Genomic DNA, 57671 nt, shown 5'->3' on the forward strand with positions numbered 1-57671 from the left:
TATGGGAACCGGAAGTTCTGGTGCCGGGGATTCTATGTCGATACAGTAGGCAGAAATAAGAAACAAATACAAGAATATATTAAGAATCAGCTGAGAGAAGACTACATGGGTGATCAGTTAACATTATTCGAAGAACATGACCCTTTTACTGGTGAGAAAAATAAGAAGAAATAAGGAAATTCTTTAGAATTAGTGAGTGAATGTGGTGCAGACGGGAAACCCTTTCAGTGGGCCTTTAAGGCCAAGGCCGGTAAGAGAGGCTTTCAGCCGCAGAACAAACCACCAGTTCACACTGGTGGTTTTGATTAAAAGATAAGAAAGGAAATTCGATGAAGTCTCGCGCAAGCAGCCTAGCCGCTCGAGGTTGCTTCTGCCTGTCAATGGTTGCCCAAAACCTGGCAACACACAGATAGGCCTTCAGCACTTGTCGAGGCTAAACGAGGCGCTTGCGCTTTTCTTCATTCATGAGATAATAAGGACAAACTATGGAAAAATGATTGGTTTTCAATGATTGATCAGTTGTCAGAGAGGAGCTAGTCAAGTGATTGAAATTGGTTCAACGATTTTTTTAGAGATAAATGATACAAAAGAAGAGAAGGAGAAGATTTTACATTTTCGGTGTCGTTTAGTTGATCGTGATAAAGATATCTTTTTGATTGATTATCCGATTAATCAAGAAACAGATAAACCAAGCTTCTTTTTTGATGGGACCGAATTTCGTGCTTGGTTTATGGGGAAAGACGAAGCGGTATATGCATTTGATACGGAAATTGTCGGTAGAAGAAAAAGCAATATACCGATGCTTATGTTGAAAGATCCTGGAAAAGAAAGGTATATGAGAATCCAACGTCGTGACTATGTACGAGTAGAGGCTACGGTTGATGCGGCATTACATCCATTGAATCAAGAGTTCTCTCCATTTACTTCTGTTTCAATTGATCTTAGTGGAGGTGGGTGTGCAGTCGTCATTCCTCATGGAAAATCGTTGCCGAAACAAGGGAAATTGATGATATGGCTTGTTTTGCCAATGCAGACAGGTGATCTCTCTTATGTAAAGGCCGCATGTAAAATCATTCGAGTGTTTAAAAATCGTCCTGGAGCGAGAGAACGAGTATCGTTGCAGTTTTTAAACATAGAAGAGCATGAGCGTCAAAAAATTATTCGATATTGTTTTGAAAGACAATTGATTCTTCGTCGAAAGCAGCAGGAATTAATGTAAATATTGGTAGTGAATAGATTGATGATTCTAAACCTTTCGTTAGACCGACATGTTAGAGTATGATAATATGATAATGAGAACAATTGTAAACAAATGCGATTGTTTGGATTGTATACGAGGTGTAATTGTAAATGAACAACAAGATGCAAATTGCTATTGATGGACCTGCTGGAGCAGGTAAGAGTACTGTTGCGAAGTTAGTGGCTGAGAAATTATCGTTTTTGTACATTGATACAGGAGCGATGTACCGGGCGTTGACGTATGCGGCATTGCAGAGAAAAGTGAACCTTCAAGATGGGAATCTATTAAAAGAATTATTAGATACGATTGTCATTCGACTAGCTCATACACAAAATGGATTCCAAGTTTTCCTTAATGATGAAGATGTAACAGAGCAAATTAGATCAGCGGATGTCACATCGAATGTTTCACTTGTATCAAGTCATGAGCCTGTACGTCTGGAAATGGTTGAACGTCAGCGGCAGCTAGCGGAAAATGGACGAACAGTCTTAGATGGTAGAGATATTGGTACATATGTATTGCCAGATGCTGAGGTTAAAATCTTTTTGACTGCGTCAGTGGATGAACGAGCTAAGCGTAGACATGAGGAGCTGCTAGCAAAGGGTATCGCTTCAGATTTTGATCAATTAAAGAAAGATATCGCCCATCGTGATCAGTTGGATTCAACGCGAGCATTTGCGCCTTTAAAAAAAGCGAGTGATGCAGTTGAGATAGATTCAACAACTCTTTCTATTCAAGATGTTGTTCTTGCTATTATTGATATCGTAAAGGAGAGAGCAAGATAACATGGGTATATATCAAATCGGTCAATTTGTCTGTAGAACATTCCTATCTAGCTCTTATAAGGTGGAGATCGTTGGAGAAGAAAACATTCCAACTGAAGGTGGAGTCATTCTTTGTTGTAACCATATTAGCAATTTTGATCCACCTTTGCTCGGTGCTTATATTAAACGTCCTATTCATTATATGGCGAAGCAGGAATTATTCGAGAAGCCAATATTGAAATCATTACTTCCGAAATTAGGTGCTTTTCCTGTACGTAGAGGTATGAGTGATAAGCAGGCATTACGTACAGCGATGAACTATTTGAAAGATGGTCATATGATTGGATTGTTTCCTGAAGGAACAAGAAGTAAAGACGGAGTTCTTGGAAAAGGGTTAGCAGGAGCTGGTTTTTTTGCCCTCCGTACGGAAGCAACAGTTATTCCTTGTGCGATAATTGGACCATATAAGCGTTCGAAACCATTAAAGCTTGTATACGGGAAACCAATTGATTTCTCCCAATTAAGAGAAGAGAAGGCTTCGGCAGATGAAGCAACTGAGTATATTATGAAACATATTGGACTTCTTATGGAGGAACATAAAAACTAAACGATGTTGCTAAATTTCTTTCGCAAGAGTGAAAGATGTTTAAAATATTAGTCAGATACCGCGACTAGGCTGCGGAGATTGAAGGAGGCAAAAGTCAATGGTCGAAGAAATGAACAATGAAGTGACAGAAATGAAGTCCTTTGCTGTAGGTGAAGTTGTGACAGGCAAGGTGACAAAAGTCGAAGATAAACAAGCGTTTGTTGATGTCGGTTTTAAAGTGGATGGCATTGTTCCAATTAGTGAACTATCTAGTTTACATGTGGAAAAGGTAAGTGATGTTCTTTCAGTTGACGATGAGCTTGAGTTTAAGGTTCTTAAAGTAGAGGACGATGAGCTTATCCTTTCAAAGCGTGCGGTGCAAGCAGAGAAAGCATGGGATGATCTTGAGCAAGCTTTTGAGTCTGGTCGCATCATTGAAACAGTAGTAGCAGATGTGGTCAAAGGTGGATTAGTAGTCGATTTAGGTGTACGCGGATTCATTCCAGCATCACTTGTTGAACGTCATTTTGTAGAAGATTTTTCTGATTACAAAGGTCGTACAGTCCGCTTGAAGGTTGCTGAAATCGATCGAGAAAATAACAAGTTGATTTTATCTCAACGTGCTGTTTTAGACGAAGAAGTTAACTTGAAAAAGAAAGATGTTCTTCAATCATTAAAATCAGGTGATATTGTTGAAGGGAAGGTTCAGCGTTTAACAGATTTCGGTGCTTTCGTTGATGTAGGTGGGGTTGATGGCCTTGTCCATATTTCCCAACTTGCTCACCATCGTGTAGATAAGCCATCTGATGTGGTTAAAGAAGGTGACGTTGTCAACGTAAAAGTGCTCTCTGTTGATGCAGATAGCGAACGAATTTCTTTATCAATTAAAGAAACATTACCTGGACCTTGGGAAGAATTTTCTGGGCAGGTTTCAGTTGGAGATGTATTAGAAGGAACGGTTCGCCGTCTAGTTTCATTCGGTGCTTTTGTTGAAGTCGCACCAGGTGTTGAAGGCTTAGTACACATTTCTCAAATTGCGAATCGCCATATTGGGACACCTTCAGAAGTTTTATCAGAGGGTGAAAAGGTTGAAGTGAAAGTTCTTGATGTAAATATTGAAGAGAAGCGTATTTCCTTAAGTATTCGTGAGTTACTTGAAGATGATAATGGAGAAAGTGATTATCAGGCATATGAATCGTCAAAAGACGATGAGCCAAGTGGATTCTCGCTTGGTGACATGATTGGGGATCAATTAAAGAAATATAAAAATTAGTAATAGGTGATAAATGGTGAGCAGAGCAGCTAGGAAACTGGATCATATTAATCATGCTCTTTTAACGGGACAAGAGCGTACTCATGGATTTCAGGATGTTAAGTTTATTCATAATAGTATCCCTGAAACGAATGTGGATTCAATCTCTCTCACATCGCAAATCGGCGAACTTACTTTAAGTTCGCCGATTTTTATCAATGCGATGACTGGTGGAGGCGGAATTCAAACAGAGAAAATAAACCGTGAGCTTGCAGAAGTGGCACAAGAGACTGGTGTTGGCATGGCGGTTGGTTCACAAATGGCTGCACTAAAAGAAAGTGAACAGCTATCAAGCTATCAAGTTGTTCGAAAAGCCCATCCAAATGGCATCATCTTTGCTAATCTTGGTAGTGAGGCAACAGTTGATCAAGCGAAAAAAGCGGTGGACATGATTGAAGCAAATGCCCTGCAAATTCACGTGAACGTCATTCAAGAGCTGGTCATGCCAGAAGGTGATCGTGATTTTACTGGAACATGCAATCGAATCGAAGCAATTGTAAAAGAGTTAGAGGTTCCTGTCGTTGTAAAAGAAGTAGGCTATGGGATGAGTGCAAGAACAGTTGAGATACTCGGATCTCTTGGCGTTTCGATTGTGGATATTGGTGGTTTTGGTGGAACCAATTTTTCAAAAATTGAAAATGAACGCAGGCATCGTCGTCTCGATTTTTTCGATGATTGGGGGATTACAACGACATGCTCGATTTTGGAAGCTAGCGAAGCGAACGCAGATGTAGATATCATTGCTTCTGGTGGCATGCAATCAGCGCTCGATTTAGCCAAGGCAATTGCGATGGGAGCATCAGCAGGTGGATTTGCAGGGTATTTCTTAAAACAAATGATTGACCATGGCCAAGAAGGTCTTATTGAAGAAATCAAAGCGATTCAAACAGATTTACGGTATATCATGACCGCATTACAATCAAATACGGTACTAGCATTACGCGAAGTGCCTCTCGTTATTTCTGGAGAAACATACCATTGGGCAAGTCAACGAGGTTTTGATGTTTCAAAACTCAGTCAACGCTTTTAATTTATAAGAATGTTAATAAGTAGGCTAACTTTTTTATAAAGTCAGCCTACTTTATTATGTTTTTGATTTATGGCTTTTGTTGCCGTCTTGCTTCCTCAGAGGATTGGAGCTTTGCCGATCCTCCGTACTCTAAACTTTGATCTCGATCAGATTCAACTCTCCTTGAGTGCTTTAACTTTTTTTCTTGTCGATCCTTTCCCACTATATCATCCTCCTTTAGGTTATTAGCTTTTTTTGCTCCCACTTACTTTCATTTTTAGTATTCCATTAGTAAGAGACTATATGTATGAAAGGATTAAAATTGTGTTCCTTCGTCGATACTGATGATGGAGGTGAATGGTTTGGATGGTATGTTTATTTATTGGTTTGGTTGGGGGATGTGGATTGTTATTAGCTTTTTTTGGGGGAAAACAAAACAACGCTTATGTTATGCGATTGCGATACTTGTCTTTCTTTCTCTTCTACCATATAAAATAGAATTTTCTACGATATCGATTTCAATTGTTTTTTTGGCATTATCATTCTATTTATGTTGGTGCATAAGGCGATATTCTAATTTGAAGTTATTGTATTTTTTATTCGCATCGTGGACGATAGGAGCTGCCTATAGTGCTTTTCATTTGGTGCTGATCATTGATCCTGTTATTCAGTTATTCGATGCAAGGTGGATGAGTGCTTGTATCGTTTCTGTTTTAGCTTTTATTTTAGGTACTCAATTAAGGAATCGCTTCGTTTTAGTTTTATTTGGTCTCGTTCAAGGTGATTATGTGCTCAGTTTGGCCATTAAGCGTCTTTTACACTTGCAGTATGAAATCGGTAGCTTGTCTTTCTTTGATACGATGTCGATTGTTGCCCTTTTCTTTGGAGTGGTGTGGCTAATGCATTATGTAAGTTATTGGATAAGTAAGGCAATGCCTAATAGAGATACGATTCCTTTTAAACAAAGCTCATAGGCAAGGTGTAGAGTACAAGAGTCGGTTCAATCTAAGAGAAGTAGTCGACAAGATTAGATAAATCAAGTAATATGAATAAGTTACAGTAAAAGAGGATATTTTTCTCTTTACCAGAGATCATTCAAAGCATGTTGTTAGATGATAGGAAAACGTTTCAGCGAAGCACCTACATTTGTAGGCGCAAATTTACATAGAAAGGTTGTGACGCTATGACAAAGCCAGTAGTTGCCATAGTCGGACGTCCGAATGTTGGGAAGTCAACGATTTTTAATCGAATTGTAGGAGAAAGAGTTGCCATTGTAGAAGATATGCCAGGAGTAACGAGAGATCGTTTATATGGTAAAGGAGAATGGTTAAACCGTGATTTTAATTTAATTGATACAGGTGGGATCGAGCTAGGAGATGAACCGCTTTTAGTACAAATGCGCGAGCAAGCAGAACTTGCAATCAAAGAAGCAGACGTAATCATTTTTATTGTGAACGGTCGTGAAGGCATTACCGCAGCGGATCAAGAAGTAGGAAAGCTATTATTCCGTTCAGATAAGCCAGTTGTACTTGGTGTTAATAAAGTAGATAATCCTGAAATGCAGGAACAACTTTATGAATTTTATTCATTAGGAATAGGAGAACCGTATCCAATTTCTGGTTCTCATGGCCTTGGACTCGGAGATATGTTGGATGAAGTGATTAAGCATTTTCCTGAAGACGTTGAAGATCCGTATGATGAAGACACAATTCGCATATCATTAATTGGACGTCCGAATGTTGGTAAATCCTCGCTCGTTAATGCGATGCTAGGAGAAGAGCGAGTCATTGTTAGTAACATTCCAGGAACGACTCGTGATGCGATAGATACAGCATTTACTCGTGATGATCAAGATTTTGTTCTCATTGATACAGCAGGTATGCGTAAGCGTGGAAAAGTGTATGAAAGCACCGAGAAATATAGTGTGCTTCGTTCTCTTAAGGCGATTGAACGTTCAAATGTTGTTCTTGTTGTGATTAATGCGGAAGAGGGACTTATTGAACAAGATAAGAAAATTGCTGGATATGCTCATGAAGCTGGTCGCGCGGTCATCCTTGTTGTGAATAAATGGGACGCGATTGAAAAAGATGATAAAACGATGCAAAACTTTGAACAAAAGTTACGTGATGAGTTCTTATTTCTAAGCTACGCGCCGATTCTATTTGTCTCAGCGAAAACGAAGCAACGCTTACAGCATGTGTTACCAATGGTGAAAAAAGTTTCGGAAAATCATCATTTACGTGTGCCGACAAATGTATTAAATGATTTGATTATGGATGCAGTGGCGATGAATCCAACGCCGACAGATAAGGGTAAGCGTCTTCGAATTAACTATGTGACACAAGTAGCAGTTGAGCCACCAACTTTTGTCTTTTTCGTCAATGAACCTGAATTAATGCATTTTTCTTATCAACGATTCTTAGAAAATCGCTTGCGAGCTACCTTTGATTTTGAAGGTACACCGATTAAAATCATTGCTAGAAAGAAAAATGATTAAAGGGAGAGAGTGAGATGGGGGAAGGAATGCTGTTCATTGCACTCATTTTTACCATTATAATTGGCTATTTACTTGGATCGATTAGTTTTAGCTATATCATTGCAAAGAAAATCAAAAAAGTTGATATTCGTCAGCATGGTAGTGGAAATGCTGGTGCGACTAATACACTTCGGGTACTTGGAGTAGGGCCAGCTATCGCTGTGCTTGCTCTTGACATTTTAAAGGGGATCGCTTCTGTATGGATCGGTGTATTATTTGCGGCAGATAATACCGGGTTATTTCCTGCACTTGCCGGCTTTGCTGCGATATTAGGGCATAACTGGCCTGTGTATTATGGTTTTCGTGGTGGGAAAGGTGTTGCGACAACGATTGGTGTATTAGCGACCTTAGTTTTCTTCCCAGCCCTTTTTGCGGGTATTATTGCTATTATTAGTATTATTTTAACTCGTTATGTTTCATTAGGTTCTTTATTATTTACTTTACTAACGGTAGTATTTACATTTTTCCTCGTGGATCAATTTGGTTATCCGTTTATCTACGTTTACTTAACGTTCATTGTTGCTTGTTTATCTTTTTGGAAGCATCGGGCCAATCTTACCCGTTTGTTCAATGGTACAGAAAGTAAGATTGGAAAGAAAGCATAATAAGCCCATTCCGTTAGAAAGGAGTGACTCTTTTGAGTAAAATTGCTGTAATAGGAGCTGGAAGCTGGGGAACTGCTTTGGCGATGGTATTAGCTGATAATGGCCATCAAGTTCATTTATGGGCAAGGCGTAAGGAACAAATTGAAGAAATAAATGACTCTCATACAAACTCTCAATATTTACCTGGCGTCGTGCTGCCAGAATCGATTGTTGGCTGTCACGATATGAAGGCCGCAGTGAGTGATGCAGAGACGATTCTTCTCGTTGTACCGACAAAGGCGGTCCGTGAAACGGTCAAGCAATTAATAAATGTGATTTCACAGCCTGTGACGATTATCCATGCTAGTAAAGGAATTGAACCTGGAACTCATAAACGGATTTCAGAAATGATCGAAGAAGAATTTAACGGCGCTCATTCTTTGCGTAACGTGGTCGTTTTATCTGGACCAAGTCATGCGGAAGAGGTTAGCCTTAGACAGCCAACTACTGTTACAGTTTCTTCCAAAAGTCATCATGCGTCTGAATTAGCACAGGATTTGTTTATGAATCAACATTTTCGTGTCTATACGAATGCGGATTTGGTCGGAGTTGAAATTGGTGGGGCACTAAAAAATATTATCGCACTTGTGTGTGGCTTAACAAATGGTCTTGGCATGAGAGATAATACAAAAGCAGCAATTATGACGAGGGGTCTGGCAGAGATTGCACGTCTCGGTGTTAAACTCGGTGCTAATCCTCTCACATTTGCTGGCCTATCAGGTTTAGGTGATTTAATTGTCACTTGTACGAGTATCCATTCACGAAACTTTCGCGCGGGTCAGATGATCGGACAAGGAAAATCACTTGATGAAGTGCTTGAATCAATGGGAATGGTAGTCGAAGGAATCCGTACAACAAAAGCAGCTCATGAGCTTGCGACAAAACTGAATGTCGATATGCCAATAACGGCCTCCCTTCATGCTGTATTATTTGCTGGCTTGCATCCTAAAGAAGCAACAGAAGAGCTTATGGGTCGAGTAAAAAAGCATGAAGTCGAACAACTTTCATCTGATTTATTAGGCGGAAGCAATATAAGCAACTAATCGGTTGTATAGACGATGGATGAAGCATGCACCTTCTTCATTTTCACAGCATACGATATGGTGAAATGACGAATGAGGGAGGGTGAATTATGGTTCAAAGAAATGACTCATCGTTTATGGATCACATTCAAAAAAAGACAAGTATAAGACCAGACGAAATATTAAAGCTGGCTAACTCTGTCAGTAACGCTAATTTAAAAGATGAAGCGACGTTAAGACAGCTTATCGCTCAAGTTTCAAAGCTTGCTAATACACCTGTTTCAAAAGAAAAAGAAGACCAAATCGTTCAAGCGATTATTAAGAACAACATGCCAATGGACTTTGCTTCTCTTGCTAAAATGTTCAATAAAAAATAGTTATGCGTAGGCCATTGCCAAAGCGCGTTTGCGCCTTTTGCATATAAATATAAGGTACGAACATTAAAATAGGGCTGGAAAAACGAAGGGTTCGTCAAAGTTGGAAAAGTGTGCCCCCACTTTTCCAACTTTTTTAATTTGAATCTTAATAAAAAAATTATGATCGTTTTTGTGACCGTTTTAAGCTAGTATGCCATAAAGAATTTTTCGTGTGCTATAATACGATTGAGTGTAAGAAGGAGTGATCAAAATGTCTCAAGCGTTACTGAATATGTGGATTTCTTTTTTTGCTCTTGCGCTAATGTTTGTGTCAGCGGGGGCAGCTATTTTTAGCCGTGAAAAATTAAAAGGATGGATACAAAAAATCGTTTTAGCTTTTTCGTTTGTGTGTCTGCTTGTTTCTGGAGTCATTGTATTTCTTATTGTGATTGGCGGACCAACAGCTACGATGTAAGTGCTTGGAGGAAAATATGATGTTAAAATGGAATGCGTTAATTGGCTTTATCTTGATGAGTCTGATTTTAAGTGGTTGTCTTTTTCCAAATGAGGAGCTTGCTGAAAATCGCATCGCTTATCCTGATCAGCTTCAGGCTGTTCAACAAGCCGTTGAACAGTTTCAAATGGATACAGGTGTTTTGCCGATTAGGACTTTTGATGAGACAACCTCTTTTTATCAAAGATATGTCATTGATTTCAATCAATTGATTCCTAGATATATGCAACAGCCACCAGGTACGGCTTTTGAAAACGGTGGGGTGTTTCAATATGTGCTAGTAAATGTTGAAGAATCTCCTGAAGTAAAAGTCATTGATTTAACGACACAACGGGCTATTCAACAATTTCAACAGCGTCTCAATGATTATATGCGTGAAAATAGATACGCACCAGTGGCGGAAATGCTTGATGTGGGTCTTTTTGAACTTGATTATGAAGCTTTAAACTACAAGGAGCCGCCTACTGTAAGAAGTCCGTATCATGATACGTACCTCCCATTATTATTAACAAATGATGGCGAAATCATTATCGATTATCGGATTGATTTAAATATGATATTACAAGAGGCTGAGCATTCATTTGAAGAAGGAGAGGATATCCGGCCCCTTCTCTACGAAAATACACCATTTGTACCGAATCGAAGTGTACCGTATGTGATTGATGAAAACGGAGAACCGACATATGCGATGGAGCTCCGAAAAAATTAACCAGAAATCGATGATAAAAGTGGTCTAATGCCTCTTCCGAATTGATATACATATCAAAGGAAGGGGCATATTTTTTGTAACACCCCTTCTCGGTAGTTGAAACGAGAATCGTCTTATTTTCGTGTAGAAGTGAATCTTTTTAACTGTTGTCATAAACGTGGGACAACGTCATACATATGATAGTGTCAAACGTTTACGGAAATAAGATAAATCTCAAATCTTTACTCGATCGGGAGGGGATCACGTGGAAAAGGTTGATATTTTCAAGGATATCGCTGAGCGTACTGGCGGTGATATTTATCTTGGTGTCGTTGGTGCGGTACGGACAGGAAAATCAACGTTTATCAAAAAATTTATGGAGCTTGTTGTCCTACCTAATATCGAAAATGAAGCCGACAAAGCAAGAGCACAGGATGAATTACCACAAAGTGCGGCTGGAAAAACCATAATGACAACGGAACCGAAGTTTGTCCCGAATCAAGCTGTTTCGATTCATGTTGATGAGGGGTTAGATGTTAATATTCGATTAGTAGATTGTGTTGGTTACGCTGTTCCAGGAGCAAAAGGATATGAAGATGAGCATGGTCCGAGAATGATTAATACTCCTTGGTATGAAGAGCCAATTCCATTCCAGGAAGCAGCTGAAATTGGGACACGTAAAGTGATTCAAGAACATTCTACACTCGGGGTTGTCGTAACAACAGATGGTTCGATCGGTGAAATCCCGCGTTATGATTATGTTGAATCGGAAGGACGTGTTGTCGAAGAATTAAAAGAAGTTGGCAAGCCGTTTATTATGATTGTTAACAGTGTAAGACCTCATCATCCAGATACTGAAAAATTGCGTCGTCAGCTATCGGATGAACATGACATTCCTGTTCTTGCGATGAGCATTGAAAGCATGACAGATCAGGATATTAACAATGTTCTTCGTGAAGTATTGTTTGAATTCCCTGTTCATGAAGTGAATGTGAACTTACCTAGCTGGGTAATGGTGTTAAGAGAAGAGCATTGGTTGCGCCAAAGCTATGAAGAATCTGTACGGGAAACAGTAAAGGATATTAAACGACTTCGCGATGTCGATCGTGTCGTTGGACAATTTTTTGAATATGAATTTATCGATGATGCACGTTTAGCTGGCATTGAAATGGGTCAAGGAATTGCAGAAATTGACCTTTATGCTCCAGATGATTTATATGATCAAGTATTAAAAGAAGTTGTTGGGGTTGAGATTAGAGGGAAAGATCATTTGCTGCAGTTGATGCAAGATTTTGCCTATGCAAAGGCAGAATACGATCAGGTAGCAGAAGCATTAAGAATGGTCAAACAGACAGGTTATGGGATTGCTGCCCCTGCCTTATCTGATATGAGTCTTGATGAACCAGAAATTATTCGCCAAGGTTCCAGATTTGGGGTTCGTTTAAAAGCAGTAGCTCCGTCGATTCATATGATTAAAGTCGATGTCGAATCAGAGTTTGCTCCTATTATTGGTACAGAGAAACAAAGCGAGGAACTTGTGCGTTATTTAATGCAGGACTTTGAAGAGAATCCATTATCTATATGGAATTCAGATATTTTTGGACGTTCTCTTAATTCAATTGTCCGAGAAGGAATCTCAGCCAAGCTTTCACTCATGCCTGAAAATGCTCGCTATAAGCTGAAAGAAACGTTAGAACGAATTATCAATGAAGGCTCAGGTGGTCTAATTGCAATTATATTATAATAAAAGCGAAAGCGCCTCGTCCAGCCGCGACAAGTGCTGGAGGCCTGTCCATGTGTTGCCGGGTTTTAGGCAACCATTTACAGGTAGAAGCAACCTCGAGCGGCTAGGCGCTGTAGCTAGACATCATCAGATTTATTCTTTCTTACCTTTAAGGTATTAAGCTGATTTGCAAAAAGATAGGTTGGATTCTCAATGTTTTAATTTATAGAGAGCTTCCTTTAATCAGGGAAGTTCTTTTTGCTTTTGATTGAAAGATTATGCTAAGATTTTAACGTATACTACTTTAGAAATAAGCTTTGGTGAGCGGAAACAGCTAAATCGTGATAAACTAAAGCAGACTCATACATTTTTATGTGAGGTCGAACGATTGTCATTAAGCATGTATGCTAGAATATAAGGTTGTATGTTCATAACATGTTGTACAAACTGAACAGGAGAGTGGAGAAATGAGTAATCAAAACGAGTTTTTTGTCATTAAAGCGAAGGAAAATGGTGTGAATGTGATTGGTCTAACAAGGGGTTCAGATACTCGCTTTCACCATTCTGAAAAGTTAGATAAAGGGGAAGTAATGATTGCTCAATTTACGGAACATACCTCCGCTGTGAAAATAAGAGGGAAGGCTCTTATACAAACGAGTCACGGAATCATGGATACTGAGGAATAAAAAATTGGAACGGGTATGATTGTAGTATTTTGGTTCATTGTCGGTTAAAACCTATGTTATAATAGATGCGACGTATGACGAATACAACAATGATTGTCGAAATTTGGGGGATGTAAAAATGGTTAGAATCAGTCAGTTTAACGATAAAGTAAATGAGATCAAAAAAAGCTTTTATAGCTTAATTAGACATCCTTATTTGGAATTATACATAGCAGATCCAGAAGTAGATGAAGACAAGCTACGCTTTTTGTATGCGATGTTACATGAGAGTCTACCGAATAAGGAAGCAAAAATGTTTACGATTTCAGCTCTACTTGTCGAAGCTGCACTTAATGTTCATGAGGCAGTATCCCTCCATAAAGTGACAACAGACTCGGTACGTAAAAATCGTCAGCTGACCATTCTTGCAGGGGATTATTATAGTAGTCTCTATTATTATTTACTAGCTGAAAATAAACATTTACCATTGATACGTGTTTTTAGTTCGAGCATTCAAGAAATTAATGAACATAAAATGAATGTCTATGGCTCAGAGAATCTTTCGTACAATGAAGCAGAGCAGAATATAACGTTAATAGAGTCACTTTTAATGCAAAACATCGCATTACACTTTGAACAGTCGAGTTGGAAAGATGTAATTAAGGATTACTTTTACTTGAAACGACTCTTATTTGAAAAGAGTGAGTGGACAGAAGGGAAGACACATCCGATTATTCATGCTATTAAAGAAGAAACTAATCAATCTGATGATATTTCTTGTAAAATTGAGAAGAAGGTTGAAGAAGTGAAGGATCGCTTACTGAAAAGTAGTAAGCTACTTCAGTCATATGAAGGCTTTGTGATTGAACATGTTGATGCATTATTATCGCGTCAACCATTTCAGGAGAAAGTAGCAGAAGAAAGGTGAGCAGGATGACACAAACGAAGGAAGAACGCGTTCATCAAGTATTTGAATCCATTTATAAAAAATATGATGTGATGAATTCTGTGATTAGTTTTCAACGCCATAAAGCATGGCGAAAGGATACAATGAAGAGAATGAACGTTCAAAATGGAGACAAAGCTCTTGATGTGTGCTGCGGAACAGCAGACTGGACGATTGCATTAGCTGAAGCTGTTGGCTCAACAGGGAAGGTTGAAGGGTTGGATTTTAGTAAGAATATGTTGAAAATTGGTGAGCAAAAGGTAGAGGAGCGCGGGCTTCATCAAGTGACATTAAAACATGGGAATGCAATGGAACTTCCTTATGAAGACAATTCATTTGATTATGTAACAATTGGTTTTGGTCTTCGGAATGTTCCTGACTATAACCAAGTATTGCGTGAAATGCACCGTGTTGTGAAGCCTGGTGGAATGGTTGTTTGTTTAGAAACGTCTCAGCCGACGATACCAGTATTTAAGCAGCTGTACTTTTTTTATTTCCGTCGTGTTATGCCTGTGTTTGGGAAGCTGTTTGCAAAGAGTTATGATGAGTATTCATGGTTACAGGAATCAACAATGTCATTTCCAGATCGAGAAAAGCTAGCAAGCATGTTTCATAAAGCAGGATTTACGAATGTGGAAGTGAAGGCCTATTCTGGGGGAGTGGCAGCAATGCACCTCGGAGTGAAGCCGAAGATTAAATAGGGAAGTAGAATTGAGGCAGATATCGTGATTAGAAAGTTAAAAATCATCTTAGAAATGATCAAATTTGAACATACTGTTTTTGCTTTACCATTTGCCTATTTTGGAGCAGTGCTGGGTGCTTTTATTATCGATGGTAGATGGCCAACATTATCGCACTGGATTTGGATAACGGTTGCAATGGTTGGTGCGAGAAGTGCTGCGATGTCATTGAATCGACTCATTGACGAACAAATTGATAAGCATAATCCACGTACTGCGAGCAGAGCGATTCCAGCAGGCTTGATTTCAAAGGTGGAAGTGCTCTTTTTTATTGTTGTTTCATTTGCGCTGTTATTTTATTCAGCATTTATGTTAAATATGTTAGCGGTTTATTTTTTGCCACTTGCGGTCTTTTTTCTTGTTATTTACTCTTATACAAAGCGGTTTACTTGGGCTTGTCATCTTATTCTTGGTATTACAATTGCCATTGCTCCTCTGGGGGGCTGGGTTGGAGCTACAGGAACGTTAACATGGGAAACGATGCTTCTTTTTACCGCGGTTGCTCTTTGGACTGCAGGGTTTGATGTGATTTATGCGACACAAGATGCGGATTATGATCGTGAGAACAATTTATATTCGATTCCAAGTCGTTTTGGGATTCGACGTGCACTGATCATTGCACGCTTTTTACATATAGTTAGTTTCTTAGCCTTTGTTAGCCTATTTTTCCTTACGCCGCTTGGTTGGCTCTACTTAGTTGGTGTCATCATCGCTGGTGGAATTATGGTATATGAACATACCCTCGTTTCAGCTGATGACTTATCTAAAGTTGATGTTGCCTTTTTTACGATGAATGGAATTTTAAGCTTGGTTATGTTCATTTTTACGATTGGAGATGTACTGTTATGAGTACAGAGCGTAAAGGAATATACACAGTGGGAATAACAGGTGCTAGTGGAGGCCTTTACGGCGTTCGACTTGTTCAAGAGCTGTTAAGGCAATCATACAAGGTTCACTTAGTATTGACGGAGGCTGCTTGGCAAGTATTTAGAGAAGAGCTTTTACTTGATATAACAGATCGTGAAACGGTTCTTGCTGATTTATTTGGTGGTTATGAAGGGGAGCTTTTGGTTCATCATCTTCATGACTATACCGCACCGATAGCAAGTGGATCGTATCAGAATGATGGAATGATTATTATTCCTTGTTCAATGGGGACCCTTTCTGGTATTGCAACTGGTGCTTCTGGTAATTTGCTTGAGAGGACTGCTGATGTGATGTTAAAAGAGGGACGGAAGCTTATTTTAGTTCCGAGAGAAACCCCTCTTAATCAGATTCATTTAGAAAATATGCTTCGAGTGACGAAGGTTGGTGCGAAGATTCTTCCTGCCATGCCTGGTTTCTATCATTTACCTAAGACAATGGATGATCTGATCAATTTTCTCGTTGGAAAAGCGCTTGATAGTCTTGGGGTTCGGCATGATCTTTTTACACGTTGGGGGGAAGGACGATGAGCCTTGTCATCGGAGAAATTTCATACACAAACATCTTACCGTTTTTCTACCACTTAGATCGTGATGCTTTAAAAGAAAAACAATGTCATTTTGTTCCGCAAGTACCATCTCAGCTTAATGAAGGAATGGCTGCGGGGCGGATCGATATTGGTGGAATCTCTTCCTTTGCTTATGCAGCCAATGCAAGTGCTTATACATTATTACCAAATTTATCTGTCACTTCATATGGTAAGGTCAATTCTATTTTTCTTTTTTCAAAAGTACCTATGCAAGAAATCAACGGTAAAAATATTGCCCTGACGTCAAGCTCTGCTTCATCGGTGCATTTGTTGAAAATTATTTTGCAGCATTTTTATTCTTTTGAAAATAAGTATACAACAATGGAGCCGGATTTACTGGCAATGCTTCAAGCGAACGATGCTTGCATGTTAATCGGTGATGATGCGATCCGTTCAAAACGTGAACTGCCTGACGGAATGTATGCCTATGATTTAGGACAGCTTTGGTATGAACAGACAGGTTTACCGATGACCTATGCTGTATTTGCTGTTAGAAATCAAGCGATTGCAGAGCAGACTGAGCTAGTTGGAACGGTTTATCATTCATTTTTGAAAAGTAAACAGTTAAGTGAGTCACGAGAATATCAACCAATGGTTGCTGATATTGTTAAGACACATGGTGGAGAGAAGTTATTTTGGGATGAATACTTCAATCAGCTTTGTAATGATTTTGGTGCAGCTGAGCAAAAGGGATTACTCTATTTTTATTCTTTAGCTTATAAAATGGGCTTTTTACCTGAATCAATTACTGAGTTAAATGTATGGGATTCAGTTAGTGTTCAAGCAAAAGCTTGCCAATAAAGGAATTGAATGTTCTAATTAATTGTACTGATAAAAAGATAAACTGACGTGATATGATGAATCGTCGTGATGAAATAAGGTGGACGATATGAAACTAGCTGACATTTATATGAAATTCCAATCGGATATTGCTGTGATTGAAAAAGAACTTGAGGCAACGGTACAAGCAAGACATGACGTGCTCAAGCAAGCCTCAACTCATTTATTAAAAGCAGGTGGAAAACGAATTCGTCCTGTTTTCGTGCTTCTTTCTGCTAAATTTGGACATTACGATATTAATGTTCTTAAGCACGCTGCTGTTCCACTTGAATTAATTCATATGGCTTCTCTTGTTCATGATGATGTAATTGATGATGCCGACCTTCGTCGAGGGAAAAAGACAATAAACTCACAGTGGGATAATAGAGTGGCGATGTATACAGGTGATTATATTTTTGCGAAGGCCGTTGAAACCTCGACCTTCTTTGATAATCCAGAAATTCATCAAATTTTATCAAATGCAATCGTTGAGATGAGTATTGGTGAGATTGAACAAATTCGTGACCAGTATAATTGGGAGCAAAACTTTCGGATTTATTTAAGAAGAATTAAACGAAAAACGGCGTTACTTATTGCGGTTAGTTGCGAATTAGGAGCGCTTGCAGCTGGTGCGGATCGTCATATCCAACGCCAACTTTCCATTTTTGGTTATAACGTTGGAATGTCCTTTCAAATTACCGATGACATCCTTGATTTTGTTGGGACAGAAAAACAATTAGGTAAGCCAGCTGGAGGTGACTTAAGGCAGGGGAATGTAACGCTGCCAGCTCTATATGCCATGCATCACCAACCTGAAGTAAAGTCATTGATTCAAGACATTTTGGGTAATGAATATCCAGAACACGCAGATGTCACGCCAATTCTTGATGCGATAAACAAATCGGGTGGAATTGAGTATTCTCTTTCGATCAGTGATCGTTATTTACAGAAGGCATACCATGCATTAGAATCATTACCAGAGACTGAAGCAAAAACATATTTACTTGAAATTGCTGCTTACATTGGTGAACGTAAATTTTAAAAAAACGACTCCTAGCTGATTTCTATTTTTGTGATTGATTTGTTCACAAAGGATAGAAATCAGCTTTTTATCTAATAAAATTGTTAATAATTGCGTTTTCTATCTAATATTTCACAAATGATATTGTTACTATTTCGAATGTTTGCTATACTAATAGAGGTTTTTTAATACTTAGTTTGATGGGAGCGAATGTCCAAATGGAACGTACATACTTAATGATTAAGCCTGATGGAGTACAACGTAATTTAATTGGAGAAGTTGTTTCACGTTTTGAAAAGAAAGGGTTTACACTTGTAGGTGCAAAATTGATGACGGTTACAAAAGAAATCGCAGAAACACATTATGCTGAACATAAAGAGCGTCCATTTTTCGGTGAACTTGTTGATTTCATTACTTCAGGCCCTGTGTTTGCAATGGTTTGGGAAGGTGAAAATGTGATCTCCACTGCTCGGACGATGATGGGTTCTACAAACCCTGCTGATGCAGCTCCAGGAACTATTCGCGGAGATTTCGGTGTACAAGTAGCAATGAACGTGATTCACGGCTCTGATTCACCAGAAAGTGCTAAGCGTGAAATTGCCATCTTTTTTAACGAAAATGAATTAAACAATTATGAAAAGGCTGTCAGTAAGTGGGTTTAATGAAAGCGATTTAATATGAGAGTGTCTGATTGCTTGTCCTTTTTGGATGAGCAATTTTTTGTTTTATACTATTCTAAGTCATGAAGATTCTCATGGCCTTTTTTGTAGAATCATCGTATGATAAGAAGGAATGATATAGGTAACGAGGGGAATGTCCATGAGCCAAGATTATAGTCAATTTGTCCAAAATGTAAAAGCAAAAACAGCAATTGATCTTTCCTTATATAAAGAAGCTCAAATGAAACGTAGGTTAGAATCATTAAGAGATAAAAAAGGCTTTAAGGATTTTCATTCTTTTTATCAAGCGATGACAAAAGATGAGGCATTATTTAATGAATTTTTAGAACGAATGACGATTAATGTTTCAGAATTTTATCGCAATGCAAAACGTTGGGATGTACTAGAGAAGAAGATCCTTCCTCGTTTGCTTAAGGAAAACGCTAAGTTAAAGCTTTGGAGTGCTGCTTGTTCAACTGGTGAGGAACCATATACGTTAGCAATGATTATGTCTAAATTTATGCCACTTCAAAGAGTGTCGATTTTAGCGACGGATCTTGACCTAGCTATTCTCGAACGCGCTAAAGTAGGATTATATACAGACAGATCCTTAAAGGAAGCTACGCGTGAGGTGATCACATCTTTTTTTGATAAAGATCCGATGGGTTATAAAGTGAAAGAGGAAGTAAAAAAAACGGTTCGCTTCAAACAGCAAAATTTATTGGCGGATCGTTTTGAAGAACAATATGATTTAATCATTTGCCGTAATGTAATGATTTATTTCACAGAAGAGGCAAAGCATGAGCTCTATCATAAATTTAGTCGAGCTTTACGTCCTGGTGGAGTACTATTTGTTGGGAGCACAGAACAAATTTTTAATCCTTCATCTTATGGTTTTGATACGGAAGATACTTTCTTTTATCGGAAACTAAACTAAAGAATTGGTTGAGTTTCTTTTCATACTTAGACGGATTGATTTTAATTTGGTACAATAACTTATTATTAACGAAATGTTCTTATATTTCTACAAGACAGTGTTTGAAAATCATGTTATAATTTAACGCATAAAAGCGATAAAGAGAAAGACGTTCGTTTGCTTGCTACGTTTTACATAGAAAAAACATAGCGTCTTTTATTTAGCAAAAGATGTTGTGATAAGTAATCCCGTTTTGTAAGGAGCGTCAAGTACATAGGAGGAGTCAAGATGAGATATTTAACAGCTGGTGAGTCACATGGCCCACAATTAACGACAATTATTGAAGGAATTCCAGCGCAACTGGAATTGGTAGCCGAGGACATTAATACGGATTTAGCACGTCGTCAAGGTGGCTACGGTCGTGGGAGAAGAATGCAAATTGAAAAGGATCAAGTCCAAATTTTAAGTGGTGTTAGACATGGTCGTACAACTGGTGCGCCAGTAGCACTAGTTGTGGAAAATAAAGATTGGACTCATTGGACGAAAATCATGGGTGCTGAGCCGCTTGATGGTGAAGAAGAAAAAGAAGTAAAGCGTAAATTAACTCGCCCGCGTCCTGGACATGCTGATTTAAATGGGGCGATTAAGTACGGACACCGTGATATGCGTAATGTGCTTGAGCGTTCGTCTGCAAGAGAAACGACTGTTCGTGTGGCGGCAGGTGCTGTTGCGAAAAAAATCCTTGCACAATTTGGGATTAGCGTAGGGGGCCATGTTTTAGAAATTGGCGGCGTTAAGGCAGAAAATGTTGCTTATGAATCTGTTAAGGACTTACAAGAACGTTCTGAAGCGTCACAAGTTCGTTGTCTTGACGAGGAAGCTAGTCAAAAGATGATGGAAGCAATTGATAAGGCAAAACAGGACGGCGATTCAATCGGAGGAATTGTTGAGGTTGTGATTGAGAACGTCCCAGTAGGACTAGGAAGTCACGTTCATTATGATCGTAAGCTTGATGCGAAAATCGCAGCTGCTGTTATGAGTATTAATGCGTTTAAAGGTGTTGAAATCGGAATTGGTTTTGAAGCGGCAAGTTTACCAGGAAGCCAAGTTCATGATGAAATCATCTGGGATGAGGAGCATGGATACCGTCGTAAAACGAATCGCCTTGGCGGATTTGAAGGTGGTATGACGACAGGAATGCCAATCGTTGTACGTGGTGTCATGAAGCCAATTCCTACATTATACAAACCACTACAAAGTGTCGATATTGAAACGAAGGAGCCATTTGCAGCAAGTATTGAGCGTTCTGATAGTTGTGCTGTACCAGCAGCTTCTGTGGTCGCTGAAGCAGTTGTCGCTTGGGAAATTGCAAATGCTTTGCTTGAAACATTTGGAGCGGACCGTATTGATATCATTCAAGGAAATGTGAAACGTCATCAAGACGAAGCGAGGAAGTTTTAATGAAGAAAGTTACGATCGATACGTCATCCAAAGCATATGAAGTCTTTATAGAAGCAGGGGTACGTCATTCGATTGGAAAACAATTGGAGACAGTGTTAACTCAAGCTCCTTCATCAATTTTTATTATGACGGATTCACAGGTTGCGCCGCTTTATTTAGATGATGTCGTAGCAAGCTTTGAAGAGAAGTTACCTGTCTATAAGGCTGTTATTGAAAGTGGAGAAGCGTCAAAATCGTTTGCAGTTTATGAACAAATGCTAACGAAAGCATTAGAATACGGATTAGATCGAAAATCTGTCGTTGTTGCTTTAGGCGGTGGCGTTGTTGGTGATTTAGCAGGTTTTGTTGCGGCAACGTATATGCGTGGAATTCGTTTTGTTCAAGTTCCAACGACCTTACTTGCCCATGATAGTAGCGTCGGTGGAAAAGTGGCGATTAACCACCCGCTCGGAAAAAATATGGTCGGAAGCTTTCATCAGCCTGAAGCTGTTTTTTACGATACAGAAACACTTTATTCTTTATCGGAAAGAGAGTGGCGTTCTGGATTTGCTGAGGTAATGAAGCACGGCTTTATCCGCGACCCAGAGTTTTTAGAATGGCTACAGCGTGAAGTGAAGACGTTTGATCAAATACCAGTTGAGCGCCTAAATAGCCTCCTTGAAAGATCGATTGCTGTTAAAGCTCAAATTGTATCTGAAGATGAGCGAGAAGCAGGAGTCCGAGCTCACTTAAATTTAGGTCATACTTTAGGTCATGCGCTTGAAACCGAATTAGGATACGGAGTTATGACTCATGGTGAGGCAGTTGTCATTGGGATCGTCTTTGCTTTAAAATTAAGTGAGGAATTGTTTGATATTAAACTTAATATTGATCATTACGAGAAATGGTTTAACAGTCTAGGCTATCAAACAAAGCTTCCAGCTAATGTAACAACATCAAAATTGGTGAGTACGATGACGAAGGATAAGAAAGTAGAAGCAGGTGCGATTCGAATGGTGCTACTAAGTGAGCTTGGTCAAGCAACAACGAAGGAAGTTTCGGCTGATCTGCTTGAGAAAATGCTAGACGAGCGAATGGAGGTAGCAACGAATGGTTAGAGGAGTTCGAGGTGCAACAACAATCTCTCATAATACGGAACAAGAGATTATGGAGGCAACAACAGAGCTTGCAAATGAGTTAATTGAAAAAAATCAAATTGATCCAGAGAGTGTTGCACATATTCTGATCACTGTTACAGAAGATATAAATGCTGGTTTTCCTGCGAAAGTGCTAAGAGAACGCTCGGGTTGGGAATATGTACCCGTTGTTTGTGCGCAAGAGATTCCTGTGCCAGGTAGTTTGCCACTTTGTATTCGCGTTTTAATGACGGTGAATACAGATGTAAGGCAAGATCAAATCGTTCACGTTTACCAGGGTGAAGCAATTAAACTGCGTCCTGATTTATTCAAAGATAAACAAGTCTAAATTCATCTGACTAATACCTTTATCTGGCTTTTCTTATTGACGAATCAATAAGAAAAAGGTAGACTAATTGCAGATGAGTGAAAGAATTCATTTCTTTTACTTAGAGCCGAGAGAATGAGTATTAGTTTGAAGAATGAAAGACTAGTTTAGTTGAGAATGAGATTGAGTTGAGGAGAGCTGAGTTTAGTTGAGGGATACGTCTATCTATAATCCTCCTAAACCTTTTTGGTCTAGGAGGTTTTTCCTTATTAAATGATGTGGTATGTATGTTTACCGTGTCGTGATTATTCCCCCCTCCCTTCCTATTTCATTCATTCCATATGTAGGAGTGATTGCAAATGATAACCCCATTATTTTCTGATTTTAAAAAAGCAGCAAGTAAGTATAGAACGATTCCAGTTGTAGAACGTTTTTTTGCAGATGGATTAACGCCTGTTCAAATTGTTCATCAGCTAGGAGATCAAGTGTCCTTCCTTCTAGAAAGTAAGGATGAGCATTCACCTTGGTCGCGTTATTCATTCATTGGTTTAAATCCAATGTTTGAATTAATCGAAGAGAATGGTCTCTACCGTACGTATTCAAAAGACCGTGACATTGTGTTAGAAAAGACTACTTTCCAAGAAGCATTTGATGAAACGATGAGCTTTTTACATGTACAGCCACTAGATATTCCGATTCCATTTCGGGGCGGGGCAGTTGGCTATATGAGCTATGATGCGATTGAAACAATTGAACCAACTCTTGCTTCAAACACAGAGCAACGAGTACCTCATTATCAGTTTTTGTTTTGTCAAACGCTGATTGCGTTTGACCATACAAAAAAGGAATTAACGGTTCTTGTCCATGCAAGGCCAGAAGATGAGGGTCATCTTGAAGCGTATCAAGCAGCTTCAGCTGAAATAGAGCGTGTATCATCACTTCTTGAACAGCCTGTAAGTGGATTAATGCTTAAAGAGACACCGACACTTGATGAGGAAGTATCGTTTGCGAATGTGAAATCAAATTACAGTAAAGAAGCGTTTATCGCTGATGTAGAGAAGATAAAAGAATATATTCGTGCAGGTGATGTGTTTCAAACTGTTTTATCGCAGCGGTTTGAAATGGAAGTGTCCGCTTCTGCGCTAGAAGTGTATCGGGTTCTTCGAATGGTCAATCCATCCCCGTATTTGTTTTACTTGAAATTTGATGACTTAGAAGTTGTCGGAAGCTCTCCAGAACGTCTTGTTCAAGTTCAAGATGGTCATGTCGAAATTCATCCGATTGCTGGTACGAGGAAACGTGGCAAGGATGAAGCTGAAGACAATGCATTAGCTAAAGAATTACTTGCTGATGAAAAGGAAAGAGCAGAACATTATATGCTCGTTGATTTAGCGAGAAATGATGTTGGTCGAATTGCAGAGTACGGTTCAGTGGAAACACCGACTTTACTTGAAATCGGTAAATTCTCTCATGTCATGCATATCATTTCGAAGGTGACAGGCAGATTACGTCAAGGTACGGAGCCACTTGAAGCATTAATGGCCTCTTTTCCTGCAGGCACAGTTTCGGGTGCGCCAAAGATTCGTGCAATGGAAATTTTACAAGAACTTGAGCCGACAAAACGCGGCTTGTATGCAGGAGCGATTGGCTACCTTGGTTATGACGGAAATATCGACTCATGTATCGCAATAAGAACGATGGTCATTCAAGACGGGAAAGCGTATATCCAAGCAGGTGCAGGCGTTGTAGCAGATTCTGTTCCAGAAAAGGAATTTGAAGAGACAGAGAACAAAGCAAAAGCATTAATTCGAGCTGTTCAATTAGCAGAGAAGATGTTTGGGAATGCTGAGAAATCAACGAAAGCTGAATATGGGGAGGCGATTGAGCATGCTTAAAGAGATTCTAAAGTCGTGTATGGAAGGACATACGATGACTAAAACTGAAGCGGAAAAAGCGATGAATCAAATTATGAATGGTGAAGCGACTCCTAGTCAAATTGCTAGCTTACTCACAATTATGCGTTTTCGTGGTGAGACGGTCGACGAAATGACGGGGTTTGCGCGTTCAATGCGTGCACACTCGGTTAAAATACCAGCTGATGATCTTCCTGTTGTCGATACGTGCGGAACAGGTGGAGATGATCTTGGTACGTTTAACATTTCTACAGCAACAGCGATTGTTTTATCGGCAATCGGTGTACCCGTTGCAAAGCATGGTAATCGTGCTGTCTCTTCAAAAAGTGGTAGTGCGGATGTGTTAGAGGAGCTAAAAATTTCGATTCAACACTCCCCTGAAGAAGCGTATCGTTCGCTACAGGAGTCAAATTTATGTTTCTTGTTTGCGCCACTTTATCACCAATCGATGAAGCACGCTGTTGCTCCTCGTAAAGAAATTGGCTTTCGGACTATTTTTAACATGCTTGGACCTTTAACAAATCCAGCTAATGCAAAGTATCAATTAATTGGTGTTTATGATACGGAATTTGCTGCGAAAATGGCTGAAACGCTCGGCCGACTAGGAACAACAAGAACGTTGTTTGTAACAGGTGGAGAAGGCTTAGATGAGCTTTCAATCACAAATGAATCAACGGTCATTGAAGTAAATGGAACGGATATCACTACGTACACACTAACTCCAGAAGATGTTGGTCTAAAACGTGGTAAACTAGAAGAGATCCAAGTAGCAACACCTGCTGAAAGTGCAGCGTTAATTGAGAAAATCCTCAAAGGGACAGCCAATCCTTCTGCAGAAGGGATTGTCATGTTTAATGCAGCCGCAGCTCTTTACGCTGCAAAACGTGTTGAGTCAATTAATGAAGGTGTCGAACTTGTTTCGGCTGCGATAAAATCTGGCTCTGTTTATCAACATTTTCAAACATTGCAGACGGAAAAAGAGGAGACGGAACAACATGCTTGAGGTAATTCTTGAGACTAAGAAAAAAGAAGTAAGTGAGTTAACAACAATGCCAGAACAAGTGAAGGTCGAGCACTATTCGCTTTTTGAAGCATTAAACAAATCAAAGCGTTCAGTTGGCTTAATTGCTGAAGTAAAAAAGGCTTCTCCATCAAAGGGTGTCATTCGTGAACAATTTGATCCTGTTGAGATTGCGAAGGGCTACGAAGCTGGAGGAGCAGATGCAATTTCTGTTTTAACGGATCGTGATTATTTCCAAGGTCATCCTGAGTATTTGTCCGCTGTTAAGCAAGTCGTTAAACTTCCTGTTATGCGTAAAGATTTTATTATTGACGAGAAGCAAATTGAAGAAACGGTTCGAATTGGTGCTGATGCCATGCTATTAATTGTTGGCGTTGTGCCGATTGAAGAATTAAAACGATTATATGATAAAGCGTATGAGCTAGGACTTGAGTGTCTTGTTGAAGTTCATGCAAAAGAAGAGTTAGAAGAATTATTATCAACTTTTACACCCAAAATCATTGGTGTGAACAATCGTAATCTTAAAACATTTGAAACATCTTTAACGCAAACGGAAGAAATGGCAGTACTCATTCCAGAGGGAAGCTTGTTTATTAGCGAAAGCGGGATTTATAATCGTGCTGATATTGATCGCGTGAAACGTGCAGGAGCAGCTGGTGTTCTTGTTGGTGAATCATTAATGCGTGCCAAAACGCCTGAACAAGGGATTGAGACATTATTTGGAGGCGAAGCTCGTGGCACCTCTTCTTAAGCTTTGTGGGAATCATTCTGAGGGCGACATTGAGGTTGTTTTTCATAGTTCAGCTGATTATGTCGGCTTTGTTTTTGCAAAAAGTAAGCGGAAAGTTGAACGGAACCAGGTCATTGAATGGCTGGAGAAGCAAGGACCAAAAGGCAATAAGAAGCTTGTAGCTCTTTTTGTCAATGCGGCAACTAAAGACATTGTCCAAGCAATTGAAGGCATTCCTTTTGACATCATTCAATGTCACGGCAATGAATCAGCTGAACAAGTAGCTGAGGTGAAAGACAAAACAGGACTAGACGTCTGGAAAGTCATTCATCATAACGAGGATGCGCTCTCTTTGATGAAAACTTATAAAGGAATAGCCGACGGATACATTGTTGATTGTAAAGTTGGAAATCAATGGGGTGGAACGGGTGTATCATTTGATTGGAAATATACACCGAGCTATATAAACGAGGGACGCGTGCAGCAGGTTCCTGTCTTCATTGCTGGAGGAATTAAGCCAATGAATATCGATGAACTACTTAGATATCAGCCAGATGGTATTGATGTATCAAGCGGAATTGAAGAGAATGGCAAAAAATCAAGCAAGCTAATTAGACAGCTAGAAGAAAGGATGAACAGAAATGGCAGCGACGTATCCAGATAAGCGAGGACGATTCGGGGAATTTGGCGGAAAATATGTGCCAGAAACGTTAATGAGCGTCATTGAAGAATTAGAGCAAGCATTAGAAGAAGCGTTAGCGGATGAATCATTTGTTGCTGACTATCATGAAAATCTTCGTGAATATGCAGGTCGTCCAACTGCGCTCTCTTATGCACGTAATCTGACAGAATCACTTGGAGGCGCAAAGATTTATTTAAAGCGCGAGGATCTTCTTCATACAGGTGCTCATAAGCTAAATAATGCAATGGGACAAGCTCTTCTTGCAAAAAGAATGGGCAAAACAAAAATTGTTGCTGAAACAGGGGCTGGACAGCATGGGGTTGCGACAGCCACAATTGCCGCAAGATTCGGATTAGAGTGTAAGGTGTTTATGGGTGCAGAAGATATGGAACGTCAAGCACTTAATGTGTTTCGAATGGAACTGCTAGGTGCAGAAGTGATTCCAGCAACATCTGGTAGCCAAACACTAAAGGATGCGACAAACGAGGCAATTCGTTACTGGGTTGCAAATGCAGAAGATACTTTTTATTTAATCGGATCTGTCGTTGGCCCGCATCCTTATCCGAAAATGGTTCGTGATTTTCAACGAATTATTGGCGATGAAGCAAGACGGCAGCTGCTTGAGGTAGAAGGCAAGCTACCAACTGAAATTATTGCTTGTGTAGGTGGCGGTAGTAATGCGATTGGAACATTCTATCCGTTTTTAGAAGACGATGTTCGTTTAATCGGAGTAGAGGCTGCTGGACTTGGTGTTGAAACGGATCAGCATGCGGCGACGATTACAAAAGGCCGTAAAGGAGTTATTCATGGATCGTTAACGTATTTGCTTCAAGATGAGGCAGGACAAATTACGGAGCCGTATTCGATTTCTGCAGGACTAGATTATCCTGGCGTAGGTCCTGAGCATGCCTATTTAGCAAGTAGTGGGCGTGTCGATTATCAAGCAGTAACGGATCAGCAAGCTCTTGATGCACTCAAGCTTTTATCTGAGACAGAAGGAATAATTCCTGCAATTGAAACTGCTCACGCGCTTGCAAAGGCTTTTGAACGTGCGAAGGACTTAACAGCTGATGATGTTATTTTGGTTTGCTTATCAGGACGTGGCGATAAGGACGTGCATACATTAATGAAACATTTTCGAGGTGAGTCGAATGAATAAACGAATGGAAGCTGCGACAAAGACTGATAAACCGTTATTCATTCCTTTTATTACAGCTGGTGATCCAACTGCTGATGCAACAGTTGAACTAGCACTTACGTTAGAGGAAGCAGGAGCAAGCATTCTTGAGCTGGGGATTCCTTATTCAGATCCGCTTGCTGATGGTCCAACGATTCAAGAAGCGTCTAAACGGGCTCTATCTGCAGGCATGACGCTTGAAAAAGCCTTGCATCTCGTTCCAAAGATGCGTGAGAGAGGCTTAAGCATTCCTGTTATTATTTTTACTTATTTTAATCCATTGCTTCAATACGGTGAAGAACGTTTGACTGCACAAGCAGCGGAGTTAGGCATTGATGGCCTACTTGTTCCTGATCTTCCTTATGAAGAAAGTGAAGATCTAGGAGATCTATGCAAAAAGCATGATCTTGCACTAATTTCACTCGTTGCGCCAACATCGAAGCAACGCATGGAGAAAATTGCTGAACGCGCCGAAGGATTTTTATACTGTGTCTCATCACTCGGTGTAACAGGGGTGCGTTCAGAACTCGATCCAAGAGTATATGACTTTTTGAAAACAGTACGTGAAGCAAGTCATATTCCAACAGCTGTTGGATTTGGAATTTCATCAGCAGAGCAGGTTAAACTGATGAATGAGCATGCTGATGGTGTCGTTGTCGGAAGTGCTTTGGTTTCCGAAATTGGTAAACGTGCGGATGAATTACGAGACGAAGAAACATGTCCAAATGCGTTAAATGAAATAAAAATGTTTGTCACTTCGCTCATTTCGTCGTAACATAGAAGTATCATACTTTAACAAGTTGAGGTGCTAAAGATGCAAGCAAAACCACAGTTACACGGGCTCCCGTCTTACAAGCCAGGGAAACCAATTGAAGAAGTAAAGAAAGAATTTGGATTAACTAAAGTCATTAAGCTTGCTTCAAATGAAAATCCATTTGGATCGTCACCTAAAGTAGCTGAAGCAATTCGTCAAATGGCAGAAAATACAGCTGTTTATCCTGATGGCTATGCAGCATTACTGCGCGAAAAAGTAGCGAATAAAATTGGCGTTAATGAAAATCAATTAGTATTTGGAAATGGTTCTGATGAGATCATCCAGTTTTTATGCCGTGCTTTTTTATCACCAAATACGAACACGGTAACAGCTCATCCAACATTTTCTCAATATAAGCTTAACGCAACCATTGAGGGTGCTGAGGTTCGTGAAATCTCAGGCCCTGATGGCATGCATGATTTAGATGCGATGCTTGCTGCAATTGATGAGCAAACGCGTATCGTTTGGGTATGTAATCCAAACAATCCTTCTGGTACATATGTGAACAAAGAAGCGTTCGAACGCTTCCTAGCACAGGTTCCTTCTCATGTACTCGTTGTATCTGATGAAGCTTATATCGAATACGTCACTGCAGAGGACTATCCAGAAACATTACCGTTACTTGAGAAATACAACAATTTAATGATTCTTAGAACATTTTCTAAAGCTTATGGACTAGCGGCCCTTCGCGTTGGTTATGGTGTTGCTAATCCAGCGTTGATCTCGATTTTAGATCCTGTTCGTCCGCCATTTAACAACACGACATTTGCTCATGTTGCAGCGGCAGCAGCTCTTGAGGATGACGCATTTATTGCTGAATGTGTCGAAAAAAATACAGCTGGATTAACACAATACGTGACATTTTGTGAGAAGCATCAATTAAGATACTATCCAACTCAAGCGAATTTTATTTTAATTGATTTTGGTAGATCTGGTGATGAAGTATTTGACTTTCTATTGAAGAAAGGGTTTATCATTCGTTCTGGAGAAGCGTTAGGATTCCCGACTTGTGCACGTATTACAGTTGGAAGCAAAGAACAAAATGAAGAAATACTCACCATATTAGAAGAAATGCTTGCTTCAAAGCCAGTTGAACAACGATAATGCATTTTGAAAAATCGTCTTTCATCAAATGTGAAGGGCGGTTTTTCGTAAGGTGGAAGGAGAATAAGATGAAACGAACGGTTTTAATCGTTGGTCTCGGATTAATAGGAGGCTCGATTGCCCTTTCCATACGAGAGGAACATGATGCGTTGATCCGCGGCTTTGACATTTCTGAAGAACAATTAAAAATGGCTCTTTCCTTGGAAGTAATCGATGAAGCTGTATCCTCGATCGAAGAAGGAATAAAAGAGGCTGATTTAATTATTTTGGCAACGCCTGTTCTTAAAACAGAGCAGCTTATTGGTGACCTTGCTCGATATGATTTAAAGCCAGGAGCGATTGTAACCGATGTAGGAAGTACCAAGACGCGAATTGTAGAACAAGCTGATTGCCTAAAAGCTAAGGGTGTGTCTTTTATTGGGGGGCATCCGATGGCTGGTTCTCATAAAAGTGGTGTTGAAGCGGCAAGAGCGCATTTATTTGAGAATGCCTTTTATATTTTAACACCTGCAGAAGGAACCGATGTTCGGGCGATTATTCAGCTGCAAAATTGGTTGAAGGGCACGAAGGCCACTTTTATTGAATTATCACCTACGCAGCACGACAGACTAGCTGGCGCAGTTAGTCATTTTCCACATATTATTGCCGCAAGCCTGGTCCATCAGGTAGCGAAAATTGAAGAAGAAGACCCGCTTATCTCACGGTTAGCTGCTGGGGGATTTCGTGACATTACCCGTATTGCTTCTAGTAGTCCGACAATGTGGCGCGATATTTTATTGCATAATAAAGAAAGTATGCTACAGTTACTAAAATCGTGGATGAATGAAATGGATACGGTGAAAACGATGATTGAAGCAGAGAATGCAAATGATATCTATACATACTTTCAAGATGCAAAGTCATTTAGAGATGGATTGCCTGTTCGCGAAAAAGGGGCGATACCTGCTTTTTATGATTTATTTGTAGACGTACCTGACCATCCAGGGGTCATTTCAGATGTGACAAGCATTCTCGCTCAGTATCAAATTAGTTTAACAAATATTCGCATTCTTGAAATACGCGAAAATATTATGGGGGTTCTACGTTTGAGCTTTAGGTCAGAAGAAGATCGACAGCGAGCACGCCTTAACCTTGAACAAGAAATGTATGAAACGTATATTATGTAAGGAGGACGATCATGACTGTCGTTACGGTAAATAAAAAAGAAGTAGGATTAAATGGTACAATCCGTGTACCTGGGGATAAATCGATTTCACACCGAGCTGTTATGTTTGGTGCAATTGCAGAAGGAACAACAACGGTGGAAGGCTTCCTTGCTGGAGAAGATTGTTTAAGCACAATTGATTGCTTCCGTAAATTAGGTGTGAGAATTGAACAAAACGGAGAGAATGTGACGATTGAGGGAAAAGGCTGGGACGGCTTAAAAGAGCCTAGCGAGATTCTTGATGTTGGAAATTCAGGAACGACAACTCGCTTAATGCTAGGTATTCTCGCAACACGTCCGTTTCACTCGGTTTTAATAGGTGATGATTCCATTGCAAAGCGTCCAATGGCTCGTGTCACCACTCCACTACGTGAAATGGGATCACACATTGATGGACGTGAAAATGGTCAATTTACGCCGTTATCAGTTCGTGGTGGGCAGACAAAAGGAATTGCTTACGAATCAAAGGTAGCAAGTGCACAAGTGAAGTCAGCGATTCTTTTAGCGGGTCTGCAAAGTGAAGGGGTTACCTCTGTTTCCGAGCCTGCCTTATCACGTGACCACACTGAAAGAATGCTAGAGGCGTATGGTGTTGAAGTGAAGCGAGAAGGTTTAAAAGTCTCTGTAGAAGGTGGACAAGTTCTTAAGGCACAACATATTACAGTGCCTGGGGATGTTTCATCAGCGGCCTTTTTCCTAGTCGCAGCGGCAATTGTTCCTGGAAGTAAAGTGACACTACAAGGTGTTGGCATGAATCCAACTCGTTCTGGTATTGTCGATGTATTACTAGAAATGGGCGCAACCATGAATGTAATGAATGAGCGCCTTGCTGGTGGTGAACCAATTGCCGATATTACAATTGAGACATCGTCACTTAAAGGAATTGAAATTAGTGGCGATCTTATTCCAAGACTAATAGATGAAATTCCTGTCATAGCTGTTCTTGCTACTCAAGCAGAAGGCAAAACAGTGATTCGTGATGCAGAAGAATTAAAAGTCAAAGAAACGAACCGAATTGATACAGTTGTTAGTGAATTGAAAAAGCTTGGTGCATCCATTAAAGCAACGGATGACGGTATGATCATTGAAGGAAAAACATCTTTACATGGTGCATCTGTTAGCAGCTATGGTGATCACCGAATTGGGATGGCAATGGCGATTGCAGGACTTATTACAGAAGGTAGCGTCGAAATCGAGCGCAGTGAGGCGATTGCTGTGTCATACCCTAATTTCTTTGAGCATATCGAAGAGTTGCAAAAGTAAAAGAAGTTCATATATTTTAGCATTTTAAATTACTAGGAGTTGCCTTTATGGCAGCTCCTGTTGCTATTTAAATAACAAAAAGGATCATGCAATTGCAACTTTAATCGAAACTTACTTAAAGAAAATGTCGTTACATAACAAATAGAAACAGGACTAATAGCGATTTTTTAGGAGGTAGTACAATGCGCAGGGAAAAGATTTACTATGTCTTGTTTTTGTTTGATCATACTATCAACTTCATCCATTAGCTATGCTTGCTCTTGTATTCTTTTACTGTTGAGTTACACTAAGCTCCCTATCATCATAAGCACAAAAAAAATCCTCAATTTGAAAACGTAAGCGTTTTCAAATTGAGGTTTAGCAAAAGCTAATGTTGTATGGATAGGAGTGGAGAGAAACCATACGCTTACTTTGATTATATCCAGAATAAAAAAGAAGTCAATAGATGAATTGTAAAAATTTAAAAATCTTCATCATCCGAAGCAATTGAGATGCACTAAGGTGTTCTTAATTGGATAACCCTCACATATCTTGTCTATAACAAGTGATGGGGGGAGAATGGCGATGTATTTGTTGGATCAAGCTGAAAAAGTTGAAGAAAACTCAAGTTATAAAAGCTCTTATTTAATTGATAATGGACAAGTTCGTTATGTTAGCAAAACGTTTCAACAATGGAATAAACAGCGAGTCGTCATGTCTAGTATCATTATGATGAATGGAAGGGTGATGTTATCAAATGAACTGACCCTTTCTCATGATTATAGTATCTTTCAACAACAGCAAAACGACCTCATTAAAAAAGGATGTACAACGGTTGCGGTGGCTTCCTACGTTCCATTCGAACGTCAACTTGATTCGATTTATAAACGGACGAAGCACGCAATGGCGAGCAGTACACTTGATTATATTATTGGTTTTACGCTTCCTTTAAAACTTCTTTCCCCTCAAGTGCTTAGACGCTGCCGGCATTTGAGGGTTCCATTTGTTCGCATTGTAATAAACTCTGTTGCTGAAATAGAAGAGCTGCCGTGGTCACATCTTTCCCAGACTTTATCAAGCTATTCGACTGTTGTTATTCCTGTTATAGAAGAGGAATCGCCGAAAATTAGAACCTCTATTCTTTCAACATGGACATCCTACTGTGCAGCATATCGCATTCATTCATCACCTCCTTTAGAAGATCATGAGGTTTGGCGAAAGGCGATGGTACAAAAAGTTGGCCTCTATCCAGAAAAAGGGGCAATGCTAGTAGGAAGTGATGCCGATTATTTGCTTTTTATTAATAATAAGACAGAAACGGTGTTTTCAAAAGATCAAACAGTTGCAAGAAAGGAGCTCTTTGTTTATCATGAGGAGGATCCATTCGTGGTAATATTAAGAGGACATGTCATAAAAGCTGGTCATGTCATTTCATTAAAGCCTGGTTTTGGTCGATGCATTCAAGTAAAACGACCTGGTAGATTTTTATCACTTGATGATCTAGTCGTCTAGATCTACTTAAGTAAAAAGACTACAATATATGCCGTCATCAACCAGATGATGGTTTCTTCTTTTTCTATTAAAGGGAATAACCACATTCTGCCTGAGAAAAGATCATTGGATACACATATAGCTGTAAGAGAAGGATAGGAGAAGATAATGATGAGAAAAATTGAAGAGGCGCTCGAAAAAATTGAGACAGGCAAGATTGAAGAAGGTTTAGCGCAATTATTGCTAATTGAAAAAGATGCGGATCATCAATCAAAGTATGCTATTGCCGAGGTGTATCATGAGCTTGGTCATGTTGATAAGGCGAAGGAGATCATAGATGAGTTACTCATGCTCTATCCTGATGAGGGAAGCCTATATGCATTTGCTGCAGAATTATTGATTGATCTAGATCAAGAAGATGAGGCAATTGAGCTTCTTTTAGAGATTAAAGAAGGTGATGAGGCTTTTTTACAAGCGCAACTGTTACTAGCCGACTTATATCAAATGCAATCACTTGATGAAGTTGCGGAGCAAAAATTGTTGAACGCTGCTAAAAAAGCACCTAATGAAGTGATTATCTCATATGGTCTTGGGGAATTTTATTTAGAGCGTGGGGATTACATAAAGAGTATTCCATATTTAAAAAAGGCTGTTCATTCAACAGAGAAAATCCCCAATGTTCACCTTGAATTGCAATTAGCAGAAGCATATAGTGCAAGTGGTCAATTTGAAGATGCTGTTCATTACTACCGAATTGGACTTGAGAAGTATCAAGATCCTCATGCGCTATTTGGCTATGGTTTTACCGCGTTTCAATTAGAAGATATGGTCATCGCTATTGAACAGCTTGAAAAATTAAAAGAGCTTGATCCAGATTTTTCGAGCTTGTACCCACTTCTAGCAAGGGCATATGAAGCTGAAGGTCGTTTAGATGATGCGATGGAAGCGTTAGAGGCTGGACTTTCCATAGATGAATATAACGAGCAGCTCTATATCCAAGCAGCCAAGTTAAGCTTTAAACGACAAAATCCAGACGAGGGAGAACATTTCTTAAGAAAAGTTATTGCCTTAAACCCTTCAAATATAGAAGCGGTCCAAACATTAGCTAGCTATTTTAAGCATAATGAATTATATGAGGAATTACTTGAATTACTCAATCACATGAAAGAGTTTGGTGAAGAGGATCCTGTTTTTACTTGGTATGAGGCTTTTGGGTTAAAAGAACAAGATCATTATGATGAAGCTTATAAGCTGTACCAAGAAGTTGAAAAGTCGTTTGAAGAAGATCATGATTTTCTAGAAGAGTATGGCTATTTCTTACTAGAATACGGTTTACGTGATCGTGCGAAAGAAGTATTTACACAGCTTCTTGTTATCCAACCAGAACGAACTGATATCCAAGAATTACTACAAAATTTAGACTGAATTTCACGTTTTAAAAAAGGAATTTGGAGATGGTTTATCGAATAGTAACAACATACGTTCTTTAAATAGGTTAAATAAAGGATTGAAGAACCTAGGAGGGGTGAAATATGGGTAACATCATTCCAATTGTTGAAAAGAAAGACTTTTTAAAAAGTTTCTTAAAACAGTATGAATTAAAACGTCGTGAGTGTGCTTGGTTGTTAAATTATTTGATGAGCGATGATCAATTAATGGAACGAGTTCATTTTGTTGAAAAGGCAGCACATACTCCTAAAGCCTTAATCATTTCAACAAAAGGAGTCGACAGTATCCCATTCTCCTTTCATAAACAAAAACATATTACAACAGATGCCGAAAAAGCGTTTCATGATATTCGTTTGAATCAAACGGAAGATGTATATATCGAACTTCATTTTAATGGAGCGAAACAATTTCCTCCTTACTTAACAGTCCTAGAAGAAAATCCTTTCATACCTGAAAATCTTGAGCTTGCAGTAGCTTACGAACAGGAAGCTGAGAAAGTTTTGGATGTTTCCATTAAGACATTTAAACGTGATCGTCTGCTTAAGGCCATCGATGCTGCGCTTGATCAAGATGATAAAACACAATTTAACTTATTGGTAAGCGAGCTTCAAAAATTAGATCAATAAAAGGCTAACAAATATATCTGGCTCTGTTACCACCTCATATAATGAATGAAGAGTGGGGTAACAGAGCTTAGATCATAAACAGTTAGCCTTTTATTGTATCTATCTATATTTCACGTTAAAATAAAAATGTGTAGTAATGAAGTATTGAAAAGAAGGTGTACATATGAAATGGCAAGCAAAAGAAATGGATACATACTTACAATCAAAAGAGTATGTTGATACAGCACTTATCCCGCTTATCCCTATAGCTTGGCAAAAAGATGTGAAATCGACAGTTGCCATGGGAGAATTTATCTCGATTATCACGTATGAAGTCGAAAGACAATTCCACGGGAGAGTGATACATTTTCCTGCTTTTACGTATGTGAAGAATGAGGAAATGAGTGAGAGAGTAAGCAGATTGAAAGAATGGGTGAAAGAATTAACGAGTGGCGGTGTCTCTCATATTATTTTCTTAACGTCTGACGGTGAGTGGAAAATATCAGAGCAAGAATTAGAAGGCATGCTGATTTGGTTACCAACGATTCCTCTTGAACATATGGAAACAAGCTACAAACGAGAGGTGATTAGCGATCAATTAAAGCAGCTAATTCCGATTATGACAAATAAATGGCAAAATAATTCCGCCAAACGTTAAGGTAGATTTGTCAATCCTAAATAACTGTATTTTTCTAGCTTCTCATCAAGCTTCTAAACTTGAGAGAAGCTTTTTTAAATTTTCCAAACTAAATCAGTCTTATATTGTCGAAATATTTAAAATGCATTGACTAATCGAGTTGTGTGTTTATATAATCATGTTAACGCTTACATTCACTTGTACATATATAAGGGGGTCAGCCTGTTGGATCACATTTTAGAAGTGAGAAATGTTTCTTTACAATTTGGAGGAGTAAAAGCATTAGATGATGTCAGCTATCATATTAACAAAGGTGAAATCTTCTCGTTAATTGGTCCAAACGGTGCAGGAAAGACAAGTATGCTTAATTGTATTAGTGGTCTTTATCGACCTTCTAATGGAGAAATCAGATTTGAAGGCAAGAATATTCTTGGCATGAAGCCCTATAAACGAACGAATTTAGGAATTGCTCGTGCCTTCCAAAATATTGCCCTCTTTGCCCATATGTCCGTGTTAGACAACCTTAAGCTCGGACGACATATTTTAATGAAATCAGGACCGTTAAGCGGTGGTATATATTGGGGCAAAGCAGCACAAGAAGAAGTTTATCATCGTCGTGCTGTTGAAGAGGTGATTGATTTCCTCGAATTGCAAGAGATTCGTCATACGCCAGTTGGAACATTGCCATATGGATTGCAAAAACGAGTTGAAGTAGGGCGAGCTCTTGCGCTTGAGCCAAAACTGATTTTGCTTGATGAACCAATGGCAGGGATGAATAACGCTGAAAAAGAAATGATGGCTAGGTTTATTCTTGATATGCATGAATTAAAGGAAATGACAGTTGTCTTAATTGAACATGATTTGGGTGTGGTCATGAATTTATCCGACCATATCGCTGTTTTAGACTTTGGTAAGCAAATTGGTTTTGGAACACCAAAAGAAATTCAACACAATCCAGAAGTCATTAAAGCGTATATTGGTGAGGAAGAAGTAGGGTAAAGATAATTCTATAAATTTAATACTTTAAATATTAAATTTATTTTGTGACCTTTTATAAACGTAAATCTATCTCTAAATAAGTTTCAATAAGATTTTATCTCGAATGTTTTAGTCAATGCAACCTGTCTATGTGTACAAAAGGAGGAGACGTTAGTAGATGTCTACAGAGAAGACTTTACCAAAACTATTGTTAGAAAGAGCTGAAAAAACAGGAAATAACGTTGCCCTCCGTCAGAAAAAACTGGGGATTTGGAATGAGGTAACGTGGTTTGAGTATCTTGAGCATGTGAAACATTTTTCCATTGCTCTAGCTACTGAATATAAGCTACAACGTGGCGAGACAGTGGCTATTATTGGTGATAACAGACCACAATGGCTGTTCTCACAAATGGCAGCTCAATCATTAGGAGCAATTTCTGTAGGACTTTATCAAGAGTCCCTTCCTCATCAGCTTGTTTATAGTCTAAATCAGTGTGAGGCACAAATCGTGGTCGTAGAGGACCAAGAACAAGTAGATAAATTACTTGAAGTAGAAGCCGAGCTGTCGTATGTAAAACATATTATTTATTACAACGACCAAGGGATGAGCAGGTATGAACATGAAAAGTTAAGGAGTTTTGACGATTTGCTTCATCTAGGACTAGAAAGAAAAGCACAATATCAAGACTTTTTCAGGGAGGAACTAGAAAAAGGACAAAGCACTGATATTGCTTTGTACGCATACACTTCTGGCACAACTGATACCCCAAAAGCAGTAATGATTAGTCATCAACATTTATTAATAACAGCGATTGGTCTTTCAGAAGTTGATCGAATGGAGGAACAAGATGATTATTTGTCGTTTCTGCCACTTGCTTGGATCGACGAACAAGTGATGAGCTTTGCGATGTCTCTTTTGAAAGGGATTGTTATTAATTTTCCTGAGCAGTCGAATACGGTCTTGTCTGATTTGCGAGAGATTGGTCCTCATACGTTACTTGCCCCGCCGCGAGTTTATCAAACACTAATGTCCCAATTTACGATTCGAATTCAAGATACAAGCTGGTTTAAGTCAAAAGTTTATCATTTCTTTAAAAAATATGCTGATAAAGTTGCGGATGCAAAACTGAAAGACAAACAAGCTTCTTTAGGTACAAAATGTATGTACGGTTTAGGAGAGTGGCTTGTTTTTAGTGCGATTCGGGACCATCTTGGATTTGCAAGAATCAGAAGAGGATATGCTGTCGGGGCTACTTTAGGATCAGAATCTTTTCGCTTTTTCCATAGTATTGGTGTAAATGTCAAGCAAACGTATAGTGGAACAGAACTTGGGGGAATTATTTGTGTGCATCGTGATAATCAAATAAATGTCAATAGTGCAGGGCCTCCTCTTCCGAATACGGAAGTGAAAGTGGCGAGTGATGGAGAAATTCTGATTAAGCGCTCAGTTGCCTTCCGTGGCTATCATCATCAAGAAGCTGTTAACGAGAAGGAAGAGGGTTTTATTTCTCTTGGGGACACAGGTTACCTAGATGAGTTTGGTCACATACATGTTGTCGGGCGTCAAGAAGAAGTGATTAATCAACATAACGGTGAACCATTTTCACCAAGTCTGATTGAAAACAAGCTGAAAGTGAGTCCATACATTCAAGAAGCAGTTGTTTATGGAAAGGAAAAACCTTATATGGTAGCCATTCTTACTATTGACATGATGAGTGTAGGAAGATGGGCTGAAAAGAATCAAATCGTTTATACAACGTATTCAGATTTAACGAGAAAGCCAGAAGTGAGTCAATTAATTGAAAAAGAAGTGGTGCGATTAATGGATGATTTACCGGATGATGCGAGAATCAAGAAATTTGTCATCCTCCACAAACCGTTTAATGCTTCTGAAGAGGAAATGACCCAAACGTATAAAATACGCCGGAAATTAATTGAAGAGAGATACCAAGCTGTATTTGCTAGCTTATATGGGGGAGGTACTGAAGTAGTAGTTACGGAGAAGATTGTAACAGGAAATGGCGATGAGTCGGTTGTTCAAACGAATTTAAAAGTCGTTCAACTTGAGGCAGAACGGGAGGTGGCATAGCAATGACATTTTTCATGCAAATGCTTGTAACAGGGATTGTTATTGGAAGTATTTATGCTCTTGTTGCTCTTGGATTTGTACTGATCTATAAAGCGAGTGATGCCCTTAACTTAGCAAATGGAGAGTTTGTCTTAATAGGAGCCTATATTTGTTTAACGTTAATCACCGCCTATCAACTAAATTTTTTCGTCGCTATTTTGATTACGTTAGCTTTTAATGCCTTACTAGGATTGACGGTGGAGCGGGTGCTACTGAGACCTTTATTAAATGCCCCTGTTATTTCCGTTATCATGGCTACGATTGGGCTGGCAAGTTTACTTGGTGGAGCTGTACACATGATTTGGGGACATCAAATTAGAACCTATCCGCAAATTTTCCCTGCGACACCGATTCGTTTTGGAGATGTTATTATCTCACCTGTTTATTTATGGTCATTTGTGATTGTCATGTTTCTACTTATCGTTTTTACCTTGTTTTTTAAATTTTCAAAAATGGGGATTGCGATGCGAGCAGTAGCTGATGATCAACAAGCAGCTCTGTCAATGGGGATCAGTGTTAAATCGGTTTACGCCATTACTTGGGCGATTGCCTCTGTCGTTGCTGCTGTCGGTGGTGTCTTACTTGGAAATATCAATGGTGTGAACGCTTCAATGGCGATTATCGGCTTGACAGTATTACCTGTAGTGATTCTTGGTGGGCTTGATAGTATTCCAGGAGCAATAGTTGGCGGATTTATTATTGGGGTATTGCAAAGTTTAGCAGGGGGGTATCTTGATCCGCTTGTTGGAGGAGGATTGAAAGAGGTAGTACCTTTTATCATCGTTGTAATTATCTTAATGATTAAACCATATGGCTTGTTCGGAAAAGGTGGCATAGAAAGGGTGTGAGCGGATGCGTAATCCATTTGTTGCAGAATGTGGACATTATAAAACGAGTTATCGTAAAGATATGGAGCTTTACCGAATCCCGAGAGTGAAGTTGAGGGCTATCGCTTTACTTGGATTGTTCTTCTTATATCCATTGTTTGCATCAAATTATGCGGTTGGGCTTGCCACACTTTGTTGCATTGCAGCAGTTGGCGCCATTGGGCTTAATATTTTAACAGGGTTTACTGGACAAATCTCAATTGGTGTAGGTGCTTTTCTTGGTGTAGGTGGTTATACATCCGCAATATTAACGAGCACACTCGGACTAAGCTTCTGGGTTGCATTGCCGCTTGCTGGAATTATCACAGCAGTGGTCGGAGGTTTATTCGGTATTCCTTCCCTTCGTCTAAAAGGTTTATATTTAGCGATTGCCACTCTAGCAGCTCAAGTGATTATCCTTTTTGTGATTAGCCGTTGGACTGGCTTAACGGGAGGAACATCTGGTATGGTGCTGCAGCGTCCTTCCATTGGTGGATTCAACTTTATGAGTGCTACCAGCTATTACTATTTATGCTTCATTATTTTAGTGCTTACCACCTTTTATGCGCTCAATCTATTTAGAACACGAACTGGTAGAGCATTTCTTGCTGTTCGTGACCGTGATGTGGCTGCACAAATTATGGGGATCAATTTATTCAGCTATAAAGTCATGGCATTTGCGATTAGTTCCTTCTTTGTAGGGATTGCTGGTGCTTTGCTTGCTCATTATACGATGATTGTTAGTCCAGAGCTCTATTCCATTGAAGTTTCGATTGAATATTTAGCAATGATTCTTGTCGGGGGTCTTGGTAGTGTATTTGGAGCAATACTCGGAGCTGTGTTTATTACCCTTTTACCTGTCGGGCTTGGCTTTTTAATGGAATTTGTTTCATCAGTATTACCAAATATGCATCATTTGTTATCTGCTTTTAAGGAGCTCGTTTTTGGGCTCGTCATTATCCTGTTCTTAATTTTTGAGCCAGGTGGACTTGCCCATATTTGGAATAACATCAAGAATTATTTCAAACTCTGGCCATTCTCACATTAGTTTAAGCGGGACTAGGAAGTACTTGCCAATTGAGTACTTCTCTCCATATACTTATACAATTATTTAAGGGGGAAAAAGGATGTTAAACAGGTGGAAAAAGGGTTTAGGAATGTTGTTTTGTCTTGTTATGTTACTAGGATTTCTCGTAGCGTGCGGAAGTGATGATGTGGCTACTCCAGCAGAGCAGCCAGAAGGAACGGATGATCCTGCTACTGAGACACCAGAAGGAGAGCGTGTTGTAAAAATTGGTGCGCTCTATGACATTACTGGGGGGACTGGTGATGTTGGTACACCTTATGCAGAGGGAGAACAAGCATATGTTGAATACATTAATTCTAAAGGTGGTGTTGACGGTATCATTATCGACTTAATCGGTGATGACTACGCGTACAATATTACAGAAGCTCAGCGTCAATACCAAGCGTTACGTGACCGTCATAACGTATCTGCTATCCTAGGCTGGGGAACAGCCGACACAGAAGCATTACGTCAGCAAGTCGCCAATGACAATCTACCTTTCATGTCTGCATCTTACTCAGAGAACTTAAAAGACCTTACAGAAAGTCCGTTAAACTTTATCGCTGGTGCGACATATTCTGACCAAGGTCGCGCAATCGTTGACTGGATTGTTGAAAATCATGATGGAGAGAACCCAACGCTTGCATTGCTCTATAATGATACGGCATTCGGACGTTCTCCTATTGAAGATATAAAAGCGTATGCAAGTGAAAATGGAGTGGAAGTTGTTGATGAGCAAGTGATTGATTTGTCAGCAACTGAAGCGCAATCACAAATGTTAAACATGGAGCGTCAAGATCCTGACTATGCGATTATTAACCAAACATGGGGGGCAACCGCTACGATCTTACGAGAGGCTCAAACACTAGGAATTGATACTCAGTTTTTAGGCCTCAACTGGGCGACTGGTGAAGGAGTCATTGACATTGCTGGAGATGCAGCTGAAGGCTATATGGGTGTTTTAACTCACGCTTTCCCTTACGAGGAGCTTGAAGGAATGGCAGAAGTTGAAGAATACCTTCACTCTAAAGGCAAGACACTTGAAGATATTAACCAGAAATTCATTCAAGGCTGGGTGACAGCTAAAATTATGGCTGAAGGCATTCGCAATGCAGCAGATACGGAATTAACTGGGGAAGACATCAAAGTAGGGATTGAAAGTATTGAAAACTTAGATTTAGGTGGGCTTGGTGCACCAGTTTCCTTCTCTGCTGACAACCATGCTGGTACTTCGCAAATTCGCTTAGCGAGAGTTGAAAACGGACGTTGGGAACCAATTACAGATTACTTTGGTGTAAGTGACTAATTGCACCATATTCAATAAAGCGAGGGGTTCGTCCTCTCGCTAATTAAATAGTGAGAGGTGATAACATGCTCCGTGTTCAAAATATTGAGGTCGTTTACTCGAAAATGATACTCGTTCTGAAAGGAACCTCTCTTGAAGTACCTAAAGGAAAAATCGTTGCCTTACTTGGAAGTAATGGGGCAGGCAAATCGACCACTCTAAAAGCCATTTCTGGTTTATTAAAAGGAGAAGGTGGTCAAATAACTGATGGTTTCATTGAATTTGAAGGTGAAAAAATAAGTGCAAATGTCGATCCAGATTCCATTGTGAAAAAGGGGATTTTTCAATCGATGGAAGGACGCCGAGTATTTAAGCATCTAACAGTTGAAGAGAACTTAATGGCTGGTGCCCATACTCGTCGAGACCGCAAAAGTATTAAAAATGATATGGAACGAATTTATCATTATTTTCCGAAGCTGAAAATGATTCGTACTCGTGCAGCTGGTTTGCTATCTGGTGGAGAACAGCAAATGCTTGCGATTGGAAGAGGACTGATGGCAAAACCTAAATTACTACTATTAGACGAACCGTCACTAGGCATAGCACCTTTATTGGTTAAAGAAATTTTCGGAAATATCAAAAAAATCAATAAAGAAGAAGGAATGTCCATTTTAGTTGTAGAACAGAATGCTAATGTAGCACTTTCAATTGCGGATTATGGCTACATAATGGAAAATGGTCGGATTGTGATGGAGGGGGAGGTCGCCTCTCTTCTATCAAATGAAGAAGTTCGTGAATATTATTTGGGAGTTAGTAAAGAAGGAAATAAGAACTATCGAGATGTAAAGGCTTACAAGAGACGTAGAAGGATTGCTTGGTAATGAAAAATGTTTGCCTTTCTATTCATTTACTATAATTCAGTTTTCTGAATACGGAGCATATGTTTAAGAGGATGGCTCCTTGAAGTTTATTTGCTATGTCCCAACGAGACATTTGTTACAAGTTTTTTTCTCGTAAAAGCTGTCGTGTTCTTGTCCGAGGGTGTCTCCTTGAAAGTAGGATTTGGACAGAACGGCCAAACCTACCTTTAAGGAGTCTTTTTCTGTTTAAAGGATTCTATCTAAAACATACGTAGTATCTGAAAATGATTTTACTAGAATAAGGAGGAATGGATGATGAATTTTGAATTAACGAAAGAACAACGCATGATTAGAGATATGGTAAGGGATTTTGCAGAGAATGAGATTGCCCCAAAAGCGATTGAATATGATCGAACGAGTGAATTTCCAGAAGAAAACTTCAAGAAAATGGGCGAGCTCGGTATGCTTGGTATCCCTTTTCCTGAGCAATACGGTGGCTCGGGTGGTGATACGATCAGTTATGCACTAGCCGTTGAAGAAATCGGACGTGCTTGTGGTGGGACAGGACTCAGCTATGCTGCTGCTGTGTCACTTGGGGCAAGTCCAATCTATTATTTTGGCACAGAAGAGCAAAAACAGGAGTATCTGATCCCAATGGCATCTGGTCAAACGCTTGGCTCTTTTGGATTAACAGAGCCTAATGCTGGTTCTGATGCAGGTGGTACACAAACAAAAGCAGTCGTTGATAATGATGATTTCGTCATTAATGGAGAAAAGTGCTGGATTACGAATGCAAGTTATGCGAGACAAGTAATTGTTACAGCTGTAACAGGGAAAAATGAGCAAGGTAGAAATGTGATTTCAGCGATTATTGTTCCTACTGATACACCAGGTTTTAAAATTAATAGTAACTATGAAAAAATGGGCGTTCGCGCATCGAATACATGTGAACTTATTTTGGAGGATGTACGTGTACCACGCAGCAATCTATTAGGAGATGCTGAGCGAGGGTTCAGTCAGTTCCTTTATACGTTAGATGGTGGTCGTATTTCGATTGCTGCTCTTGCTGTTGGCGTGGCCCAAGCTGCATTTGACAGAGCGTTGGCGTATGCAAAAGAGCGTAAGCAGTTCGGGCAAGCAATTTCAAATTTCCAGGCAATTCAATTTAAACTAGCTGATATGGCGATGGAAATTGAACTTGCGCGCAATATGGTGTTGAAAGCGGCATGGCTTAAGGACAACAACAAATCTTTTGGAAAAGAATCTGCTTATGCAAAGCTATTTGCTTCTGAAGCAGCCACGCGTATTAGCAACCAAGCCATTCAAATTCATGGTGGCTATGGGTATATGCGTGAATATGAAGTAGAACGCATGCTTCGTGATGCAAAATTACTTGAAATTGGTGAAGGTACTTCTGAAATCCAACGTCTTGTTATTGCTAGGCAATTAGGTTGCACTGGTATGGTAAAAGTAAAAGCCTAAATGGAAGAAAGGGGGATCTTATCATGGCAGATATTATAAATATTACGGTTGGGAAATTGCTTGAAGAAATGGCGAAAAAGCAACCGAGTATAGATGCAGTTGTGTATCCTGATAGGGGGCTGCGTTATTCCTATAAAGAATTTGATGATTTGTGCCGTCAAGCCGCTAAAGGGTTTATGAAGCTAGGAATTGAACGTGGCGAGCATGTGGCGATTTGGTCGACTAATATGCCAGAATGGTTAATCTCTCAATTTTCAACAGGGAAATGCGGGGCTGTGCTCGTTACAGTCAATACGAACTATCAAGTAGCAGAACTAGAATATTTGCTGAAACAATCAGACTCCACAACGCTTATTTTAATGGAAGAGTATCGTGGATCTTCGTATGTAGAAATGCTATATGAAGTCGTTCCAGAATTAAAAAACTGTGAACCAGGTCAGCTGAGATCAGAAAAGCTACCGCATTTACGAAATGTTATTTTTCTCGGAGAAAAACGTTATCCAGGAATGTATCTGTGGTCAGATCTATTAGAGATGGCAAATGTTGTGAGTGATTCAAAGCTCAATTCACGGATGGCTTCCCTTGACCCTGATGATGTCATCAATATGCAGTACACGTCTGGAACAACAGGGTTTCCAAAAGGAGTGATGCTCACTCACTATAATCTAACAAATAATGCAGTCAATATAGCTGAATGTATGAATTTATCCAATCAAGATCGAATGTGTATCCCTGTTCCATTTTTTCATTGTTTTGGCTGTGTACTAGGAACACTTGCTTGCGTAACAGTAGGAGCAACGATGGTGCCGGTTCAGGAATTTGATCCGCAAAAAGTTTTAGAAGCGGTTGAAATAGAAAAGTGTACGGCCCTGCATGGTGTGCCGACAATGTTTATTGCTGAGTTGAGCCACAAAGACTTTGAAAAGTATAATTTAACTTCTTTGCGCACAGGGATCATGGCTGGATCTAATTGTCCGATTGAAGTAATGAAGGCAGTTATAGAAAGGATGGGGTCGACTGAAATTACAATTGCCTACGGACAAACGGAGTCTTCTCCAGTTATTACGCAAACGAGAGTCCATGATTCACTTGATCTTCGTGTTGAAAGTGTAGGCCGTGCTCTTCCAAATGTAGAAGTGAAAATCGTACAACCAGGTACAAGTAAGGAAGTACCTAGAGGGGTACAAGGGGAGCTATGTACCCGAGGCTATCATGTCATGAAGGGATATTATAAAAATCCAGAAGCGACAAAAGCGGTTATTACGGATGACGGCTGGCTTCACACAGGTGATTTAGCTATTATGGATGATAACGGATATTGCAGAATTACTGGAAGGCTGAAGGACATGATTATTCGTGGAGGAGAAAATGTGTATCCACGAGAAATTGAAGAATTTTTATACAAGCATCCAAAAGTTCTCGATGTCCAGATTGTAGGTGTTCCTGATCCGAAATTTGGAGAGGAGGTTTCCGCTTTTATCATTTTAAAAGAAGGAGAGACAGCTACAGCTGAAGAAATAAAAGACTATTGTAGAGGTAAAATTGCCCGCTATAAAGTTCCTCATTACATCCAATTTATCGAACAATATCCGATGACTGCTTCAGGGAAAATCCAAAAATTTAAGCTGAGAGAATTAGCATTAAAGCGTTTGAAACTTTCTGAGACAAAATCAAGAATTTAGCTAAATCCTTAATAAAAGACACTGTTAAATGGCTATCTGAATGTTATGAGCGTTTACTCTTAATGGAGTGGGCGCTTTTTTCAGCTTCAAGAGGAGGTTTAAGTTTATTGGGAAAATAATTTACATTTTAGAAATTTGCCGATTTTGTGCCAATTGATGTATTATCTTGCACAATAACGTGCAATGTATTATCATGGGTATGTCCTAGTTATAATATGTGTTTATCTTATGCCCATTTTTGGGTCTACCTTATTGTGTAGGGGGGGAAAACGAGTGAACGAAAAGGATCACAAAGTATCACGACGTCAATTTTTAACGTACACACTGACGGGTGTGGGTGGTTTCATGGCAGCGGGCATGATTATGCCGATGGCGCGCTTTGCCCTTGACCCTGCATTAAAAGCAGGTGCAGCATCAGATAATGTTTATGTGTGTGACGTAGCGGATCTTACTGAAGAACCGCAACTGTTTGAATTTCAATTTGATCAAGTGGATGCATGGTACGAATCAACGATTTCACGTAATGCGTACATTTACATTCAAGGTAATGAAGTAACCGCTTTATCGCCAACATGTACTCATTTAGGCTGTACGGTTGCGTTCGGAACAAATGCTGAACATCCAGATCGCTTCTATTGTCCATGCCACTTTGGTATGTTTGATCATCATGGTATTAACATCGCAGGAACGCCTCCACAGCGTCCGTTGGATGTTTATGAAGTGACAGTGGAAGACGGAAAAGTATACTTAGGTCAAATTACACAGCGAACATAAGGAGGGGCGTAATCGATGCTTCAAAAAATTTACGACTTTGTTGATGAGCGTCTTGATATTACGCCTATGTGGCGCGATATTGCCGACCACGAAGTACCTGAGCACGTTAACCCTGCTCACCACTTCTCTGCGTTCGTCTACTGTTTTGGAGGACTAACATTCTTCGTAACAGTTATTCAGATTTTATCAGGTATGTTTTTAACAATGTACTATGTACCAGATATTATCAACGCTTATCAATCAGTAGCATACTTACAACAAGAAGTCGCTTACGGTGTGATCGTACGTGGGATGCACCACTGGGGCGCAAGTTTAGTTATCGTTATGATGTTTTTACACACGTTACGTGTCTTCTTTACAGGTTCATATAAGAAGCCTCGTGAATTAAACTGGGTAGTTGGTGTCCTTATTTTCTTCGTTATGCTCGGTTTAGGTTTTACTGGGTACTTATTACCTTGGGATATGAAAGCATATTTCGCAACAGTCGTAGGGCTGCAAATTGCAGAAAGTGTGCCTTTAATCGGTGGATTTGCAAAAACATTGCTTGCTGGTGGAGAAGTTATCGGGGCTGCAACGCTTGCTCGTTTCTTCGCGATTCACGTCTTCTTCTTGCCTGGTGCACTACTTGGCTTACTAGCGGCTCACTTCTACATGATCCGTAAACAAGGTATTTCTGGACCATTGTAAAATCAAAATTAAAGCTAACAAATGAAAAGGAGGGAACGAGATGGAACGTGGTAAAGGGATGAAGTTTGTCGGTGACTCTCGTGTCAAGGCAAATAATCGTAAACCAAATATTCCTAAAGACTACTCTGAGTATCCAGGTAAAACGGAAGCGTTCTGGCCGAACTTCCTCTTAAAAGAGTGGATGGTTGGTGCTGTTTTCTTAATGGGATATCTTCTCTTAACAATTGGTCACCCAGCGCCGCTTGAGCGTATGGCTGATCCGACTGATTCTGGATATATTCCATTACCTGACTGGTACTTCTTATTCTTGTATCAATTACTTAAATATCAATTTGCTTCTGGTGACTACAACGTTATCGGAACAGTTGTTATTCCTGGTCTTGCATTCGGTGCACTTTTGATCGCTCCTTGGTTGGACACTGGAAAAGAACGTCGTCCATCAAAGCGTCCAATTGCGACAAGTATGATGATGCTTGCTTTAATCGCAACAATTTACTTGACTTGGGAATCTGTTGACCAGCATGACTGGGAAGCGGCTGCGGAGCAAGGTGCGATTGCTGAAGAAGCTGACATTAATACGGAAGCAGCAGGCTATGAAATTTATACTTCACAAGCTTCATGTATCGGCTGTCATGGAGATACAATGACAGGTGGAGCAGGTGGACCTTCACTACTTGAAACAGAGAAAACTCCTGAAGAAGTAGCTGATACGATCGTGAATGGTCAAGGTTCAATGCCAGCTGGTATGTTTGAAGGAACAGATGAAGAGCTTCAAATTCTAGCTGAATACATTGCTGCTCACGGTAATCCAGAAGAATAATAGTTAGAAAAGCTGACTGTCATAGTCAGCTTTTTTCGTATCAATTTCCTTATTTAAGAGTTTATGCCAAGTAATAGATAATAAATACATAAAAAGGTAGGAAATGTGATGATGAAAACTGTTTTTACGTTGTTTGGGAAAAAATCGATGATTGTATTGTTGTTGATTATTAATATCCCAGGAACTATTTATGGATACATATGGTATGAATCGCAATTAGCAAGAACACCGACTGTTTTCTTACCATTTGTTCCTGATAGTCCTACTGCTAGTCTCTTTTTTGTTTTTGTCTTAATCGCATTTCTACTTAAGCGAAATTGGCCACTACTTGAAGCTCTTGCCGCTGTTACACTGATAAAGTATGGAATTTGGGCAGTAGTTATGAATATTGCAGCAGGATGGACGGGTTCCACTCTCACATGGCAAAACTACATGCTCATTTTCTCTCATGCAGGAATGGCCCTGCAAGCTGTATTGTATGCTCCATTTTACCGGATTAAAATGTGGCATTTGATTGTTGTGGCTTTGTGGACAGTTCATAATGACATCATTGATTATGTATACATGATGCATCCTAGTGTTTCTTTGACGTTGGTTCCATATCTTAATCATATTGGCTACTTTACCTTTTGGTTAAGTGTCTTTTCGATTGCGACAGTCTATTATCTTTCTGTAAGAAAAGGAACAAATAAGCTCGAACTTCAATAGGAGGACCATAGCTTGATTGCGCTAGTAAAAGACGTTTGTGCTTTTCTTGGTCTACTCTTGTCCCTCTTTTCATATGATGAGAATAGAAGAAGGAGGGACGAACTATGCGTCAATTGCTGAGCGCGATCATAATAGTAGTTTTACTGAGTTTTCCAACAAAAAGTTTTGCAGATGGCCACTCATCGTTACATACATGGAAAGAATTAAATCAAACATCTGACCAAATCCTCCAACTTGTCAAAAGAGAAAAATATGCTGAAGCAAAGCAGTTGCTAGATTATTTTTCGAAGCACTTTTTAGAAGTGGATTTTCAAGCGGAAGGAGTGACAATGAGTTCACTTCGGACGACTACGATGGCATATGAAAAAGCGATTGAAGCTGTCACAGCAACTGATTTGCCTCTAGAGGAGCGAATTTATCAGGTGACGACCTTTCGCTTAGCTGTCGATGCCCTTTCAAGCGAACATCATCCTCTTTGGCTTCATTCTGAACAAGCTGTCATGCATGCATTAGCTGCGATAAAAGCCACTATCTTTAAAGGTGATTCTGTCGCTTATCAACATCGTTTGAATGAATTCCTTCGTCATTACCAAATGATCAAACCTGCCTTATTTATTGATATTGAACCCCAACATCTTCAGCGCCTTGAATCACAAGTGATCTTCTTGGAAAAACTACGAGCGAATCAGCTCGATCCAAGTAAACTAACACCTCATCTCGAATTAATGGAAAAAGAATGGGCAAATCTGTATCATCAAGTCAAGGAAGATAGCGCAGATCCTTCGTTATGGTGGGTGATATTTACAATTGGAGGAATGATTATTTTGTCATTATCGTATGTTGGTTGGAGAAAATATCGCGCAGAAAAACAAAAGGTGCGCATGAAAGAATAATGTGACAATTGTGTGAGAAACGTGCGAATCACAGGGATTACAGCGGTTTTTGTTTGACTTTATTTGATCTTAACTTTAGAATGATAATTAATTAAATACTAGAATGAATACAGAGGTGGTACGTAAAGATGGGTTTTCTGATTTACTTTATTCTTCTACTCATTATCCCGATCTGGGCACAAATGAGAGTGAAAGGCGCGTACAAAAAGTATTCACAAGTTCATGCATCTTCTGGAATGACAGGGGCACAAGTTGCTCGTAAAATCCTTGATGAAAATGGCTTGTATGATGTTAGAATTGAAGAAACACAGGGCGTGTTAACAGACCACTATGATCCGCGTTCGAAAGTTGTTCGTTTGTCGACTGACAACTATCACGGGACATCAGTTGCTGGTGCTGCGGTTGCTGCACACGAAGTTGGCCATGCGATGCAAGACGCTGAAGATTATGCATTTCTTCGCATTCGTCACTCACTTGTACCTGTTGCAAGTTTTGGTTCAAACGCTTCCTTCTTCCTGATTTTAGCAGGTATTTTGATGGGTGCTTCTGGTTTTATTTTACTAGGGATTATTGCGATGGCTGCAGCTGTCTTGTTCCAACTCGTCACATTGCCAGTTGAGTTTAATGCATCTAGTCGCGCGATGGAGCAAATTGTTTCGTCAGGTGTGATTCGTAACGACGAAGAACGTGATACGCGTAAAGTGTTAAATGCAGCAGCATTAACATATGTAGCAGGTGCGCTTGTTGCATTACTAGAACTTGTTCGTTTTATTCTCATGTATCTTGGAATGAACAACGAAGAATAATTTTTGTTTAAAAGCTTGGGTGACTGCACTCAAGCCTTTTTTTCTTCTTATAACCGAAGTGGCTTTTTGTTTTCATCAAGTGTAAAGCCCTCACCAATCACGTCTTGAACATCATTGACTGTCACAAAAGCATGAGGATCAATACGTTCAACCAGCGTCTTTAAACGAATTAATTCATTTCGACCAACTACACAGTATAGAACTTCTTTTTCACTTCCTGTAAAACTTCCTTTTCCCCTTAAAAAGGTTGCTCCTCTGTCCATTTCACTTAAAATGGCATGTGCAATTTCTGGTACTTTATCTGATATAATAAATGAAGCTTTTGCTGAATAAGCGCCTTGTTGGATGAAATCAATCACTCTTGTTGCAACAAAAACAGCAAGAAGGGTATACATCGCTTCACGGTAGTTTAAATAGATTAAGGATGAAGCGATAACGAGAGCATCGTAGAGAAACATTGTTTTACCCATGCTCCAGCCTAAATATTTAAAGCCGAGTTTGGCGATGATATCCACACCTCCTGTTGTTCCACCATAGCGAAAAACAATTCCAAGACCAACTCCAATAAAAACGCCAGCAAAAAGAGCAGCCAGAGTCATATCGTCACGAAGAGGGATATCTATCACTTCATAACGTTGAAAGAGCTCGAGAAAAACAGAAACACCGATTGTACCGATGATCGTGTAAATAAATGTTGTGCGGCCGAGTATTTTCCAGCCGATAAAAAATAGCGGAATATTTAATACAAGGTTCGAAATAGCGGGATTGATGGAAAAAATAAAATAGAGGATGAGGGTAATCCCAGTAAAACCACCATCAGCTAAATTATTTTCCATATTAAAATAGACGAGACCAAATGCTAAAATCGCAGAACCTAATAAGATAAACAGGATGTTTTTTATTTTCACTTGGTGTGCCATTAGATCCTCCTTTTTCAATTACATGAAAAAAATAGAATTGAAAGTCATGCTTATTATATAGAAAATGTTTTTTTTCAGCAAACCGACGTTTTGCATTTGTCAAAATCCGAACTATTCGCTAACATGGATGAGAAGGAATGTGAGGTGGGGATGTTGAATGATAAATCGTTAAAAGAAATGCAAGAACGAGTTGATGCTTATATTGGTCAATTTAAAGAGGGGTACTTTAGCCCGCTTGCTCTACTTGCTCGTATGACGGAAGAGGTAGGAGAGTTAGCACGTGAGGTCAACCATTTTTATGGTGAGAAACCGAAGAAATCAAGTGAAGAAGAACGGTCGATGGAACAAGAGATGGGCGATGTTTTATTTGTGCTGATCTGCTTTGCGAATTCATTACATATTGATTTAGAAGAGGCGTTTGACCTCGTTATGAACAAATTTGAAACCCGCGATAAAAATCGTTGGACAAGAATAGAAGAAGAAGGTGTCGGAGATGAATAAAGTCAAAATTGTTATTGCTGGACCGCGTGGTAATATGGGAAAAGAAGCTGTGAAAATGGTAGCAAAGACAGAGCAGTTTGAGTTAGTTGCTGTTGTAGATTCTAAGCACGAAGGTATGAAGCTTGAAGATCTTGAAGGTTTTTCAGGACTAGGACTGGATGTGCCAATTTATACGGATATGACAGCATGTTTTACTGAACATAATGCGGATGTTTTAATTGATTTGACGGCTCCAGCATATGGAAGGAAGCATATGGAAATTGCTTTTGAACATGGTGTTCGTCCTGTTGTGGGAACGACTGGTTTTTCAGAAGAAGATATCACAAGCTTGCGTACTCTTGCTGAGAAAAAGGGACTTGGTGCAATTATCGCCCCTAACTTTGCGATCGGTGCGATTTTAATGATGAAATTTGCGCAAATGGCTGCAAATTACTTACCAGATGTTGAAATTATCGAGCGACATCATGATCGGAAGCTTGATGCCCCGTCCGGTACAGCTGTCAAAACAGCTGAATTGATTGCTCAAGTACGTGAGGCGAAACAGCAAGGGCATCCTGATGAAAGAGAAGATATGGCTGGAGCGCGCGGTGCAGACTTTGAAGGGATGAAAATCCATAGTGTTCGATTACCTGGACTTGTTGCTCATCAAGAGGTTATTTTTGGTGGTATCGGTCAGACGCTAACAATTCGTCATGATTCGATTGACCGTACGTCGTTTATGCCTGGAGTGAAATTAGCAGTAGAAACGGTTTTAAAGCTTGATACGCTCGTATATGGATTAGAGCATATTATCGAATAAAGGGAGAGAAGCCGGATGAGAATAGCTTTAATTGCGCATGACAAAAAGAAAGAAGATATGGTGCAATTTGCAATGGCTTATGAAGCGATTTTAGCCGATCATGAGTTATATGGTACAGGAACAACAGGAACGAAAATCATGGAAGCAACGAATCTTTCTGTGACAAGGTTCAAATCAGGACCTCTTGGTGGCGATCAACAAATTGGAGCGCTCGTAGCTGAGAATAAATTTGATTTGATTTTATTTTTCCGTGATCCATTAACAGCTCAGCCCCATGAGCCAGATGTAACGGCACTTGTACGGCTTTGTGACCTTCGGCAAGTGCCTCTTGCGACCAACCTTGGAACAGCAGAAATTTTGATTAAGGGTTTGGAACGTGGCGACTTCGCATGGCGTGAACCAGACAAAGCTGAGGGCGAATAAGATGAAGCTTGATATTTTAGCATTTGGTGCTCATCCTGATGATGTGGAAATTGGGATGGGCGCTACACTTGCCAAATATGCAGCAGAAGGCTATCGTGTAGGTATTTGTGATTTAACAAAAGCAGAATTATCCTCTAATGGCACGGTTGCGATACGTCAAGAAGAAGCAAAAAAAGCAGCTGATATTCTTGGCTTAGCAGAGCGGATTCAGCTCGATTTTCCTGATCGCGGTTTAACAAGGGTGATATCAGAACAATTAGCTGAGCTTGTTTCCATTATTCGAAAATATGAGCCGACGCTTGTATTCTCACCGTATCATGTGGATCGCCATCCCGATCATGGTGCCTGTACGGGGCTTGTAAAGGAAGCTGTTTTTAATGCGGGGATTCGTAAATACCGCTGCAAACTCGATCTTCCTGCTTTTCGTCCTGATAATGTCCATTATTATTTTATCAATGGTTACGAGCATCCTGATTTTGTGATTCCAGTCTCAGAGTTTATGGAAAAGAAAAAACAAGCCTTACTCGCTTATCAAAGTCAATTTGTCAAAAGTGAGCAATCTGTTGAAACACCGCTTACCAATGGCTATATTCCTATGGTAGAAGCGAGAGAGAGATTATTTGGAAAAGATATCGGGGTTGAGTACGCAGAAGGATTTATGACCTCGAAAACGATGGTCGTTTCTGATTTATTTGCTGGAGGAAAACGACGATGAAGAAATTAAAAATTGGGATTAGCTGTTACCCGACTGTTGGTGGCTCAGGGGTGATTGCGACGGAACTTGGAAAACTTCTAGCTGAGCGGGGACATGAGGTGCACTTTATTACATCCAGTGTCCCGTTTCGTCTTGATCGCGTCTACCCGAATATTTATTATCACGAGGTTGAAGTGAATCAATACTCTGTCTTTCAGTACCCTCCTTATGATTTAACGCTCGCTAGTAAAATGGCAGAAGTAGCAAAAAGACAAAAGCTTGATCTTATTCACGTTCATTATGCTGTTCCACATGCGATTTGTGCCATTTTAGCAAAGCAGATGCTTGGGAATGATTTGAAAATCATGACGACTTTGCACGGAACGGATATAACAGTTTTAGGATATGATCCTTCACTAAAGGATATTATTCGTTTTGGGATCGAACAATCAGACCTTGTTACAGCTGTTTCTGACGATTTAGTCAGACAAACATGTGAACTTCTTCAAACAGACAAAGCGATTGAAACGGTTTATAATTTTATCGATGAGCGAGTCTATACGAAGCTTGAAGTCGATGATTTAAAGAAACATTATCACATAGAAGAAGACGAACGTGTGCTTATTCATATTTCGAATTTCCGTCCAGTAAAACGTGTGCCCGATGTCGTTCGTAGCTTTGCCAAAATTGTAGAAAAAGTGAAAGCAAAACTGTTATTGATCGGTAATGGGCCTGATTTAGAAATAGCAAGACAATTAGTAAAGGAGCTTCAAATCGAAGACAAGGTATTGATGCTAGGGAATCAAAAGCATATTGCCGAGCTTCTTTCAATGAGTGATCTCATGCTTTTAGTTAGTGAAAAGGAAAGCTTTGGTCTTGTTGCTTTAGAGGCAATGGCGTGCGGTGTCCCTGTGATTGGTACACAAGCAGGTGGAATTCCAGAGGTTGTCGTCGACGGTGAAACTGGCTACTTATGTAAAATTGGCGATGTCGATTGTATAGCAGAAAAAGCCATTGATCTACTGACAGATGATCATCGTCATGAAACGTTTTCTCTCAAGGGGAGAAAGCGTGTTAAAGAAGTCTTCTGTTCATCGTTGATTGTAGCTGAATATGAGAGACTGTATTACGAGATGCTTGGTGATTCAAAAGTGAAATGAGGAAGTGCAATGTCTGTGGTTTGGAACGAAGCGAGAAAAGTCATACATATATTGAAGCAAAATAATCATAACGCATATATCGTAGGGGGAGCTGTTCGTGATTGGTTATTGCAGCGTGAAATAGCTGATGTGGACATCGTGACAACCGCAACAGCCGAAGAAGTGCAATCTCTTTTTTCAAAAACGTTCCGAATGAACAATCAGCATCAAACAGTCATTGTTCGCTCCAATCTCGAGCATTTCGAGGTGACTACGATTCGTGGGCAGTCGATTGAAGACGATCTTCATTTGCGTGATTTGACGATTAATAGTATTGCTATAGATGATCAAAATGAGCTTTTTGATCCGACGGGGGGAGAGGTCGACTTACGAGCAGGTCGGTTAAGAGCCTCTAACCCTGCTGATCGGATGGGTGAAGATCCCTTGAGAATGCTTCGTGTCTACCGTTTCGTAAGTGAACTTGGTTTTGACATTGATACATCCTTAAAAGAAGCGATTCTACATAATAGAGAAGCGATTCAAAAAGTGGCTGTCGAGAGAGTCGTTAAAGAGTGGGTGAAGCTCATAAAAGGGAAGCAGTGTAACCTTGCATTAACTGGAATGGTGGAGACAAAATTATACTCTTTTATTCCAGGTCTTTCATTAACTAAGGATTCACTTATGCAGCTGAAAAAGTTGCCTCCTTTGCATGAAGAATCAGACCTCATTTGCTGGACGCTCTTTTGTCTTTGTTCAAATTATGTAGATGATATGCCGTTAAAGCGCCTTGCTCTTTCCAATGAGCTTCTGCGTGGCATTCGTGCTAGACTTCATTTTTTTGAGAAAAGGAAAATGCAGTCTTGGCTACCGTTAGCTTTATATGAAGCAACGCTTGATGTCGCTCTTGATGTCGAGAGGCTCAGGGAGTTATGTGGCCTTCCGTCTTATTCTTTTGAAGAATTATCGCGTCTTTGGGATGAGCTTCCGATTCACGATAAATCAGAGCTCGCCATTACTGGACGTGATTTATTACAATCAGTAAAGCGTCCTGGACCATGGGTGAAGGAGGAGCTTAGGTTAGCAGAAGTCGCTGTTGTGACAAAGGAGCTTACAAATGAGAAAACTGTGTTATTACAAGCACTTGAAAGGAGGAGAGCTGAGCGATGAAAGAAAAATTATTGAAAATTTTTGAAGAGCATCAAGGAGAATTTGTTTCTGGTGAAAAAATTAGTCAGCAGCTTGGTTGTTCGAGAACGGCGATCTGGAAGCATATTGATGAGCTTCGAAAAAGTGGCTATGAAATTGAATCAGCGACGCGAAAAGGCTATCGGATGGTCAGTAAAGGGGACGGGATAAAGCCCCATGAGGTGAAATCGAAGCTAAAAACAGAAAGAATCGGTCGTGAGCAAACGTATTTTGATGCAACCGAATCAACGCAAATAATTGCTCATAAGCTTGCACAGGACGGAGCTTATGAAGGTCATGTTGTGATCGCGAACGAACAAACGGCTGGA

General features: G+C 39.7%; 61 protein-coding genes and 1 pseudogene (1 of these 62 running past the window's edge). 60 read left to right on the forward strand and 2 right to left on the reverse strand.

The window, feature by feature from the left end:
- From IQ10_RS02635 to fni, 6 genes and pseudogenes are all read left to right on the forward strand, one after another.
- Window positions 1–174 (forward strand): annotated as a pseudogene (locus tag IQ10_RS02635) (IS200/IS605 family transposase); the annotation flags it as partial.
- A 367-nt stretch (window positions 175–541) separates the two neighbouring features.
- Entirely contained in the window at window positions 542–1219 is a 678-nt protein-coding gene (locus IQ10_RS02640; protein WP_144448944.1) for a flagellar brake protein, read from the forward strand.
- A gap of 131 nt (window positions 1220–1350) precedes the next feature.
- Window positions 1351–2025 carry a (d)CMP kinase gene (cmk, locus tag IQ10_RS02645; RefSeq protein ID WP_144448945.1) on the forward strand — a complete coding sequence of 225 codons (675 nt, stop codon included), beginning with the start codon at window positions 1351–1353 and terminating at the stop codon, window positions 2023–2025.
- 1 nt (window position 2026) lies between these two features.
- Complete coding sequence (locus IQ10_RS02650) at window positions 2027–2611, forward strand: lysophospholipid acyltransferase family protein (RefSeq protein ID WP_144448946.1); 585 nt, start codon at window positions 2027–2029, stop codon at window positions 2609–2611.
- A gap of 97 nt (window positions 2612–2708) precedes the next feature.
- A complete protein-coding gene (gene rpsA / locus IQ10_RS02655; RefSeq protein ID WP_144448947.1) occupies window positions 2709–3863 on the forward strand; it encodes a 30S ribosomal protein S1 in 1155 nt (384 codons plus the stop codon).
- 16 nt (window positions 3864–3879) lie between these two features.
- A complete protein-coding gene (gene fni / locus IQ10_RS02660; RefSeq protein WP_144448948.1) occupies window positions 3880–4932 on the forward strand; it encodes a type 2 isopentenyl-diphosphate Delta-isomerase in 1053 nt (350 codons plus the stop codon).
- A gap of 67 nt (window positions 4933–4999) precedes the next feature.
- On the opposite strand, the gene IQ10_RS02665 is transcribed toward fni, so the two are convergent.
- Window positions 5000–5134, reverse strand: coding sequence for a YpzI family protein (locus IQ10_RS02665; RefSeq protein ID WP_144448949.1), 135 nt, complete (start codon window positions 5132–5134; stop codon window positions 5000–5002).
- Window positions 5135–5282: 148 nt separating this feature from the next.
- Between IQ10_RS02665 and IQ10_RS02670 the strand changes: the two genes are divergently transcribed.
- The 47 genes from IQ10_RS02670 to IQ10_RS02900 all read left to right on the forward strand — a co-directional run bounded on the left by IQ10_RS02670 (window position 5283) and on the right by IQ10_RS02900 (window position 51681).
- Window positions 5283–5885 carry a YphA family membrane protein gene (locus IQ10_RS02670; RefSeq protein WP_437177657.1) on the forward strand — a complete coding sequence of 201 codons (603 nt, stop codon included), beginning with the start codon at window positions 5283–5285 and terminating at the stop codon, window positions 5883–5885.
- A 209-nt stretch (window positions 5886–6094) separates the two neighbouring features.
- Window positions 6095–7408: a ribosome biogenesis GTPase Der gene (gene der, locus IQ10_RS02675; protein WP_144448951.1), complete on the forward strand. Its 1314-nt coding sequence runs from the start codon at window positions 6095–6097 to the stop codon at window positions 7406–7408.
- A gap of 14 nt (window positions 7409–7422) precedes the next feature.
- Window positions 7423–8052 (forward strand): glycerol-3-phosphate 1-O-acyltransferase PlsY, encoded by a 630-nt coding sequence (gene plsY / locus IQ10_RS02680; protein WP_242009696.1) that lies wholly within the window; start codon window positions 7423–7425, stop codon window positions 8050–8052.
- A 32-nt stretch (window positions 8053–8084) separates the two neighbouring features.
- A complete protein-coding gene (locus IQ10_RS02685; protein WP_144448952.1) occupies window positions 8085–9134 on the forward strand; it encodes an NAD(P)H-dependent glycerol-3-phosphate dehydrogenase in 1050 nt (349 codons plus the stop codon).
- A gap of 116 nt (window positions 9135–9250) precedes the next feature.
- A complete protein-coding gene (locus IQ10_RS02690; protein ID WP_437177658.1) occupies window positions 9251–9490 on the forward strand; it encodes a stage VI sporulation protein F in 240 nt (79 codons plus the stop codon).
- Between the two features lie 250 nt (window positions 9491–9740).
- Window positions 9741–9944: a DUF2768 domain-containing protein gene (locus IQ10_RS02695; RefSeq protein WP_144448954.1), complete on the forward strand. Its 204-nt coding sequence runs from the start codon at window positions 9741–9743 to the stop codon at window positions 9942–9944.
- Between the two features lie 19 nt (window positions 9945–9963).
- Complete coding sequence (locus IQ10_RS02700; protein WP_144448955.1) at window positions 9964–10692, forward strand: YphF family lipoprotein; 729 nt, start codon at window positions 9964–9966, stop codon at window positions 10690–10692.
- Between the two features lie 244 nt (window positions 10693–10936).
- A complete protein-coding gene (gene spoIVA, locus IQ10_RS02705; protein WP_144448956.1) occupies window positions 10937–12415 on the forward strand; it encodes a stage IV sporulation protein A in 1479 nt (492 codons plus the stop codon).
- Window positions 12416–12861: 446 nt separating this feature from the next.
- Entirely contained in the window at window positions 12862–13080 is a 219-nt protein-coding gene (gene mtrB, locus IQ10_RS02710; protein WP_144448957.1) for a trp RNA-binding attenuation protein MtrB, read from the forward strand.
- 118 nt (window positions 13081–13198) lie between these two features.
- Window positions 13199–13987 carry a heptaprenyl diphosphate synthase component 1 gene (locus IQ10_RS02715; protein WP_144448958.1) on the forward strand — a complete coding sequence of 263 codons (789 nt, stop codon included), beginning with the start codon at window positions 13199–13201 and terminating at the stop codon, window positions 13985–13987.
- A 5-nt stretch (window positions 13988–13992) separates the two neighbouring features.
- The gene (locus tag IQ10_RS02720) at window positions 13993–14706 is read left to right on the forward strand and encodes a demethylmenaquinone methyltransferase (protein WP_144448959.1); all 714 of its coding nucleotides are present in this window, start codon (window positions 13993–13995) and stop codon (window positions 14704–14706) included.
- A gap of 21 nt (window positions 14707–14727) precedes the next feature.
- Entirely contained in the window at window positions 14728–15594 is an 867-nt protein-coding gene (locus IQ10_RS02725) for a UbiA-like polyprenyltransferase (RefSeq protein ID WP_277877938.1), read from the forward strand.
- Window positions 15591–16199 (forward strand): UbiX family flavin prenyltransferase, encoded by a 609-nt coding sequence (locus IQ10_RS02730; protein ID WP_144448961.1) that lies wholly within the window; start codon window positions 15591–15593, stop codon window positions 16197–16199. Before IQ10_RS02725 ends, IQ10_RS02730 begins: the two co-directional genes overlap by 4 nt.
- Window positions 16196–17059, forward strand: coding sequence for a menaquinone biosynthesis protein (locus tag IQ10_RS02735; protein ID WP_144448962.1), 864 nt, complete (start codon window positions 16196–16198; stop codon window positions 17057–17059). The genes IQ10_RS02730 and IQ10_RS02735 overlap by 4 nt, the downstream gene beginning before the upstream one ends.
- 88 nt (window positions 17060–17147) lie before the next feature.
- A complete protein-coding gene (gene hepT, locus IQ10_RS02740; protein ID WP_144448963.1) occupies window positions 17148–18119 on the forward strand; it encodes a heptaprenyl diphosphate synthase component II in 972 nt (323 codons plus the stop codon).
- A gap of 197 nt (window positions 18120–18316) precedes the next feature.
- The gene (gene ndk / locus IQ10_RS02745; protein ID WP_144448964.1) at window positions 18317–18760 is read left to right on the forward strand and encodes a nucleoside-diphosphate kinase; all 444 of its coding nucleotides are present in this window, start codon (window positions 18317–18319) and stop codon (window positions 18758–18760) included.
- A gap of 157 nt (window positions 18761–18917) precedes the next feature.
- The gene (locus IQ10_RS02750) at window positions 18918–19694 is read left to right on the forward strand and encodes a CheR family methyltransferase (protein WP_277877932.1); all 777 of its coding nucleotides are present in this window, start codon (window positions 18918–18920) and stop codon (window positions 19692–19694) included.
- Window positions 19695–19961: 267 nt separating this feature from the next.
- Window positions 19962–21134, forward strand: a complete 1173-nt coding sequence (aroC, locus tag IQ10_RS02755) for a chorismate synthase (RefSeq protein ID WP_144448966.1) — start codon at window positions 19962–19964, stop codon at window positions 21132–21134.
- Window positions 21134–22231 (forward strand): 3-dehydroquinate synthase, encoded by a 1098-nt coding sequence (aroB, locus tag IQ10_RS02760; RefSeq protein ID WP_144448967.1) that lies wholly within the window; start codon window positions 21134–21136, stop codon window positions 22229–22231. Before aroC ends, aroB begins: the two co-directional genes overlap by 1 nt.
- Entirely contained in the window at window positions 22224–22598 is a 375-nt protein-coding gene (aroH, locus tag IQ10_RS02765) for a chorismate mutase (protein WP_144448968.1), read from the forward strand. Before aroB ends, aroH begins: the two co-directional genes overlap by 8 nt.
- Before the next feature lie 338 nt (window positions 22599–22936).
- Window positions 22937–24472: an anthranilate synthase component I gene (gene trpE, locus IQ10_RS02770; protein WP_199757374.1), complete on the forward strand. Its 1536-nt coding sequence runs from the start codon at window positions 22937–22939 to the stop codon at window positions 24470–24472.
- Window positions 24465–25493 (forward strand): anthranilate phosphoribosyltransferase, encoded by a 1029-nt coding sequence (gene trpD, locus IQ10_RS02775; protein WP_144448969.1) that lies wholly within the window; start codon window positions 24465–24467, stop codon window positions 25491–25493. The genes trpE and trpD overlap by 8 nt, the downstream gene beginning before the upstream one ends.
- Window positions 25486–26262: an indole-3-glycerol phosphate synthase TrpC gene (gene trpC, locus IQ10_RS02780; protein WP_144448970.1), complete on the forward strand. Its 777-nt coding sequence runs from the start codon at window positions 25486–25488 to the stop codon at window positions 26260–26262. The genes trpD and trpC overlap by 8 nt, the downstream gene beginning before the upstream one ends.
- A complete protein-coding gene (locus IQ10_RS02785) occupies window positions 26246–26905 on the forward strand; it encodes a phosphoribosylanthranilate isomerase (protein WP_144448971.1) in 660 nt (219 codons plus the stop codon). The genes trpC and IQ10_RS02785 overlap by 17 nt, the downstream gene beginning before the upstream one ends.
- A complete protein-coding gene (trpB, locus tag IQ10_RS02790; RefSeq protein WP_144448972.1) occupies window positions 26883–28082 on the forward strand; it encodes a tryptophan synthase subunit beta in 1200 nt (399 codons plus the stop codon). The genes IQ10_RS02785 and trpB overlap by 23 nt, the downstream gene beginning before the upstream one ends.
- On the forward strand, window positions 28075–28875 hold the full coding sequence (gene trpA / locus IQ10_RS02795) for a tryptophan synthase subunit alpha (protein WP_144448973.1): 801 nt from the start codon (window positions 28075–28077) through the stop codon (window positions 28873–28875). The genes trpB and trpA overlap by 8 nt, the downstream gene beginning before the upstream one ends.
- Window positions 28876–28914: 39 nt before the next feature.
- The gene (hisC, locus tag IQ10_RS02800) at window positions 28915–30018 is read left to right on the forward strand and encodes a histidinol-phosphate transaminase (RefSeq protein WP_144448974.1); all 1104 of its coding nucleotides are present in this window, start codon (window positions 28915–28917) and stop codon (window positions 30016–30018) included.
- Window positions 30019–30086: 68 nt separating this feature from the next.
- Window positions 30087–31184 carry a prephenate dehydrogenase gene (locus IQ10_RS02805; protein WP_144448975.1) on the forward strand — a complete coding sequence of 366 codons (1098 nt, stop codon included), beginning with the start codon at window positions 30087–30089 and terminating at the stop codon, window positions 31182–31184.
- 11 nt (window positions 31185–31195) lie between these two features.
- Complete coding sequence (gene aroA / locus IQ10_RS02810; RefSeq protein ID WP_144448976.1) at window positions 31196–32485, forward strand: 3-phosphoshikimate 1-carboxyvinyltransferase; 1290 nt, start codon at window positions 31196–31198, stop codon at window positions 32483–32485.
- A gap of 564 nt (window positions 32486–33049) precedes the next feature.
- The gene (locus tag IQ10_RS02815) at window positions 33050–33976 is read left to right on the forward strand and encodes a hypothetical protein (protein WP_144448977.1); all 927 of its coding nucleotides are present in this window, start codon (window positions 33050–33052) and stop codon (window positions 33974–33976) included.
- Window positions 33977–34126: 150 nt separating this feature from the next.
- The gene (locus IQ10_RS02820) at window positions 34127–35380 is read left to right on the forward strand and encodes a tetratricopeptide repeat protein (RefSeq protein ID WP_144448978.1); all 1254 of its coding nucleotides are present in this window, start codon (window positions 34127–34129) and stop codon (window positions 35378–35380) included.
- Between the two features lie 107 nt (window positions 35381–35487).
- Window positions 35488–36030 (forward strand): ReoY family proteolytic degradation factor, encoded by a 543-nt coding sequence (locus tag IQ10_RS02825; RefSeq protein ID WP_144448979.1) that lies wholly within the window; start codon window positions 35488–35490, stop codon window positions 36028–36030.
- 163 nt (window positions 36031–36193) lie between these two features.
- Window positions 36194–36667 (forward strand): YpiF family protein, encoded by a 474-nt coding sequence (locus tag IQ10_RS02830; RefSeq protein ID WP_144448980.1) that lies wholly within the window; start codon window positions 36194–36196, stop codon window positions 36665–36667.
- A 204-nt stretch (window positions 36668–36871) separates the two neighbouring features.
- On the forward strand, window positions 36872–37645 hold the full coding sequence (locus IQ10_RS02835) for an ABC transporter ATP-binding protein (protein WP_144448981.1): 774 nt from the start codon (window positions 36872–36874) through the stop codon (window positions 37643–37645).
- 157 nt (window positions 37646–37802) lie between these two features.
- Entirely contained in the window at window positions 37803–39713 is a 1911-nt protein-coding gene (locus tag IQ10_RS02840) for an AMP-binding protein (RefSeq protein WP_144448982.1), read from the forward strand.
- 2 nt (window positions 39714–39715) lie between these two features.
- The gene (locus tag IQ10_RS02845) at window positions 39716–40600 is read left to right on the forward strand and encodes a branched-chain amino acid ABC transporter permease (protein ID WP_144448983.1); all 885 of its coding nucleotides are present in this window, start codon (window positions 39716–39718) and stop codon (window positions 40598–40600) included.
- Between the two features lie 4 nt (window positions 40601–40604).
- Window positions 40605–41666, forward strand: coding sequence for a branched-chain amino acid ABC transporter permease (locus tag IQ10_RS02850; protein WP_144448984.1), 1062 nt, complete (start codon window positions 40605–40607; stop codon window positions 41664–41666).
- A gap of 79 nt (window positions 41667–41745) precedes the next feature.
- On the forward strand, window positions 41746–42990 hold the full coding sequence (locus IQ10_RS02855; protein ID WP_242009698.1) for an ABC transporter substrate-binding protein: 1245 nt from the start codon (window positions 41746–41748) through the stop codon (window positions 42988–42990).
- Window positions 42991–43055: 65 nt separating this feature from the next.
- On the forward strand, window positions 43056–43850 hold the full coding sequence (locus tag IQ10_RS02860) for an ABC transporter ATP-binding protein (protein WP_144448985.1): 795 nt from the start codon (window positions 43056–43058) through the stop codon (window positions 43848–43850).
- Window positions 43851–44144: 294 nt separating this feature from the next.
- On the forward strand, window positions 44145–45311 hold the full coding sequence (locus IQ10_RS02865) for an acyl-CoA dehydrogenase family protein (protein ID WP_144448986.1): 1167 nt from the start codon (window positions 44145–44147) through the stop codon (window positions 45309–45311).
- Window positions 45312–45334: 23 nt separating this feature from the next.
- Complete coding sequence (locus IQ10_RS02870; RefSeq protein WP_144448987.1) at window positions 45335–46993, forward strand: AMP-binding protein; 1659 nt, start codon at window positions 45335–45337, stop codon at window positions 46991–46993.
- 273 nt (window positions 46994–47266) lie between these two features.
- Entirely contained in the window at window positions 47267–47767 is a 501-nt protein-coding gene (locus IQ10_RS02875; RefSeq protein WP_144448988.1) for a QcrA and Rieske domain-containing protein, read from the forward strand.
- Between the two features lie 15 nt (window positions 47768–47782).
- On the forward strand, window positions 47783–48454 hold the full coding sequence (gene qcrB, locus IQ10_RS02880; RefSeq protein WP_144448989.1) for a menaquinol-cytochrome c reductase cytochrome b subunit: 672 nt from the start codon (window positions 47783–47785) through the stop codon (window positions 48452–48454).
- Between the two features lie 40 nt (window positions 48455–48494).
- Window positions 48495–49274: a menaquinol-cytochrome c reductase cytochrome b/c subunit gene (locus IQ10_RS02885; protein WP_144448990.1), complete on the forward strand. Its 780-nt coding sequence runs from the start codon at window positions 48495–48497 to the stop codon at window positions 49272–49274.
- A gap of 111 nt (window positions 49275–49385) precedes the next feature.
- Complete coding sequence (lhaT, locus tag IQ10_RS02890) at window positions 49386–49982, forward strand: lipoprotein heptaprenylglyceryl N-acetyltransferase LhaT (RefSeq protein WP_144448991.1); 597 nt, start codon at window positions 49386–49388, stop codon at window positions 49980–49982.
- A 104-nt stretch (window positions 49983–50086) separates the two neighbouring features.
- Window positions 50087–50875, forward strand: a complete 789-nt coding sequence (gene ypjB, locus IQ10_RS02895) for a sporulation protein YpjB (protein WP_144448992.1) — start codon at window positions 50087–50089, stop codon at window positions 50873–50875.
- Between the two features lie 128 nt (window positions 50876–51003).
- Window positions 51004–51681: a zinc metallopeptidase gene (locus IQ10_RS02900; protein ID WP_144448993.1), complete on the forward strand. Its 678-nt coding sequence runs from the start codon at window positions 51004–51006 to the stop codon at window positions 51679–51681.
- A 47-nt stretch (window positions 51682–51728) separates the two neighbouring features.
- Here IQ10_RS02900 and IQ10_RS02905 read toward each other — a convergent pair whose 3' ends face one another.
- Entirely contained in the window at window positions 51729–52601 is an 873-nt protein-coding gene (locus IQ10_RS02905) for a YitT family protein (RefSeq protein WP_144448994.1), read from the reverse strand.
- A gap of 150 nt (window positions 52602–52751) precedes the next feature.
- Here IQ10_RS02905 and IQ10_RS02910 point away from each other — a divergent pair, with 150 nt between their 5' ends.
- The 7 genes in view from IQ10_RS02910 to IQ10_RS02940 are tightly spaced (at most 15 nt apart) and all read left to right on the forward strand, a layout consistent with a single transcriptional unit that may run on beyond the window.
- Entirely contained in the window at window positions 52752–53102 is a 351-nt protein-coding gene (locus IQ10_RS02910; RefSeq protein ID WP_144449417.1) for a nucleotide pyrophosphohydrolase, read from the forward strand.
- Complete coding sequence (gene dapB, locus IQ10_RS02915; RefSeq protein ID WP_144448995.1) at window positions 53095–53901, forward strand: 4-hydroxy-tetrahydrodipicolinate reductase; 807 nt, start codon at window positions 53095–53097, stop codon at window positions 53899–53901. The genes IQ10_RS02910 and dapB overlap by 8 nt, the downstream gene beginning before the upstream one ends.
- Window positions 53902–53916: 15 nt before the next feature.
- A complete protein-coding gene (locus tag IQ10_RS02920) occupies window positions 53917–54324 on the forward strand; it encodes a methylglyoxal synthase (RefSeq protein ID WP_144448996.1) in 408 nt (135 codons plus the stop codon).
- A gap of 1 nt (window position 54325) precedes the next feature.
- Complete coding sequence (bshB1, locus tag IQ10_RS02925) at window positions 54326–55039, forward strand: bacillithiol biosynthesis deacetylase BshB1 (protein WP_144448997.1); 714 nt, start codon at window positions 54326–54328, stop codon at window positions 55037–55039.
- The gene (bshA, locus tag IQ10_RS02930) at window positions 55036–56178 is read left to right on the forward strand and encodes an N-acetyl-alpha-D-glucosaminyl L-malate synthase BshA (RefSeq protein WP_144448998.1); all 1143 of its coding nucleotides are present in this window, start codon (window positions 55036–55038) and stop codon (window positions 56176–56178) included. Before bshB1 ends, bshA begins: the two co-directional genes overlap by 4 nt.
- 9 nt (window positions 56179–56187) lie before the next feature.
- On the forward strand, window positions 56188–57324 hold the full coding sequence (locus IQ10_RS02935) for a CCA tRNA nucleotidyltransferase (protein ID WP_144448999.1): 1137 nt from the start codon (window positions 56188–56190) through the stop codon (window positions 57322–57324).
- Window positions 57321–57671: the 5' portion of a biotin--[acetyl-CoA-carboxylase] ligase gene (locus IQ10_RS02940; protein ID WP_144449000.1), read on the forward strand. 627 nt of this gene lie beyond the right edge of the window; only the first 351 of its 978 coding nucleotides appear in the window; it begins with the start codon at window positions 57321–57323; its stop codon lies off the right edge, out of view. The genes IQ10_RS02935 and IQ10_RS02940 overlap by 4 nt, the downstream gene beginning before the upstream one ends.

The sequence above is a fragment of the Halalkalibacter nanhaiisediminis genome, assembly GCF_007830185.1.
Taxonomy (GTDB): Bacteria; Bacillota; Bacilli; order Bacillales; family Bacillaceae_D; genus Halalkalibacter; species Halalkalibacter nanhaiisediminis.

Excerpts from the sequence above, each read along its gene's own strand:
- cmk (WP_144448945.1), top strand. The coding sequence starts at position 1,351 with ATGAACAACAAGATGCAAATTGCTATTGATGGACCTGCTGGAGCAGGT.
- IQ10_RS02650 (WP_144448946.1), top strand. The coding sequence starts at position 2,027 with ATGGGTATATATCAAATCGGTCAATTTGTCTGTAGAACATTCCTATCT.
- rpsA (WP_144448947.1), top strand. The coding sequence starts at position 2,709 with ATGGTCGAAGAAATGAACAATGAAGTGACAGAAATGAAGTCCTTTGCT.
- IQ10_RS02670 (WP_437177657.1), top strand. The coding sequence starts at position 5,283 with ATGTTTATTTATTGGTTTGGTTGGGGGATGTGGATTGTTATTAGCTTT.
- der (WP_144448951.1), top strand. The coding sequence starts at position 6,095 with ATGACAAAGCCAGTAGTTGCCATAGTCGGACGTCCGAATGTTGGGAAG.
- plsY (WP_242009696.1), top strand. The coding sequence starts at position 7,423 with ATGGGGGAAGGAATGCTGTTCATTGCACTCATTTTTACCATTATAATT.
- IQ10_RS02690 (WP_437177658.1), top strand. The coding sequence starts at position 9,251 with ATGGATCACATTCAAAAAAAGACAAGTATAAGACCAGACGAAATATTA.
- IQ10_RS02695 (WP_144448954.1), top strand. The coding sequence starts at position 9,741 with ATGTCTCAAGCGTTACTGAATATGTGGATTTCTTTTTTTGCTCTTGCG.
- IQ10_RS02700 (WP_144448955.1), top strand. The coding sequence starts at position 9,964 with ATGTTAAAATGGAATGCGTTAATTGGCTTTATCTTGATGAGTCTGATT.
- mtrB (WP_144448957.1), top strand. The coding sequence starts at position 12,862 with ATGAGTAATCAAAACGAGTTTTTTGTCATTAAAGCGAAGGAAAATGGT.
- IQ10_RS02715 (WP_144448958.1), top strand. The coding sequence starts at position 13,199 with ATGGTTAGAATCAGTCAGTTTAACGATAAAGTAAATGAGATCAAAAAA.
- IQ10_RS02720 (WP_144448959.1), top strand. The coding sequence starts at position 13,993 with ATGACACAAACGAAGGAAGAACGCGTTCATCAAGTATTTGAATCCATT.
- IQ10_RS02730 (WP_144448961.1), top strand. The coding sequence starts at position 15,591 with ATGAGTACAGAGCGTAAAGGAATATACACAGTGGGAATAACAGGTGCT.
- IQ10_RS02735 (WP_144448962.1), top strand. The coding sequence starts at position 16,196 with ATGAGCCTTGTCATCGGAGAAATTTCATACACAAACATCTTACCGTTT.
- hepT (WP_144448963.1), top strand. The coding sequence starts at position 17,148 with ATGAAACTAGCTGACATTTATATGAAATTCCAATCGGATATTGCTGTG.
- ndk (WP_144448964.1), top strand. The coding sequence starts at position 18,317 with ATGGAACGTACATACTTAATGATTAAGCCTGATGGAGTACAACGTAAT.
- IQ10_RS02750 (WP_277877932.1), top strand. The coding sequence starts at position 18,918 with ATGAGCCAAGATTATAGTCAATTTGTCCAAAATGTAAAAGCAAAAACA.
- aroC (WP_144448966.1), top strand. The coding sequence starts at position 19,962 with ATGAGATATTTAACAGCTGGTGAGTCACATGGCCCACAATTAACGACA.
- aroB (WP_144448967.1), top strand. The coding sequence starts at position 21,134 with ATGAAGAAAGTTACGATCGATACGTCATCCAAAGCATATGAAGTCTTT.
- aroH (WP_144448968.1), top strand. The coding sequence starts at position 22,224 with ATGGTTAGAGGAGTTCGAGGTGCAACAACAATCTCTCATAATACGGAA.
- trpE (WP_199757374.1), top strand. The coding sequence starts at position 22,937 with ATGATAACCCCATTATTTTCTGATTTTAAAAAAGCAGCAAGTAAGTAT.
- trpD (WP_144448969.1), top strand. The coding sequence starts at position 24,465 with ATGCTTAAAGAGATTCTAAAGTCGTGTATGGAAGGACATACGATGACT.
- trpC (WP_144448970.1), top strand. The coding sequence starts at position 25,486 with ATGCTTGAGGTAATTCTTGAGACTAAGAAAAAAGAAGTAAGTGAGTTA.
- trpB (WP_144448972.1), top strand. The coding sequence starts at position 26,883 with ATGGCAGCGACGTATCCAGATAAGCGAGGACGATTCGGGGAATTTGGC.
- trpA (WP_144448973.1), top strand. The coding sequence starts at position 28,075 with ATGAATAAACGAATGGAAGCTGCGACAAAGACTGATAAACCGTTATTC.
- hisC (WP_144448974.1), top strand. The coding sequence starts at position 28,915 with ATGCAAGCAAAACCACAGTTACACGGGCTCCCGTCTTACAAGCCAGGG.
- IQ10_RS02805 (WP_144448975.1), top strand. The coding sequence starts at position 30,087 with ATGAAACGAACGGTTTTAATCGTTGGTCTCGGATTAATAGGAGGCTCG.
- aroA (WP_144448976.1), top strand. The coding sequence starts at position 31,196 with ATGACTGTCGTTACGGTAAATAAAAAAGAAGTAGGATTAAATGGTACA.
- IQ10_RS02815 (WP_144448977.1), top strand. The coding sequence starts at position 33,050 with ATGTATTTGTTGGATCAAGCTGAAAAAGTTGAAGAAAACTCAAGTTAT.
- IQ10_RS02820 (WP_144448978.1), top strand. The coding sequence starts at position 34,127 with ATGAGAAAAATTGAAGAGGCGCTCGAAAAAATTGAGACAGGCAAGATT.
- IQ10_RS02825 (WP_144448979.1), top strand. The coding sequence starts at position 35,488 with ATGGGTAACATCATTCCAATTGTTGAAAAGAAAGACTTTTTAAAAAGT.
- IQ10_RS02830 (WP_144448980.1), top strand. The coding sequence starts at position 36,194 with ATGAAATGGCAAGCAAAAGAAATGGATACATACTTACAATCAAAAGAG.
- IQ10_RS02840 (WP_144448982.1), top strand. The coding sequence starts at position 37,803 with ATGTCTACAGAGAAGACTTTACCAAAACTATTGTTAGAAAGAGCTGAA.
- IQ10_RS02845 (WP_144448983.1), top strand. The coding sequence starts at position 39,716 with ATGACATTTTTCATGCAAATGCTTGTAACAGGGATTGTTATTGGAAGT.
- IQ10_RS02850 (WP_144448984.1), top strand. The coding sequence starts at position 40,605 with ATGCGTAATCCATTTGTTGCAGAATGTGGACATTATAAAACGAGTTAT.
- IQ10_RS02855 (WP_242009698.1), top strand. The coding sequence starts at position 41,746 with ATGTTAAACAGGTGGAAAAAGGGTTTAGGAATGTTGTTTTGTCTTGTT.
- IQ10_RS02860 (WP_144448985.1), top strand. The coding sequence starts at position 43,056 with ATGCTCCGTGTTCAAAATATTGAGGTCGTTTACTCGAAAATGATACTC.
- IQ10_RS02865 (WP_144448986.1), top strand. The coding sequence starts at position 44,145 with ATGAATTTTGAATTAACGAAAGAACAACGCATGATTAGAGATATGGTA.
- IQ10_RS02870 (WP_144448987.1), top strand. The coding sequence starts at position 45,335 with ATGGCAGATATTATAAATATTACGGTTGGGAAATTGCTTGAAGAAATG.
- qcrB (WP_144448989.1), top strand. The coding sequence starts at position 47,783 with ATGCTTCAAAAAATTTACGACTTTGTTGATGAGCGTCTTGATATTACG.
- IQ10_RS02885 (WP_144448990.1), top strand. The coding sequence starts at position 48,495 with ATGGAACGTGGTAAAGGGATGAAGTTTGTCGGTGACTCTCGTGTCAAG.
- lhaT (WP_144448991.1), top strand. The coding sequence starts at position 49,386 with ATGAAAACTGTTTTTACGTTGTTTGGGAAAAAATCGATGATTGTATTG.
- ypjB (WP_144448992.1), top strand. The coding sequence starts at position 50,087 with ATGCGTCAATTGCTGAGCGCGATCATAATAGTAGTTTTACTGAGTTTT.
- IQ10_RS02900 (WP_144448993.1), top strand. The coding sequence starts at position 51,004 with ATGGGTTTTCTGATTTACTTTATTCTTCTACTCATTATCCCGATCTGG.
- IQ10_RS02905 (WP_144448994.1), bottom strand. The coding sequence starts at position 52,601 with ATGGCACACCAAGTGAAAATAAAAAACATCCTGTTTATCTTATTAGGT.
- IQ10_RS02910 (WP_144449417.1), top strand. The coding sequence starts at position 52,752 with ATGTTGAATGATAAATCGTTAAAAGAAATGCAAGAACGAGTTGATGCT.
- dapB (WP_144448995.1), top strand. The coding sequence starts at position 53,095 with ATGAATAAAGTCAAAATTGTTATTGCTGGACCGCGTGGTAATATGGGA.
- IQ10_RS02920 (WP_144448996.1), top strand. The coding sequence starts at position 53,917 with ATGAGAATAGCTTTAATTGCGCATGACAAAAAGAAAGAAGATATGGTG.
- bshB1 (WP_144448997.1), top strand. The coding sequence starts at position 54,326 with ATGAAGCTTGATATTTTAGCATTTGGTGCTCATCCTGATGATGTGGAA.
- bshA (WP_144448998.1), top strand. The coding sequence starts at position 55,036 with ATGAAGAAATTAAAAATTGGGATTAGCTGTTACCCGACTGTTGGTGGC.
- IQ10_RS02935 (WP_144448999.1), top strand. The coding sequence starts at position 56,188 with ATGTCTGTGGTTTGGAACGAAGCGAGAAAAGTCATACATATATTGAAG.